This is a genomic window from Novipirellula rosea (genome assembly GCF_039541335.1).
In the GTDB taxonomy this organism is placed as follows: domain Bacteria; phylum Planctomycetota; class Planctomycetia; order Pirellulales; family Pirellulaceae; genus Novipirellula; species Novipirellula rosea.
In genome coordinates, this window is the sequence record NZ_BAABGA010000050.1 from 1 (window position 1) to 57,671 (window position 57,671).

The 57,671-nt window shown below is 56.0% G+C and carries 46 protein-coding genes and 1 tRNA gene (1 of these 47 running past the window's edge); 23 read left to right on the forward strand and 24 right to left on the reverse strand.

Annotated features, from left to right (window positions below; genetic code table 11):
- Both ABD971_RS20280 and ABD971_RS20285 read left to right on the forward strand, forming a co-directional pair.
- The coding region (locus ABD971_RS20280) for a GxxExxY protein (RefSeq protein WP_345325072.1) at positions 1–197 on the forward strand (197 nt) is incomplete at its 5' end.
- A 674-nt stretch (positions 198–871) separates the two neighbouring features.
- Positions 872–1,738, forward strand: a complete 867-nt coding sequence (locus ABD971_RS20285) for an endonuclease/exonuclease/phosphatase family protein (RefSeq protein WP_345325074.1) — start codon at positions 872–874, stop codon at positions 1,736–1,738.
- A gap of 72 nt (positions 1,739–1,810) precedes the next feature.
- Here ABD971_RS20285 and ABD971_RS20290 read toward each other — a convergent pair whose 3' ends face one another.
- Positions 1,811–3,154, reverse strand: coding sequence for an MFS transporter (locus ABD971_RS20290; RefSeq protein ID WP_345325076.1), 1,344 nt, complete (start codon positions 3,152–3,154; stop codon positions 1,811–1,813).
- A gap of 459 nt (positions 3,155–3,613) precedes the next feature.
- On the opposite strand from ABD971_RS20290, the gene ABD971_RS20295 reads away from it, so the two are divergent.
- The 3 genes from ABD971_RS20295 (at position 3,614) to ABD971_RS20305 (ending at position 7,488) form a co-directional block, all read left to right on the forward strand.
- Positions 3,614–5,170 carry an outer membrane protein assembly factor BamB family protein gene (locus tag ABD971_RS20295; RefSeq protein ID WP_345325078.1) on the forward strand — a complete coding sequence of 519 codons (1,557 nt, stop codon included), beginning with the start codon at positions 3,614–3,616 and terminating at the stop codon, positions 5,168–5,170.
- Between the two features lie 341 nt (positions 5,171–5,511).
- On the forward strand, positions 5,512–6,321 hold the full coding sequence (locus tag ABD971_RS20300; RefSeq protein ID WP_345325282.1) for an AraC family transcriptional regulator: 810 nt from the start codon (positions 5,512–5,514) through the stop codon (positions 6,319–6,321).
- Positions 6,322–6,699: 378 nt separating this feature from the next.
- Entirely contained in the window at positions 6,700–7,488 is a 789-nt protein-coding gene (locus ABD971_RS20305; RefSeq protein ID WP_345325079.1) for an SDR family NAD(P)-dependent oxidoreductase, read from the forward strand.
- A gap of 404 nt (positions 7,489–7,892) precedes the next feature.
- On the opposite strand, the gene ABD971_RS20310 is transcribed toward ABD971_RS20305, so the two are convergent.
- Positions 7,893–7,967 (reverse strand) — tRNA-Pro (locus ABD971_RS20310).
- Between the two features lie 271 nt (positions 7,968–8,238).
- On the opposite strand from ABD971_RS20310, the gene pheT reads away from it, so the two are divergent.
- A complete protein-coding gene (gene pheT / locus ABD971_RS20315) occupies positions 8,239–10,251 on the forward strand; it encodes a phenylalanine--tRNA ligase subunit beta (RefSeq protein ID WP_345325081.1) in 2,013 nt (670 codons plus the stop codon).
- A 968-nt stretch (positions 10,252–11,219) separates the two neighbouring features.
- Here pheT and ABD971_RS20320 read toward each other — a convergent pair.
- Entirely contained in the window at positions 11,220–13,025 is a 1,806-nt protein-coding gene (locus tag ABD971_RS20320; protein ID WP_345325083.1) for an ABC transporter ATP-binding protein, read from the reverse strand.
- A 158-nt stretch (positions 13,026–13,183) separates the two neighbouring features.
- The gene (locus ABD971_RS20325) at positions 13,184–14,977 is read right to left on the reverse strand and encodes an ABC transporter ATP-binding protein (protein ID WP_345325085.1); all 1,794 of its coding nucleotides are present in this window, start codon (positions 14,975–14,977) and stop codon (positions 13,184–13,186) included.
- Between the two features lie 531 nt (positions 14,978–15,508).
- Here ABD971_RS20325 and ABD971_RS20330 point away from each other — a divergent pair.
- A complete protein-coding gene (locus ABD971_RS20330) occupies positions 15,509–16,762 on the forward strand; it encodes a serine hydroxymethyltransferase (RefSeq protein ID WP_339946566.1) in 1,254 nt (417 codons plus the stop codon).
- A 108-nt stretch (positions 16,763–16,870) separates the two neighbouring features.
- The gene (locus tag ABD971_RS20335; protein WP_339946565.1) at positions 16,871–17,326 is read left to right on the forward strand and encodes a response regulator; all 456 of its coding nucleotides are present in this window, start codon (positions 16,871–16,873) and stop codon (positions 17,324–17,326) included.
- Between the two features lie 399 nt (positions 17,327–17,725).
- Here the strand turns inward: ABD971_RS20335 and ABD971_RS20340 are convergent, their stop codons facing one another.
- Positions 17,726–19,309 (reverse strand): outer membrane protein assembly factor BamB family protein, encoded by a 1,584-nt coding sequence (locus ABD971_RS20340; protein WP_345325088.1) that lies wholly within the window; start codon positions 19,307–19,309, stop codon positions 17,726–17,728.
- Positions 19,310–19,646: 337 nt separating this feature from the next.
- On the opposite strand from ABD971_RS20340, the gene ABD971_RS20345 reads away from it, so the two are divergent.
- Positions 19,647–20,225 carry a DJ-1/PfpI family protein gene (locus ABD971_RS20345; RefSeq protein ID WP_339946563.1) on the forward strand — a complete coding sequence of 193 codons (579 nt, stop codon included), beginning with the start codon at positions 19,647–19,649 and terminating at the stop codon, positions 20,223–20,225.
- A gap of 162 nt (positions 20,226–20,387) precedes the next feature.
- Here the strand turns inward: ABD971_RS20345 and ABD971_RS20350 are convergent, their stop codons facing one another.
- Positions 20,388–21,398 carry a nucleoside hydrolase gene (locus ABD971_RS20350; protein WP_339946562.1) on the reverse strand — a complete coding sequence of 337 codons (1,011 nt, stop codon included), beginning with the start codon at positions 21,396–21,398 and terminating at the stop codon, positions 20,388–20,390.
- A gap of 197 nt (positions 21,399–21,595) precedes the next feature.
- Here ABD971_RS20350 and ABD971_RS20355 point away from each other — a divergent pair, with 197 nt between their 5' ends.
- Entirely contained in the window at positions 21,596–22,714 is a 1,119-nt protein-coding gene (locus ABD971_RS20355; RefSeq protein WP_345325092.1) for a pyridoxal-phosphate-dependent aminotransferase family protein, read from the forward strand.
- A gap of 181 nt (positions 22,715–22,895) precedes the next feature.
- Here the strand turns inward: ABD971_RS20355 and rplL are convergent, their stop codons facing one another.
- From rplL to rplA, 3 genes are all read right to left on the reverse strand, one after another.
- Positions 22,896–23,306, reverse strand: a complete 411-nt coding sequence (gene rplL, locus ABD971_RS20360) for a 50S ribosomal protein L7/L12 (RefSeq protein ID WP_339946560.1) — start codon at positions 23,304–23,306, stop codon at positions 22,896–22,898.
- A 57-nt stretch (positions 23,307–23,363) separates the two neighbouring features.
- Positions 23,364–23,888, reverse strand: a complete 525-nt coding sequence (gene rplJ, locus ABD971_RS20365) for a 50S ribosomal protein L10 (RefSeq protein ID WP_008697963.1) — start codon at positions 23,886–23,888, stop codon at positions 23,364–23,366.
- A gap of 74 nt (positions 23,889–23,962) precedes the next feature.
- Positions 23,963–24,640: a 50S ribosomal protein L1 gene (gene rplA, locus ABD971_RS20370; protein WP_008697965.1), complete on the reverse strand. Its 678-nt coding sequence runs from the start codon at positions 24,638–24,640 to the stop codon at positions 23,963–23,965.
- 379 nt (positions 24,641–25,019) lie between these two features.
- Between rplA and ABD971_RS20375 the strand changes: the two genes are divergently transcribed.
- The 4 genes from ABD971_RS20375 (at position 25,020) to recJ (ending at position 28,366) form a co-directional block, all read left to right on the forward strand.
- Positions 25,020–25,322, forward strand: a complete 303-nt coding sequence (locus ABD971_RS20375; protein ID WP_339946559.1) for a 4a-hydroxytetrahydrobiopterin dehydratase — start codon at positions 25,020–25,022, stop codon at positions 25,320–25,322.
- Between the two features lie 131 nt (positions 25,323–25,453).
- Positions 25,454–25,786, forward strand: coding sequence for a hypothetical protein (locus ABD971_RS20380; protein WP_339946558.1), 333 nt, complete (start codon positions 25,454–25,456; stop codon positions 25,784–25,786).
- 127 nt (positions 25,787–25,913) lie between these two features.
- Positions 25,914–26,081: a 50S ribosomal protein L33 gene (gene rpmG, locus ABD971_RS20385; protein WP_339946557.1), complete on the forward strand. Its 168-nt coding sequence runs from the start codon at positions 25,914–25,916 to the stop codon at positions 26,079–26,081.
- A gap of 488 nt (positions 26,082–26,569) precedes the next feature.
- Positions 26,570–28,366, forward strand: coding sequence for a single-stranded-DNA-specific exonuclease RecJ (gene recJ, locus ABD971_RS20390; protein ID WP_339946556.1), 1,797 nt, complete (start codon positions 26,570–26,572; stop codon positions 28,364–28,366).
- Between the two features lie 178 nt (positions 28,367–28,544).
- On the opposite strand, the gene ABD971_RS20395 is transcribed toward recJ, so the two are convergent.
- From ABD971_RS20395 to ABD971_RS20410, 4 genes are all read right to left on the reverse strand, one after another.
- Complete coding sequence (locus tag ABD971_RS20395; RefSeq protein WP_345325098.1) at positions 28,545–29,402, reverse strand: hypothetical protein; 858 nt, start codon at positions 29,400–29,402, stop codon at positions 28,545–28,547.
- Between the two features lie 259 nt (positions 29,403–29,661).
- Positions 29,662–30,888, reverse strand: coding sequence for a purple acid phosphatase family protein (locus ABD971_RS20400; protein ID WP_345325100.1), 1,227 nt, complete (start codon positions 30,886–30,888; stop codon positions 29,662–29,664).
- A gap of 3 nt (positions 30,889–30,891) precedes the next feature.
- Positions 30,892–31,788 (reverse strand): hypothetical protein, encoded by an 897-nt coding sequence (locus tag ABD971_RS20405; protein WP_345325102.1) that lies wholly within the window; start codon positions 31,786–31,788, stop codon positions 30,892–30,894.
- Between the two features lie 80 nt (positions 31,789–31,868).
- Positions 31,869–32,009, reverse strand: a complete 141-nt coding sequence (locus ABD971_RS20410; protein ID WP_339946552.1) for a hypothetical protein — start codon at positions 32,007–32,009, stop codon at positions 31,869–31,871.
- Positions 32,010–32,038: 29 nt separating this feature from the next.
- Here ABD971_RS20410 and ABD971_RS20415 point away from each other — a divergent pair, with 29 nt between their 5' ends.
- From ABD971_RS20415 to ABD971_RS20440, 6 genes are all read left to right on the forward strand, one after another.
- Positions 32,039–33,469, forward strand: a complete 1,431-nt coding sequence (locus ABD971_RS20415) for a hypothetical protein (RefSeq protein ID WP_345325104.1) — start codon at positions 32,039–32,041, stop codon at positions 33,467–33,469.
- A gap of 294 nt (positions 33,470–33,763) precedes the next feature.
- On the forward strand, positions 33,764–35,104 hold the full coding sequence (locus tag ABD971_RS20420) for a hypothetical protein (RefSeq protein WP_345325106.1): 1,341 nt from the start codon (positions 33,764–33,766) through the stop codon (positions 35,102–35,104).
- Positions 35,105–35,342: 238 nt separating this feature from the next.
- On the forward strand, positions 35,343–35,564 hold the full coding sequence (locus ABD971_RS20425) for a small basic protein (protein WP_339946549.1): 222 nt from the start codon (positions 35,343–35,345) through the stop codon (positions 35,562–35,564).
- A 302-nt stretch (positions 35,565–35,866) separates the two neighbouring features.
- A complete protein-coding gene (locus ABD971_RS20430) occupies positions 35,867–36,976 on the forward strand; it encodes an acyl-CoA desaturase (protein WP_339946548.1) in 1,110 nt (369 codons plus the stop codon).
- A 258-nt stretch (positions 36,977–37,234) separates the two neighbouring features.
- On the forward strand, positions 37,235–37,507 hold the full coding sequence (locus tag ABD971_RS20435) for an RNA-binding S4 domain-containing protein (RefSeq protein ID WP_339946546.1): 273 nt from the start codon (positions 37,235–37,237) through the stop codon (positions 37,505–37,507).
- A 32-nt stretch (positions 37,508–37,539) separates the two neighbouring features.
- On the forward strand, positions 37,540–37,875 hold the full coding sequence (locus ABD971_RS20440; protein ID WP_345325109.1) for a cupin domain-containing protein: 336 nt from the start codon (positions 37,540–37,542) through the stop codon (positions 37,873–37,875).
- Between the two features lie 17 nt (positions 37,876–37,892).
- Here ABD971_RS20440 and ABD971_RS20445 read toward each other — a convergent pair whose 3' ends face one another.
- On the reverse strand, positions 37,893–38,225 hold the full coding sequence (locus ABD971_RS20445; protein WP_339946544.1) for a hypothetical protein: 333 nt from the start codon (positions 38,223–38,225) through the stop codon (positions 37,893–37,895).
- 726 nt (positions 38,226–38,951) lie between these two features.
- Here ABD971_RS20445 and ABD971_RS20450 point away from each other — a divergent pair.
- Together ABD971_RS20450 and ABD971_RS20455 are read left to right on the forward strand one after the other, a co-directional pair.
- Positions 38,952–45,230, forward strand: coding sequence for a choice-of-anchor Q domain-containing protein (locus ABD971_RS20450; RefSeq protein ID WP_345325112.1), 6,279 nt, complete (start codon positions 38,952–38,954; stop codon positions 45,228–45,230).
- Between the two features lie 274 nt (positions 45,231–45,504).
- Positions 45,505–45,681 (forward strand): hypothetical protein, encoded by a 177-nt coding sequence (locus ABD971_RS20455; RefSeq protein ID WP_339942570.1) that lies wholly within the window; start codon positions 45,505–45,507, stop codon positions 45,679–45,681.
- Between the two features lie 28 nt (positions 45,682–45,709).
- Here the strand turns inward: ABD971_RS20455 and ABD971_RS20460 are convergent, their stop codons facing one another.
- From ABD971_RS20460 to ABD971_RS20485, 6 genes are all read right to left on the reverse strand, one after another.
- Positions 45,710–47,212, reverse strand: a complete 1,503-nt coding sequence (locus tag ABD971_RS20460; RefSeq protein ID WP_345325115.1) for a bifunctional aminoglycoside phosphotransferase/ATP-binding protein — start codon at positions 47,210–47,212, stop codon at positions 45,710–45,712.
- A gap of 48 nt (positions 47,213–47,260) precedes the next feature.
- Positions 47,261–48,160, reverse strand: a complete 900-nt coding sequence (locus tag ABD971_RS20465) for a universal stress protein (RefSeq protein ID WP_345325117.1) — start codon at positions 48,158–48,160, stop codon at positions 47,261–47,263.
- Positions 48,161–48,183: 23 nt separating this feature from the next.
- Positions 48,184–49,230 (reverse strand): dihydroorotate dehydrogenase-like protein, encoded by a 1,047-nt coding sequence (locus ABD971_RS20470; RefSeq protein WP_345325119.1) that lies wholly within the window; start codon positions 49,228–49,230, stop codon positions 48,184–48,186.
- Positions 49,231–49,352: 122 nt separating this feature from the next.
- Positions 49,353–50,354, reverse strand: a complete 1,002-nt coding sequence (locus tag ABD971_RS20475; RefSeq protein WP_345325121.1) for an Acg family FMN-binding oxidoreductase — start codon at positions 50,352–50,354, stop codon at positions 49,353–49,355.
- 167 nt (positions 50,355–50,521) lie between these two features.
- A complete protein-coding gene (cls, locus tag ABD971_RS20480; protein ID WP_345325123.1) occupies positions 50,522–51,988 on the reverse strand; it encodes a cardiolipin synthase in 1,467 nt (488 codons plus the stop codon).
- Between the two features lie 104 nt (positions 51,989–52,092).
- A complete protein-coding gene (locus ABD971_RS20485) occupies positions 52,093–53,724 on the reverse strand; it encodes a hypothetical protein (protein WP_345325125.1) in 1,632 nt (543 codons plus the stop codon).
- Between the two features lie 327 nt (positions 53,725–54,051).
- Between ABD971_RS20485 and ABD971_RS20490 the strand changes: the two genes are divergently transcribed.
- Entirely contained in the window at positions 54,052–54,480 is a 429-nt protein-coding gene (locus ABD971_RS20490; protein ID WP_339942563.1) for a universal stress protein, read from the forward strand.
- Between the two features lie 76 nt (positions 54,481–54,556).
- On the opposite strand, the gene ABD971_RS20495 is transcribed toward ABD971_RS20490, so the two are convergent.
- The 4 genes in view from ABD971_RS20495 to ABD971_RS20510 are tightly spaced (each overlapping or abutting the next) and all read right to left on the reverse strand, a layout consistent with a single transcriptional unit that may run on beyond the window.
- Positions 54,557–55,054, reverse strand: a complete 498-nt coding sequence (locus ABD971_RS20495; RefSeq protein ID WP_345325128.1) for a hypothetical protein — start codon at positions 55,052–55,054, stop codon at positions 54,557–54,559.
- Complete coding sequence (locus ABD971_RS20500) at positions 55,038–56,333, reverse strand: Ni/Fe hydrogenase subunit alpha (protein ID WP_345325130.1); 1,296 nt, start codon at positions 56,331–56,333, stop codon at positions 55,038–55,040. The genes ABD971_RS20495 and ABD971_RS20500 overlap by 17 nt, the downstream gene beginning before the upstream one ends.
- Positions 56,330–57,145, reverse strand: coding sequence for an NADH-quinone oxidoreductase subunit B family protein (locus ABD971_RS20505; protein WP_345325132.1), 816 nt, complete (start codon positions 57,143–57,145; stop codon positions 56,330–56,332). The genes ABD971_RS20500 and ABD971_RS20505 overlap by 4 nt, the downstream gene beginning before the upstream one ends.
- Positions 57,142–57,671 carry the 3' portion of an FAD/NAD(P)-binding protein gene (locus ABD971_RS20510; protein ID WP_345325134.1) on the reverse strand. Its footprint extends 385 nt past the window's final position, so 530 of the gene's 915 nt are visible here — the last part of the coding sequence; its start codon lies off the right edge, out of view; its stop codon occupies positions 57,142–57,144. Before ABD971_RS20510 ends, ABD971_RS20505 begins: the two co-directional genes overlap by 4 nt.

Here is a 57,671-nt window from a genome sequence, read left to right on the forward strand (position 1 = left end):
CGCTCCGGTTTGACATACTCATTGAAGGATGCCTATTTGTCGAGGTGAAAGCAACTGAATCGGTCCAGCCCATCCATAAAGCACAGCTTCTGAGCTACATGAAACTACTGGACATTCCGATTGGGCTGATTATCAACTTCAACGTTCTCAAACTTACCGATGGCGTCTCGAGGCTAATGCTGCCGGGAGCCAACTAAGCCTGAGGCCAAGTTATCAAGTCCCACGCAGGTCTTCCCTTCACTCGTGTTCAAATTCCCGTGCGGTCTTTCTGGCGAGGGGTCCCGCGCGGGGTGATTGAGATTGCGCCGTCGATTGAAACAGGAGATAGCAGAGGTGACAGATTTTTTGTTTCGGCATTGTAATTGACGTTTGGATCGACCAAGCCTGAGCTTTGAATGCATCAAGCCGTGCATGGGTCTCCGTTTCCTCCCTTTCCTCCTGTTCAAATTCCCCTGGTCTTTGTCGGCGAGGGTCCTGTACAGGGTGCTCAAGATTGCGCGGTCGTTTGAACAGGAGAGAACAGAAATAACAGAGTTTTTGTTCCGGCTTCGTTGTTGAAGTTTGAATCTCACCAAGCCTGAGCGTTGAATACACCAAGCCGTGCAGGGATCTCCGTTTCCTCCCTTTCCTCCTGTTCAAATTCCCCCCGGTCTTCGTCGGCGCGGGTTCGTGGACGGGGTGCTCGAGATTGCGCGGTCGTTTGAACAGGAGAGAACAGTCGTAACCGAGTTTCGCTTTCTTAGCCAAGCAGCAGCGGTTTCCAGTGGTCGCTGGCGTTGGATGATCAATTCCACCAGCCACTCGGTAGGCCCCGGCACTACGGCATAGCATTTTTGCGGTACAATCCTCCTCTACACTTCTGGAGAACACGATGAACATCTCTCGCCGAAAATTCTGTGGCACGCTCGCTGCCAGTCTCGCGGTGGCAAACGCCAGTTCGTTTGCGGAGGACTCAACGACCACGCCTCTGCGAGTGATCGCCTACAACATCTATGGACTTACAGGGTGGCCCAAGCAACGCAGTTTGGCGAAGCAGGCGGTGGCGAAAGGCCAAATGGCGCGGCGACTGGCCATGGAGTTGGCTCTGCACGAACCTGACATCATCAACTTCTCAGAATCCCCCGCAGAGGAACTGACTCAAGAAGTTGCGAAGCTACTGGGAATGAATCACGTCCGCTTTGCGAGCGGCGGAAATTGGCCAGGCACGCTGCTGAGCCGTTATGAGATTAGCGAATTTCACAACGCTCCGATGGCGACCGAGCGACCAAAAGACTTGTTCACTCGGCACTGGGGAAGCGCCACGATCCAACTGCCCGGTGGTGAGCCGCTCGTTGTTCACTCGGCTCATCTCTATCCCACCGCCGAACCCACGGTGCGGCTAAAAGAGATTCGAGTGATGCTCGAATCAATGAAGCCGGCTCTTGATGCCGGACAGTCGATGCTTCTCATTGGCGATCTGAATCACGGACCTGACACCGAAGAATACCAGCTTTGGATCGACGCGGGATGGACCGATACATTCGCCCGAGTTGGCAAGGGCGACGGCCCGACGATCAAAGCGGATATCCCCAAGTGGCGGATTGATTACGTCATGGCTGCGGGACCGATCGCAGATCAGATCGTTGAATCAAGACCGCTGTTTGAGGGCGAGTTCCGCTTGCATATCGACGACAAGAAATCGTTTGCCTTGAGCGACCATCTGCCACAATTGGCCGTGTTTGACGCAGCAAAACGCTAGCCCACTAACCTTCGGATCTCCAAACGCTTAATACGGAGTATGACGAGCACTCGAAGTCTGCTGCGGGACAAGCTATTGCGGGCGGTCGGCGCGGGGGGAGGCGGCAAGCAATAGCAGTGCGACGACGGCACACAACAGCGTCGCCGCTTGGTAGCTTCCAAAACGGTCGTGCGAGACGCTGAACAAGTACGGCCCGACCGCGGTTCCCGCCACCACGATCGAGGTCGAAAATCCTGAGATCGCGCCGAGATGCGTGCGGCCATAGAACCGCGGCCAAGTCACTCCGGAAATGATTCCGAACATGCCTTGCATCAGCCCCATCCCCAACACCACAAAAACAACCGCTGGCCCTGGCGACAAGAACGACAAACTCAGCGACAGCATCACGATGCCTACCAACTGGACCATCGCCAAGTATTTCAATTTGACAAAGTCGCTGAGCCAGCTGCCGACAAATTCGACAACGACGCTGACACAGGCGGCGGGTACAAAAATGGCAACGGCCTGACTTCGCGACATGCCGCCATCGGCAAAGATCGAGACGACATGAAACGAGAAGGCTGTTAACACCAGACCGGACATGACGACGCTGAACGTGAATACCCAAAAACTGTAGGTGCGTCGAGCTTCGGAAAGTGTGAATTGACGTCCGCTTAAGGTTTCGGCGTGCGTCTTTCGATCCTTCTTGGCAAAGGGTCCGTCGGGCAGCAAACCGTGGTCTTCCGGTCTTGACCGACCGAAACAAAACGCGAGCAACGCGTAAACCGCAACGACCACCGCAATCATTTGCCAAGCCCACGACCAGCCGCCTCGTTGGATTAGCCATTCGAAAATGGGCGGAGTCACTGAGAAGCCAAAGGCGACCGAAATCCCAATGAACGCCAACGCCATCCCACGCCGCTGTTCAAACCACTCCAACACCATGTTCCGCGACGACAGCGTCAACATCCCTTGGCCAAAGAAACGCATCGCGAAAAAACCGAGCGTCAAGACCGCAAACGAGGCATGATCGCGGTACGCGGCAGGCAAGATCGACGCGACGGACTCGGCAATCACGGCGGAATAGCTCATCCCCGTCAATACAACGGCCAGCATACCGGCCGAGATCGCTGACACCCAGCGGCCGCCGAATCGGTCGTACCAGCGACCGGCGCGGGTGATCAGCATCGCACTGGCGATCGTGCCGGCGAGGTAGGCGAAACTGATCCAGCTCCGCGACAACTGGTGTGCTTGGATCAGAAAGTCGGTGAACACCGACACGCCCACGGTCTGACCTGGGGCACTCGCCAACACGCCCAACGTGCCACACACCATCACCACCGTGCCATAGAAGAACGGTAACCGAGTGGGATTGAAGGGAAAGTTGACCAACCGCGGGGGGTGATGAAGCCGCGGCGTTTCGCTATCAGAGTTCATACACGATGCCATCGCAAATCAAGGACGAAGGGATCATTGGAGTTCACTTCGCTCTGCAAGTCAGCGGGGATTGACACGATGATCCCGAACGACCTTGGCGGAAATCGTGGAGTTTCCCTTCCCCCCGTCAATGCATTCAATGCCATCGACTTGGTTAGCCCCCGCGACGCTGGGCCCGCCCGCTTGCGGCGAGTAAAACGTTCGATTTTGACCGGGCGGGGAACCCACGCCGCTCCGCTATAAAAACCCGTTGCCGCAATCACCTCCGCGCGATACGAAACGCCCTGCGTCCTAATGCGTTTCGGCGGCTTGCTTGCGTTTCGATCTTCCAATCGCGGCGGTATCGACGTTCGCCCCGATGTTCGTCACGGTGATCGAATCATCAACTATGATGGATGACACCGCAACCGGCACAGCTGGCCCTCCCATTTGTCATCGACATCACAGGCAGACTCGAAAGTGACCCCTCGGACAACATTGCCCCTTGTTGGCCTCTTCGCCGCCCTGACTTCCACCGCGTTCTGCCAAGATCACTGGCCAGAGCATCGTGGGCCTCAGCGAAACTATCACCTGAGCTCGCAGACCGAATACCCGGCAGATTGGAGCGTGGCCACAGGCAAAAACATTCGCTGGAGAATGCCGTTGCCGGAAACAGGCCATAGCGGCATCGCCGTTTGGGGCGACCGACTGTTTCTGACCTGTTTCCGCCAATTGACCGCAGAAGACATTGGTCCCAAAGGAACGTGGGTATCGGAGACTCGCGGTTATTGTCTCGATGCGAACACGGGCAAGATCCTGTGGAGTTGTGACCTGCCGGGCCAGCGGCCGAACCAGGTCAATGGCACCTTCACCGACTCGACCACACCGACACCGGTGACCGATGGCAAGCATGTCTGGTTCGTCAACGCGGGCGGATTTATGGCGTGCCATACCCTGGACGGCGAACGCGTGTGGGGTAAGGAATTTGAAGTTCGCACCAAACATTCGGCGAAACAATTTCAACCGTTTTTGCACGGCGGCAACCTGTACTACGCAATGATGCGTGACGCGAGCGATCCCCAGCGCCGCGAACAAACGGCGACCGATTACGACAAGAACAGCAAAACCGGTTGGCCGTGGATGTACATCCGATGCTTCGATGCGCTGACCGGACAGCCGACCGCAATCATGCCGGACGGCATCAGTGTGCACAGCAAAGGTGCGCTCGGATCGCTGCACGGCGAGACCGTGTTGCTGCACGCCCGAGGCGGCAGTCACAGCCCACCGGAAAAACCCTACGGCGTTAGTCTGTCTCGGCTGAACGATGCACACGACTTAGTCTGGGAACGCCAGGGATTGTCGTTTGAAGGAACCGACTTTATCGACGAGAAGTACGCCTATTGTTTCGACCGAAACGATTTCTTCGTGCTCGATCTGGCAACGGGCGAGACCGTGAAACAAATTCGCATTCGCGGCACCGGCAGCCTCATCGCGTTCGACGAAAACGCCGGCCGCTACCGAGAGCCCGCAGACGCGTCCAAACTAAAATCCCCTCATTTGCTGACGCACCGCACCAACATCGGAGTTGGCAAGTACTACTTCTTTATGGGCGGCCAGCCAGGCATTTTGGGACGGATCAATATCGAAACGGAGGAAGTCAGCTACCTGCAAGTGCCGGTGCAGGTCGTCCTAGAGAACGGCAAGAAGAAGTTTTCGTGGAGTGAATTTAAATCCGGCGACCTGACGGGTTCTGGATTCACGGTCGAAGGCGATAAACGCCGACTGAGTCACGGGTTTGGTCACATCTCCGCCGCCACACCGATTGTGGTGAATGATCGCGTTTACTTTTCAACCGTGCTGGGGACGGTCTACGTTGTCGATGCGACTGCAGAGCGTTTTGACGAAAACGCCTTGGTGGCAGTGAACGATCTTGGAATGCCAGGCGAGACGTGGACCTTGAGTCCCTTTTCGGCCGCACGCGGGCATCTGTACCAACGCACCAGTCGCGAGATCATCTGCATCGGTAGTGGACGCTGATTTCAAACATTCGCTGCGGAGCGAGATCAGGGGCAGTGAGTAGGATTAAGATTAAGTTTAAGAGGCGTCATGAAGAAAAGGTGTCGTGCACCTTTGATCCCGATCGGAGACAGCAGTGAAACTATAAAGAGGCGGTTCAGACCGCTGTTAGAATGTCGCAGGTGGTGTTATCTCTCGATGTCGGGTGTTAGCCGTTTAGTGGCGTTTTCCGTGTAGAATAGGAAGCCCCGACAGGCCACTCTTCGTCCTGCTTGCTCGCACTCATCCCGCGACGTAAACTCTCCGTTGCCTTTCACGTTGTTTGAATCGCCACTGAGGACAATATGGCTTCCGGGTTAAAAGTGAAGCATTTCAAAGTTCGTGGTTCTGCCGATGACGGGATTACGGTGCATCAATGGGAGTCGGTCGAACACACTTGGCCGAATCACTCACACCCTGAATACAAACTGGGTGTTTCCGAAGGCGGGACAGGGACGTTTTTCTATCGTGGCCAGCGATACTTTACCGGACCGGGGAAGCTGCTTGTCATTCACCCCAATGAAGTGCATTCGTGCACGGCTACCGGCGCGTGGCGTTATCTCTATGCTGCCCCGAACGTCATCGCCAGTATCGTCAGGACGTTTGACCGGAACGGTGATATCGAACCATTGTTGCTGCCCCCGGTCATCGACGACACGCAACTTGTGGAGCTCGTTTTGCAGGCTCACCGGGCGATGGACGACGGAGATCCTCAGTTGGATCAGGAATCAGCCTTTTATGAAGCCATCTGCGAGCTTTTAGTGCGGCACGCATCCATGCCGGACATTCCGAAAAAGCGGGGACGTGCGAACATTCGCAGAGTCAAGGAGAGCTTGGAAGCGAAATTTCGCGAGAATGTCTCGCTTCACGAACTCGCCCAATTGGCGGGGACCTCCGCCCCGTATCTAAGCCGCGTCTTCTCCAAAGAGGTCGGCATTCCCATCCAGGCCTATCTCTCTCAAATCCGAGTGCGTCGTGCGCAGCAGATGTTGATGGCCGGTGAGACGCTAGCTGATGTCGCCTACGCTGCCGGTTTCGCGGACCAGTCGCACTTCACGCGGCATTTCAAACGATTCATCGGGGTCGCGCCGGGAGCGTATTCCAAGGCGGTGAATCCATCAAGCAACTCCTGACGCGCCGTCGCAACCCCAAAGCCGTCCGGTGCCATGCGCAATCGATCGCGAAATATCGGATAGCTCGCGCACTTCCGCTAAGAAATCCACCGTTTTGATGCCAAAGTGGACGGGCGCTGGGGACGATCCGCAGGTCCTGAGCCCGCGTCAATCCTTGCGGTCAATTCTTTTGACGGCGCGCAAAATCGTTCAAGAAGCTCCCCGGGCACTTCCCTAAACTCATGACGTTGAAGGGCTACAAGTCAGCCCCGTCTGTTGAAGTATTCGCTTCGACACCCATCCATGAACGCAAGGAATCAATCCCGTCGCAATTTGCTGATTGGACCTGGACAACAAACACAACACACTCTTCTAAAACACCGATAGGATAAGAATTCGATGAATCTTGAACTCAACAATAAAACAGCATTGGTCACCGCATCAACAGGCGGAATCGGTCTGGCGATTGCGACTCGCCTGGCTGCCGAAGGGGCAACCACAATCGTCAACGGTCGCAGCGAAGCGAGCGTTGAGACGGCGATTGGAAAAATTCGCGAGAGTCAACCGAAGGCCGACCTGATCGGGTTGGTTTCCGACAATGGGACGGCCGAAGGCGTCGCACGAACCATCGCCGAACATCCGCAGATCGATATCTTGGTCAACAATCTGGGCATTTTTGAAGCGGTTGATTTTTTCGACCTGACAGACGAAGCGTGGCAACACATTTTCGACATCAACGTGATGAGTGGCGTGCGTCTTGCCCGGCATTATCTCAAGCAAATGCTGGAGCAAAACACCGGACGTATTATCTTCATCAGCAGCGAATCCGGCGTCGTGCCGGCTCCTGAAATGCCACACTACGCGATGACCAAAACAGCTCAGCTTGCCGTCTCACGTAGTCTGGCTCAGCTGACCAAAGGAAGCGCCGTCACGGTCAACACGGTCATGCCCGGTTCGACGATGACGCCGGGCGTTCGAGAATTCGTCACCAACCTTTTTCCGAACGAAGAATTTGCTTCGGCTGAGAAACGATTCATGGCAGACAATCGGCCGACCTCGTTGATTCAAAGATTGATAGAACCGGAAGAGATTGCCAACATGGTTGCGTTTGTTGCCAGCCCACTCGCATCGGCTATCAACGGAGCACCAATACGAGTCGACGGAGGACTCATTCCAACGATTGCTTAACGTTATCGGAAAAGAATCGTGAAGGTGAAGCGGGCGAAAAGAACGTTTTGAGCTTGACCCGCATGCAGACGACCGAAGTGGCGGATTCGCAAATGCTCCTTCGCTTGCTTGATCCTTTTGACGAAGGAGTTGCCGAGGCAACTGCGTCGATGGACAGCAATGCCAGAAACCAAGGCATGATTGCGTTTTCTTGTCACGGATCAAGCTACTCAAAAGTGGCCACGAGACTTGAACTCGCTAAGTGTTTCCGGAACAAGAAGTTACAAAGCGCGGAGGTTGACGCGGGAAAAAAATGCCATCTGCTTGAACTGCCAAGGTAGCTGACAAGAAATCGCGTAAACCATTGCAATTCAACGAGAAACAGCTCGCCGCAAATGAATGCGACGAGCTGTTTTGAACTCAAGTCGGGCCGACTGGATTTGAACCAGCGATCTCCACACCCCCAGTGTGGCGCGATATCCAGGCTTCGCTACGGCCCGTGATTCGTCAGAAACACCCCTCAAACGTGGGGAAGACTATCATCTTTCACTTCGTTTTTGGGACGTTTGAATCAACGTTCTGAAGATGCTAATCCAATACGATCGTTCTCGCTAGCCCGGATTGAGCCGGAAGCCAAATTCTGAAATGCCGCTCATCGGACAGACGCTAAAAACGAAAACCAGACGCTCGGTTTTGCGAAATCGTCCTATTGGATAATCTATTGCCTGTCTCGTTCGCTCCCATTTCCCCTGTTACCCCACAGCTGCCACGATGCTCGTTTCTTGGAATTGGCTCTCTCGCTACCTCGATCTGCCGATGAGCCACGAAGAATTGGCTCTCCGCCTGAGTTTGTCAGGGCTGAACCACGAAGAAACCACCACGGTCGATGGCGATGTCGTGATCGATCTGGAAGTGACCAGCAACCGAGGCGATTGCCTCGGTCACCTTGGCGTGGCTCGCGAAATCGGCGTTTTGTACGACTTGAGCGTCAAAACGCCCGAAATCGAACTCAGCGAAGCGGGCCCAAAAATCGAATCGCTGCTGAGCGTCGAAAACCGCTACACCGAGGCTTGCCCTCGCTACACCGCCCGCGTGATCCAAGGGATCAAAGTCGGACCGAGCCCCGAATGGATGGCCACGGCACTCAAAGCGGTCGGCATCGGTGTGGTCAACAATGTCGTCGACGCTACGAATTACGTGATGATGGAATGTGGTCAACCGCTGCACGCGTTCGATTACGCCAAAATCGCCGAGAAAAAAGTGATTGTCCGCCGAGCCGCGGAAAAAGAGACGATCGAGGCAATTGACCATCGCAACTACGAACTCGACGAAGCAATGTGCGTGATCGCGGACGCCAAGGAAGCTCAAGCGGTCGCGGGCGTGATGGGAGGTGCCGTTTCCGAAGTCGACGACACGACGACCGATCTGGTGATCGAAGCGGCTATCTTTACCCCGCTGATGGTCCGTCGTGCGGCTCGCAAATTGAAATTGCAAAGCCCGTCGTCCTACCGATTCGAACGACGCGTCGATCCCGTCGGCGTCGATTGGGCGAGCCGCCGAGTTTGCCAATTGATCCTGGAAACTGCGGGTGGCAAATTGGCCGAAGGCGTGATCGACACAGCGCCCGAGATCACGCCGAACCCGCCCGTCACGCTGCGGCTGAGCCAGGTCGAACGTGTGTTGGGGATCAAAATCGATCGCGAAGAGATCGAGCGAATTTTGGTGAAATTGGGCTGCGAGCACGAAAGTGGCAGCGACACGTATGTACCACCGTCGTGGCGACACGACTTGGGACGCGAAGCCGATTTGATCGAAGAGGTCGCACGGATTCATGGCTACGAAAACATTCCCGAGGATGCTCCGATCCCCGTCGCGCCGAGCAGCAAACGAGACTTTGATGTCGCGATGGAACGCGTACGATCGGTGATGACCAGTGCGGGATTCTCCGAAGCGATGACGCCAAGCGTTGTGACGAACAAGCTTGATGAATCGCTCAGCCCGTGGACCGAACTGCCGGCGCTGAAAACCGAAACCGCGATGCTCAAAGGAGCTCGTACGCTGCGTCGATCGTTGATCCCTAGCCTGCTAGAAGGACGTGCGAACAACTGGGCTTCGGCCAGCATTCATGCCGATCTTTTCGAGATCGCTCACATTTACTTGCCACAACAGAGCAACGAAGCGCTGCCGAGCGAGCAATACTCGTTGGCGATGGTTTCGGGTTGCGACTACTTGGAAATTAAGGGAGCGATCGAGACATTGTGCCAGCGAATGGGCATCGCCGACCCTGTCCAGGTGAAAGCGATCGAGCGGAGTGGGTTCGCCAAGGGCGCCGTGGTCGAAGTCAGCTGTGGCGAGCGAATGGTGGGCTATTTGGGCATCGTCGATCCCAAGGTACTGAAATCGTGGAAGCTGCCTGCCCCGGTCGTTGCCGCTGAGTTCTCGCTGCCGACTCTGCTAGAGGCGTCATCGCTTGTGCCGCAACAGCAGAGCGTCAGCATGTTCCCCTCGGTCGAACGTGACTTGAACTTTGTGGTTGCCGAATCGGTCCGCTGGAGTGAGCTAGAGCGAGTCGTGCGGGCGGCGGTAGGCGAAGAGCTTGCGGGGGTTCGCTACTGTGAAACGTACCGTGACCCGGCCAAAGACGGCAAGGATCGCAAACGCGTCTTGATGTCGGTGTCCTTGCAACTGCACGACGGCACGCTCAGTGGTGAACAAGCCGACCAATTGATTGGCCAAGTCATCGGCGCGTGCAAGCAAGAGTTGGCCGCCGAGTTACTGTCGTAGGCCGGACAAATCGTGAGCGTTCATGCTGCTGCGGACTCGAGTGCTTTCTAAATCTTCACAACGCTGTCGTACCGATTGACGTCCGAAAAGTTCATCGTCCAATACTCCCGAGCAGACGCTCGGGAGAGGTGCCTTGCCGCATGTCACCTCTCCCAAACGCAGTTTGGGAGAGGTCGAGCAGAGCCTTCAGCGATTGCTCGGGTGAGGGCCGACCGAGCAAACCGGGTCGAACGATACATCAAGATTGCCCACCGCAGCCCTCACCCGGACGAGGCCCAAAGGGCCCGTCCGACCTCTCCCGAGCGGATGCTCAGGAGAGGTGGCTTGCGGTATGTCACCTCGCCCAAACGCAGTTTGGGAGAGGTCGAGCAGAGCCTTTAGCGATTGCTCGGGTGAGGGCCGTCCGAGCAAACCGGTTCGAACGACACATCAAGGTTGCCCACCGCGGCCCTCACCCGGACGAGGCCTAGAGGGCCCGTCCGACCTCTCCCGAGCGGACGCTCGGGAGAGGTGCCTTGCTGCATGTCACCTCGCCCAATCGCAGTTTGGGAGAGGTCGAGCAGAGCCTTTAGCGATTGCTCGGGTGAGGGCCGTCCGAGCAAGTCGGTTCGAACGATGCATCAAGATTGCCCACCGCGGCCCTCACCCGGACGAGGCCTAGAGGGCCCGTCCGACCTCTCCCGAGCGGACGCTCGGGAGAGGTGCCTTGCTGCATGTCACCTCGCCCAATCGCAGTTTGGGAGAGGTCGAGCAGAGCCTTTAGCGATTGCTCGGGTGAGGGCCGTCCGAGCAAACCGGGTCGAACGATACATCAAGATTGCGCGGTCAGCCCTCACCCGGACGAGGCCTGAAGGGCCCGTCCGACCTCTCCCGAGCAGATGCTCGGGAGAGGTCGCTTGTCCGCCCTGGCGACAGCGGTTGCAATAGTGAGTTCGTTACCGCCGCGTTCCGGCCTACAATGACTACAGTTACGACACAAAACGTTCGTGCAAGTCTTTGTAGAGACCGTTTTGCTTTAGCAGTTCTTCGTGTCGGCCTTGCTCGGCAATTTTTCCGTGCGACATGACCAGGATTTGATCGGCAGTGCGGATCGTACTCAAGCGGTGAGCGATCACTAAACTGGTGCGATTCTCGAGTAGCCGCCCCAGTGCTTTTTGAATTCGCAATTCAGTCAGTGTGTCCACCGCACTGGTGGCTTCGTCCAAGATTAAGATCCGCGGGTTGGCGACCAGGGCGCGGGCAAAACAGATCAGTTGACGTTGCCCCAGCGAGACGCGGCCGCCGCGTGATCCGGCTTGCGTTTGCAGTCCCTCGGGTAAATCCTCAATCAACCACTCGCAATCGAGCGACCGCAAGGCTTCGACTGCATCGGATTCAGTCGCGCCGGCACGTCCTGCAACGATGTTTTGCAGTACGCTGCCGGTGAACAGATAATTCTGTTGCGGGATGACTGAAATTGCACGCGAAATCGATTCGCTTGTCAGCCCGCGTGTATCCAATCCATCGACACAAATTTTGCCTTGGGTCGGTAAATAGTAACGGGACACCAAACTGGCAATCGTCGACTTGCCGCTGCCGGTTTCACCGACAAGTGCCACCATCTGGCGTGGCTCGGCAACGAACGAAACATCCCGCAGCACCCAATGGCCAGGATCATAGGCAAACGAAACGTTTTCGACGGTTAGTTTACCGTCCACTTGAGCTGGCAACGAAACTGCCGTCGGCAAATCGGTCCATTCGGGCGGCGTATCGAGCAATCGAAAGACACGTTCGGCGCCGGCCATCGCCGTCAGTGCTTGGTTGTATTGGTTTCCCAAGACTTGTATCGGGCTAAAGAATAATCCTGCCAGGAACCAGAACTGGATCAAATCGCCCACGGGCATTGGATCGCTGGCCACAATCGATCGGTACGCGCCGACGATCAAAACGAGTCCCAACGAAACTTGGCCGGTTAATTCTAGTAGCGGCATCAGCAAGCCGTTATGCCGCGCGCTATTCATATTGTATTCAGCGTGATCGACGGTCAATTGGCGAAACAATTCGGCATTGGTATCTTCGCGAGCCAAGGCCTGAGTGACGCGAATCACGGCGACCGATTCGGCAATCGTGGCGGTCACACGACTGAAACTTTCCTGGACATCGCGATACGCTTCGCTGAGCCGGTTTCGCATCACTCGGCCAATGATCCACATCACGGGACTCATCGCCAACACGACCATCAACAGCGGCAGATCGTACCAAGCCATAATCACCGCGGCGCCGATCATTTGCCCGGCCTGGACGAGACTGACAAACAACACGTCCTGGACGCCGACCCGGACGGCGTCACAGTCGCTGGTGATACGGCTGATCACACGCCCCGTTTTCGTTTTCGCATAGAAACTCATCGGCATCTGCTGTAAATGCGAATAGACCGAACCGCGAAGGTCGTGCACGATCGATTCCCCCAGTTCCAGCGCCAAGCGTTGACGAAACACCAGCGTGAATTGGGTCCAGGCAGCCAATGCCAATACGCCGAGCGACGCGATGACGATCGCGGCCATCGGAGCGGCGTTGGAGATCGGTCCGTTGATCACGGCGCCGATCGACCAAGCCAGTAGCGGCAATTGGATCGCGCGTAGCAGGACGAGAGCGAGCAGCACGTTTCGCTTAGCCGCATACGGACGCATCAACCCCCACAACCGAGTCACCAGCGACAACGACAGCGGCCGCCGATGCGGATCCGCATCAGGGTCGCGTGTGACGCGGACCATGGGGGCGAAGGTGTTGCTCATAAGAAATGCATGATGCTAAATGGACGGTTGGTTTGGAAAATTGTCGTTGATCGCTTGGGAGACTACTCTTGTTTACGAATCTATTTCCCAATAGGGGATCGGCTTCCAGTACGTCGAGGATGCCATGACAGGCTGGAAGCCTATCCCACTTGTTTGATTCAACGACATTGGCTTTGCGCGACTCGGCGGTACGGGCCGGGCTCGCGGATCAGTTCTTCGTGCGTTCCTTGCTGGACGATCTCGCCGCGATCTAACACGATCACGCGATCGGCCCCCCGCAATGTACTGAGCCGGTGTGCGACGATCAGTGTCGTTCGCCCCTTGGACGCTTCCCCGAGCGCCGCAAGGATTTCATGTTCGGTTTCCGGATCAATGGCCGATACGGGATCATCCAACAGCAAGATCGCGGGGTCGGTTAACAATGCTCGGGCCAGAGCAAGCCGTTGTCTTTGGCCGCCCGAAAGCGACATACCGTATTCGCCGAGAATCGTGTCGTAACCGTCCGGTGTGGCTTCGATAAAGTCGTGAGCCGCGGCGAGCCGAGCGGCCATTCGCACTTGTTCTCGCGTCGCTCCGGGACAACCAAACGCAATGTTCGCTCCGATCGTGTTGCTCAACAGCAGCGGTTCTTGCAGCACCAAGGCGACTCGGCGGCGGAGCGTTTTTAAATCCCACGCTCGGACGTCAACACCGTCAATTTCGACCACACCGCGGGTGGGATCGTAGAACCGCGGAAGCAAACTGAGCAGAGTCGATTTCCCCTGACCCACCGCACCGAGAATTGCCACGCGTTCGCCTGCACGAATATGTAACGAGACGTCCTTTAGAACGGAATTACCGGCGACATATTCAAAGCTGACGGTGTGAAAGTGGATTTCGCCGCGAATCGAATCGGGGTGCCACGCATCGTCGGGTTGCGACACTTCTTCGGCCGCATCGAGCACCTCGAACACTCGCCGCGCCCCCGTCAATGATTGCTGGATCGTTCCGGTCAAACTTGAAAGGTTGCCGACTTGATTGCTGAATTGTTGCAGCAGACCGGCAAAGACGATCAATCCGCTGCCCAGCGGCAACCGGCCGATCGAAGTCAGGTAACCACCGTAGATCAACAACACGACGAGATTGATTTGCGTCAGTAGCTGGATCGTGGGACCAAACCGGCTAACACGCTGGAAGACGTCTTGCTGTTGGTTCAACAGATCATCGTTGGCTCCGTCGAACGATTTTGTTTCGGCCGCTTGTCGCCCCAGCGACTTGATCACTGCGACGCCGTCCACCGATTCGGCCACCCGCAAAACAAGCAGGTCAAACAAGTGACGCGATTGGTCGTACATCGGCCGCACGATTCGCGAAAATCGAATACTCGACCACCAAACCACAGGCGTGGTCGCCAGACAGACCAGCGTTAACGTCGCATCGATACGGATCATGAACGTCAAATAGAAGACCAGCGACATCGCCAGGATCGACAGCTGAATCAACACGCCATCGATGAACGCACGCGTGGCTTGGACGTCGCCGGTGACACGGTTGATGATCGTGCCGGCAGGTTGATTGTGATAGAAGCTTAAACTCAGCCGCTGCAGTTTCGCATAAACCTCGGCACGCAAATCGACCACAATTTTTCGGTGCACCAGCGTGCCCGAGATGATCGCGTAACAGTAATTCAGCAGCGCACGCACGACCGCGACGACGATCATGGCGACCGCAATGGCGATGACCTGAGTCAGCGGCGACCAATGCACCGGAAACAGAACTCCGAAGGGCAGGGCGGGGAAGTTGGGGGTATCGTGCGAGTAGAACCGGATGACATCAATCGCGAGTCCCCCGAGCTGGACCAGGGCAACCGCTAACCCCATCAATACCGCTTGCAGAAACAGCATCGCGGCGCACCAACCACGGTAACGCCACGCCAATCTCAGTAATCGCTGAACGACTTGATAATTTGACATATCGCTCAGCGAGTCTTGATGATGCGAAGGAGGAGGGAGGGGGAAAGCGAGATCGAACAAGACGCCGCTAAGACTAAATGCGAGAGACGTCCCACTCGATTCCGAGTCGATCGAAACATCTTGCCACAATTCGACGATCCAAACAGTGGCTCTCGAAATGAAAAAGGACCACCGAAATCGATGAATTTGATAGCTTTTGGTTGCCTTGGATGCGAGAAATGCGGGAGAGACGAAGAAGCTGTGTGATGGCGGCGGAGTGACGGGCGATTTGTTTTGCCGGTCGTACGCGAGGCGACGAGTCCTGTTTTGTTTGTATTTTCCCAGGGGACTCGTGCGCTCGTTTACGACGCCTGAGGGGCGGGGACTCGTTGCCTCGTCCACTACGTGTTTTGCAGATTTCCTTTTTTTGGACCGTTTCCCTGCTTTTGGCGACATTGACGCTTTGCCCTCGGCGGTCGACAATCGTGACCGCCGTGGTGCGAAGATCGCAAGCTTACTTCTATCCTCCTCCCCCCCCAATTAAAAAAACTCATGAATTGGCTGCAGCAGCAAGACCCTGAAATTTGGGAAACCATCCAAGCCGAAGCCACCCGCCAGCAGGACGGGTTGGAGATGATCGCGAGCGAAAACTACACCAGTCTGGCAATTATGCAGGCTGCCGGCAGCGTTTTGACGAACAAATACGCCGAAGGCTATCCCGGACGCCGCTACTACGGCGGTTGCGAGCACGTCGACGTGACCGAATCGCTGGCGATCGAACGAGCCAAAAAGCTGTTTGGTGCCGAGGAAGCAAACGTCCAGCCGCATGCCGGATCCCAAGCTAACACCGCCGTTTACCTGTCTTGCCTGGAACCAGGCGATTCGGTTCTCGGGTTGGACCTCGCTCAGGGCGGCCACCTGACTCACGGCATGAAGCTGAACATCAGCGGCCGGCTGTACAATTTCCACTCCTATGGCGTGGACAAAGAGAATCACCGCCTCGATTTTGACCAAATCGCCAAATTGGCTCGCGAGCACAAGCCAAAGCTGATTGTTGCCGGAGCGAGTGCCTATCCACGCGAAATCCCGCACGATCGTTTCGCTGAAATCGCAAACGATGTCGGAGCCAAGTTGATGGTCGACATGGCCCACTACGCTGGCTTGGTCGCGGCGGGCCAACACAACAGCCCGGTGCCGTACGCCGATTATGTCACCACGACGACGCACAAAACGCTGCGTGGCCCACGAAGTGGTTTGATTCTTTGCAAGAAAGAACACTTGAAGCTAGTCAACCGCAATGTCTTCCCAGGCACTCAAGGCGGCCCGCTGATGCACATGGTCGCTGCTAAAGCGGTCTGTTTCGCCGAAGCGATGACACCCGCGTTTAAAGAGTACGGCAAGTCGCTAGTCACGAATGCAAAAACATTGGCCGAGACGCTGATGGCAGCCGGATTGCCGTTGGTCAGCGGCGGCACCGACAACCATTTGATGTTGGTCGATGTCACCGCCGTGGGACTGGGCGGCAAGAAAGCCGAAGCGGTGCTCGAAGCATGCGGCATCACGGTCAACATGAACATGATCCCGTTTGACGAGCGTAAGCCGATGGACCCATCGGGAATTCGCATCGGCACCCCCGCCTTGACGACTCGTGGGATGGGCAGCGACGAGATGAAGCGAATTGGCGGCTGGATCCATCAAGCATTATCGAATTCCGACGACGAATCGCTGCACCAATCGATTCGCAGCGAGATCCGCGAACTCTGCAAGAACTTTCCCGTTCCTGCCGGCGATCACGCCACTGCCTAGTGCGACGCCCAACGCTCGATCGCTAAAATGACGGTGGCAACCCGATAATGGGTTGCCACCTGTTCTGCCCCCACCCTTTTTCACGTCGTCCACGATTCTGACAACGCTATGCACCGCATTCTGATTGCTGATGACAACATCGCGAACCGCGAACTGCTCGAAGCTTATTTGGTAGGCGTCGACTGTGACACGGAAACCTCGGTCGATGGTCAAGACACGCTGGACAAGATCGAATCGTTCAAACCGGACTTGGTCCTGCTTGACGTGATGATGCCCAAGCTGAGCGGATTCGAGGTCTGCAAGAAAATCAAAGACAACCCGGCAACCAGCCGAGTGATGATCCTGATGGTCACGGCGCTGAACGAACTGGGCGACATCGAGCGAGCGGTGTCCGCGGGCACCGATGACTTCCTCAGCAAGCCGGTTAACAAAGTCGAACTCGTCAAACGAGTCGAAAACATGTTGAAGCTAAAGGGAACCGAGGACGAACTGGAACGACTGCGTCGCTACATCCAAGAGATGGAAGACGGCAACGACCAGATCCAACCGCCCGGGGACGCGTAAGACGACGTCGGCAATTGTCGCTCGGCTTTCCAAGCCGTTGGCGGGGCGTCGCTGTGCTAGAAGTCACAGCGATAGAAGTTGCACCGTCCAAGACCATCGCAACCAGCCCTCCCCGAGAAACTTGCTGAAGGCTCGTTTCCCGACCCTCCCCTGGCTTCGCCGGGAGGGTAAAGCCGACGATTGTCGCTCGGCTTTCCAAGCCGTTGGCGGGGCGTCGCTGTGCTAGAAGTCACAGCGATAGAAGTTGCAGCTTACAAGACTATCGCAACCAGCCCTCCCCGGGAAACTCGCTGAAGGCTCGTTTCCCGACCCTCCCCTGGCTTCGCCGGGAGGGTCAAGCCTGCGATGGCTAGCGGCGCAGCGGAACGGAACGGTTGGCGAGTTTCGCTACGGGAAAGCTTACATTCCGCCGAAAGGGTCAGCGCCGAAGGGATCGGCACCACCGCCCGGTGCGGCGAATGGATCGGCTCCGGGGGCTGCGAAGGGATCGGCTCCGGGAGCCGCGAAGGGGTCGTTTGCTGCGGGCACGCCAAATTCAGTAGGCTCGGCAGGCTTCTTTTCCTCTTCCTCCTTTTCCTCTGTCACCTCCACTTTCTTTACGTCGCCGTGACCTTCGCTGATGATCGGCAACTCGGCGTCGATGCTACGCAAACACTGAACCGCTCCGGTGCTACCGACCAGATACAAACGATCGGTCTTGGAATTACGCAGCAATCGCTTGGGGCGAATGCCCGGAAATGACTCCACCTGCGCTCCGGTCTTCAGGTCCAAAACGGAAAAGGCCCCGCTGAGCGTGGTCACGTAAAGCTTGTCACCAATCGTCCCGACCAATTCATCGATATTCGTGGCCGCGTCTTGCCAAGTACTGATCCCGTCGGCCAAGCCAAGTGAATACAGGCTGCCATAAGTAGATCGAATCAGCAGCTGTTCGCCAGCAATAATCGGTTGATTGTAAAACGGTTCGCCATACGGTCGGCTCCACAACACTTGGCCTGTTCGCGTGCCTTTGATGCCATAGACCTGCCCTGCTTCGGAACCGAAGAAGAACCGATCGTCACTTGCTGCTGCGATGCGGGCGCTCACGATGCCATCGGTATTCAAACGAAACATCACCGACGGCTCGCCCGACGTTTCCATGCAGTAAACAAAACCGTGGTCGGTTCCCCAAGCGATTCGAGTCGAGCCAGGTGCTTTGACTGGCAACGCAAGCGCTCGCCCCGATACACGTTCGCGAAACGGCAACCGCGACGTATCGTACAGAGGATAGCCTTCGATTCCATTTTGGATCGTCGCAATCACGGCAAAATCACCGGCATTGATCGCACCAAAGATGGGCACATTGACGGTGCGTTGCTGTTCGATCAATTCGCCATTGGTGACATCAATCCTCAATATGTTACCACCATTAACCACCGAGACAAATGACTCGCCCACGCCGAGGGCTTTGTAGCCAAGTCGCTCGACACCGACGCGGACCATCCAAACGGATTCACCTGATTCAGCGTCACGGCACTCCAGCGTGCCATCGTTGCCAAGCGTGTAAAGACAAATTCGTGGCACGATTCGCGATTCCATCGTCGCTTCGATACCACGCCGCTTCAAGCGACGAATTTCATTGCTTGCCAACCGCTCGGCTTCCGCCTTTCCAATCGCTTTGCCATGCGCATCGACGCGATCGGTGGGAATTCGCACCAGCACCTTTTTGGGTGGCGTCCCTCCATTTTCATGCGGCTTGGCCGCTTCATTGACCGCACCGGGTTCCTCCACCGCTGGGCTGGCTGCGGGGGCCGCAGCCACAACTTCGACATACTCACGTGGATTTTCGACGTGGACATAAAGCTGCTGATCGACCATCGACTGGACGCCCGCAGGAACCTCCGTTTGCCGCCGCCAAGCCTCGACCAAGCCTAATCGTGTGGCCTGTTGGGCAGTCAAGAAATCAGCCGCGCGGCTGGTGCGGACATCACCCAGATTGAACACCATGGCGGTGACAAAACAAACAGCGACGGGGCAAAAAGCAGCGGGACAGCTAACGAAGCGGAAACCAAAGGGCATGCGCACGGCGAACACCTAGCTCAAAAAATGGAGGCACGAGCAAAGAGAATAGTCTCGGTTATTCTAATCGCTTGTTTCGGCGATGGCGAATCCTTGGAAAAATCGAGTCGATGAAACGTCAATTCGAACGGATTCTGCCGATTTTAAGGTAAAAAGACGCCACCGATGGTGCCGCGGCGACATGGATGATTAAATGTCGGCACGGATGCGGGCGGCCCGTTTCCATCGAATTACTCTCTAATAAAACCAAGCAAAGCCGAAGATCATGGCCAATAAACAAATCTTGATGCTCGTGGGCGACTATGTCGAAGACTACGAAGCGATGGTCCCGCTACAGATCCTGAAGACGTTTGGACACGAAGTCGCCACGGTGTGCCCCGGCAAATCCCCAGGCGATACAGTCGCGACCGCGATCCACGACTTCGACGGTGACCAAACCTATTCGGAAAAGCCCGGGCATCGATTCGCCGTCACTGCCGACTTTGACACTATCGACCTCGACGCGTTTGACGCCTTGGTGATCCCCGGCGGACGGGCACCGGAATACCTACGGCTGAATGCGAAAGTCCTGGAACTGGTACGCCACTTCTTTGACACCAACAAACCGGTTGCTGCGGTCTGCCATGGCCCGCAAATTCTAGCGGCCGCTGGCGTGCTGAAAGGACGCCAGTGCAGTTGTTATCCCGCGTGCAGCCCCGAAGTGACACTCACCGGCGGCCAGTACATCGAACCGGCCGAGACAATGGATTCGGCGCATGTCGATGGCAACCTCGTCACCGCTCCAGCATGGCCCGCCCATCCCGCATGGATGCGGGCGTTTGTTGAATTACTGGAAAAAGCCTAGCGTTTCGACACAGGGTAAAAAAAGTCGCCCGACGTCTCCGACGTCGGTTTTACGACTGACAGGCAAGGCACCTATCCACTCTCGCCTCGACGATCAAACGCCTGGCACGCCAACGGCTTGGAAAGCCGAGCGACAATTGCAGGCGACCGACGTCGTGGACAATTACTTGCTCGGCGGTTGGCTCGAGAGCAACTGCAAGGCTTCGAGCACCTTGGGCCGCAAATCTTCGCGAACCAAAATGTATCGATCGCGACCGTTGGCAGCGGCCTTGAACGTGGTCACTCCCTCGTCCGTCATCTGGACCGAACCCGGCTCGGACAACTCAAAATAACCATGGTCGGGACGAACCCCGTACAACACACTGGTTAAATCCCAAGTCGGTCGATCATGTGGCGGTGGCATGTAAAGAATATAGGCTTCCGACAACGGATGATGCTCGACGTATCCGTAATCTCGCAAGATGCTTTGGTGCGGATAAGTCAGCGATTTACCGACCGCGTAGCCGCTCCAAACGATTGGGGTGGGCCAATCGGCGACGATTTTTTTTGCCGACGGAATGTCCTTGATCAGATTGTATTCTTTGTGCCCGTCGGTGAACGCACCGGCCATAATCGACAACAACCGCACTTTCTTTTTGACCAATTCGGCACCAGCAAGCGGGCTGACATCGTCGGCTTTCGACATCAACAAATTTGCCAGGTTCGTGGAAAAACCGACTTGCGCGATCACAACCGAGCCATCCTCGGCGCCGGCTAGTGAGCTCCGCAGCACAGCCACGGCATCGGGGGCATCGTTACCTGAGGTCAAATCATGTGGATAACGCAGCTTGCCGTTGTCCTTCTGAGTTGCCAGCGTATTGAACCGACCTGCGGTGTTGGTGACCCCACTGCGACAGACGCCAATCGGAATGTCTCCGCGACCATAGAACGTATTGACCGCGTCGACGAAGGGTGCGGCAAGCTCATGATCCTTCGTGATCGTGACGGCCAGCAACTCGCATTCACCACGCGATTGCAACGAGTGGATCATGCCCAATGCCAACGCGTCGTCAACGTCGTTACCGATGTCGGTATCAAAGATCAGAGGAACAGGATCTGGCCGCTGCTGTGAAAACGAGATGGAAGGTGTGAGAACAAAAAGTGACACGAAAAGTGCACACAATGACAAACGCATTGAAAGAACCTTTGGGGAGTCGAGGGTGGGGGAGGGAGGTAGGGTTGGATCGACCATCATACCTCGCACTCTGTTGACTTGCACGAGCGAGACCACGGCAAAATCCGCACGCCGTCGATTGGAGGTTAAAAAACCGATAAGATAGAGTCCGCGACTTCCGTGCCCGCCCTCGTCCCTCGATTGGCAAAGATCTCACCATGTCCACACGATCAACCCCTCCGCTGAATCCTCGTGAACGCATCTTGATGGGGCCTGGGCCTAGCACGGTGCCGGCGCGAATCCTTCACGCCCTTGCCGCACCGACGCTTGGCCATCTGGATCCGCAATTCATCGAGATCATGGATGAAACATGCCAATTGATTCGTGATGCCTACCAAACCAAAAACCTACTGACGTTCCCGGTTTCAGGAACGGGAATGGCCGGTATGGAAGCGGTCGTCGCCAACCTGATCGAACCGGGCGATGAAGCGATCGTCTGCATCAACGGCGTTTTTGGCGTGCGGATGAAAGACAATATGGAGCGGTGCGGCGCAACCGTGCATGCGATCGAAGTTCCTTGGGGCGAATCATTCAGCAACGAAGCGATCGCCGACGCAGTCGAAAAACACCCCAACGCCAAAATGCTTGGCATCGTGCACGCGGAAACTTCCACCGGAGCTCATCAAGATTTGAGCGGCTTGGGCGAAATCGTGCACGATGCAGGGATGTTACTCGCAGTGGACGCGGTGACATCACTCGGCGGCCACGAACTAAAAGTCGACCAGTGGGGCATCGATGCGATTTATTCGGGAACACAAAAGTGTTTGTCGTGCCCCCCGGGACTTTCGCCCGTCTCATTTTCCGAAAGGGCGCTAGAGCGAATCGACCAACGCAACACCAAGGTACAAAGCTGGTACCTGGATGTTTCGATGCTAAAAAATTACTACACCGGTTCGGGAGGCCGGGCGTACCATCACACCGCACCGATCAACATGATCTATGCGCTGCGTGAATCGCTGGCGATCGTGATGGAAGAAGGACTCGAAAACCGGATTGCTCGGCACCGCGAAATGCACTTGTTGCTTCGCAAAGGACTTGAGGAACTCGGATTTTCATACATCCCGAAACAATCGCTGTGCACGCTGAACTGCGTGGCGCTACCCGACGGCGTCGAGGACGCGGCGATTCGCAGCCGTTTGCTGAACGAGTACGACATCGAAATCGGTGGCGGACTGGGCGTGTTCGCAGGCAAGGCGTGGCGAATTGGATTGATGGGACATTCCGCAACCAAACGAAACGTCAGCACCTTGTTAGCAGCAATGCGTGAAGTGCGGTAGAGAGCCGAGCCAGCGCGCAGCGTACAAGTAGCGAAACTCGCCAAGAGTTTCGCGCAGGCAAGGGTGGACGAAACTCTTTGACGAGTTTCGCTACGATCCTATCCCCCAAGCGCAACGCGAAAAGCCCTGGTGAAGATCCACCAGGGCTTTCGGGTGATTCGAGCGAGCGCCCAACAGCGAACTACTTGAGTTCGACGGTTCCGCCAGCTTCTTCGATTTCCGCCTTGATCTTGTCGCAATCTTCTTTCGATGCGCCTTCCTTCAAGGTAGCTGGAACGCCTTCGACCATCTTCTTGGCTTCCATCAGCGAAGCGCCGGTCAGGTTCTTAACAACCTTCACAACGTTCAGCTTCTTGTCGCCGAAGCCGGTCAGGACGATGTCCCATTCGGTCTTCTCTTCAACAGCAGCGCCACCACCTTCAGCAGGTGCAGCCATCATGACTCCGCCGCCAGCGGCAGGTTCGATGCCGTGGACATCCTTCAAGTAATCGCTGAGCTCTTTGGCTTGCTTCAGGGTCATACCGGCGATCTTGTCGCCCATTTCTTTTGCTTCGGCGCTAAATTCGGCGACCGCGGTGCCTTCTTCGGACATTTCTAATACCTCAAAAACAGTTGGTGATTTGTTACGGAACGACTAACAAAAGAGCAACTACTCGTCGCCTTCTGCGATTTTCTTAATTTGACTGTTGAGCTTCTTGCCCGGACCGAGAAGTGCGGCCGACAATTGCGATCCAGGACCAAGAATTTGACCTGACAACATCGAAATTTGCTCTTCGCGGCTTGGCCACTTGCTGACTTCTTTCAAGCGATCCGCATCAAGCTTTTCGCCATCCATGACACCGCCAGCAGCGGTAAACTTCTCATACTTGCTGCTGTCCTTATCAAGTCGAACGATCTCCTTGACAAGAGAGACGAAATCAGACGCCCCCCAGCATACAGCGACTTGCCCACGAGTTCCCTCGAAGGCAGGTGCCAGCGAAGACCCTTCGGTCGCTCGCCGAGCAAGAGAATTCTTGACGACCAGCATGCGAATGTCTTTCGCATCCAGCTCGCCACGAAGTTCGTTGGTAGTGATGGCGTCCATCCCGACATAGCTCACCAGCACGGCGTCTTCGACACCGTCTAGTTCGCGTTTGATGTCGCGAGTCACCAATTCTTTGACGTATTTACTCATCGGTTGGGTTCACTTAAGTGCGATTTGTGCGACAGAACGTCTAGTTCAAAAAGCCTGATACTCTAAAAGACTTGCTAGTACGCAACTCTCACACTGGGGCTCATCGTTGCACAGATGGCAACGCCTTTAATGTAAGTGCCCTTGACGGATTGGGGTTTCATGCCGCTGACGAAGTCAACGAATGCAGTGATGTTTTCGGTGAGCTTCTGTGGCTCGAAGCTCATTTTGCCGACCATCGCGTGGACGTTGCCGCCCTTGTCGTTACGAAACTCGACTTTACCAGCCTTGTATTCGCCAACAACCTTAGCAACGTCCGGGGTGACCGTTCCCGCACGCGGGCTAGGCATCAATCCACGAGGACCGAGGACACGACCAAGCGGTCCCACTAGACCCATCATGTCAGGAGCGGCGATACAAACATCAAAGTCTGTCCAACCGTCTTTGATTTTTTTAGCCAAGTCTTCTTGACCTACTTCGTCGGCACCCGCTTCTTCAGCGGCCTTGGCCGCATCGCCCTTGGCGAACACGACGACTCGCTGAGTCTTGCCGATTCCGTTTGGCAACACGATGCTGCCACGAATGATTTGATCCGCTTGGTTCGGGTCAACGCCCAAACGCATGTGCACTTCGACCGTTTGGTCGAACTTGGTCAAATCGTATTTTTTGAGTGCGTCAACTGCTTCGCTGAGTGGCAGCAAATTTGCAGGCTGCTTTGCGAGCGCTGCACGATAACGCTTGGATTTTTTACCCATAGGGTCGCGACTCTCTTATATGTCGGGTGGTTCGGCGAGGTCACCTGGCCCTTCCGATGCACACGGTGACCGCATGGTTGCGATTCACAGCACGCCGGATGGCGGCAAACTCTCCCACTTATAAAACGCGAGATTTCCTCTCACGAAGCGGGAGAATGTCGTCAATTCATTTCGCGACGTCAACGGCAAACGATGCTTGTTGATACAGTTTTTTGTAAGATTCTTATAAAATCTTGCTGAACCGAACCCTCTGAATCGTCAAAAGAGCATGTCAAAATCAAATCGAACCGAGACTTCCGGCTCAGATTCCCCAAAAAACGCGAACTCCGACAACGCAGGTTCGCTACGTGCCGCCAAGTGCGTGCCATGCGAAGGAGGTGTGCCAACACTTTCTCGCGATCAGGCGTCCGATCTCATCAAAGCGATCCCGGAATGGGAACTCGCGGCCGACGCAAAACGAATCTCTCGCACGCTGAAATGCCGTAATTTTGTCGATGCCGTTGCACACATCAATCAGATTTCGGTATTGGCAGAACAGGAACAGCATCATCCCGACCTGCATCTGACAGGCTACCGGATGCTGACCATCGAGCTGACGACGCACGCGATCAATGGCCTGAGCCGCAATGATTTTGTGGTCGCCGCAAAAATCGACCCGCTGTTGGCCGAACAATCCAAGTGAGCCGAGCAATCCAAGTGAGCCGAGCAATCCAAGTGAGCCGAGCAATCCAAGTGAATCGCTCGGCAACCCAAGTGAATTTCGCTGTAGTGCTGCCTAAACAATCCATCCAACCCGCCGGATCCTAATTTCCCGTGATCGAAATTGCCCGCCATCGAGCACTCGCCCTCCTTTCGGAATGCACCGGCGACGAAATTTGGAGTGTCGAGCACTGCAGAATCCGCCGTGTCCCCGAAAGCTGGATCGACGAGGACCGCGAAGCCTTCGAATCAGGATTTTGCTCGGACGACCAGACGATTTATGTGGGCGAACGGCAAGTAAATCAGTATTTTGGCGTTCGCGATGTCGACTTGGCGGTCCGAATCGGCCGATCATTGGGATTGGATGTGGACCGGATCACGGCCAATTCGCTCAGCCGGCGAGGGGTCGTGGTGGCGATCAAAGAGGCGATCATGGAGGGGGAATGAGCTTTTTAAGCAAAAGCGACTTGCCCAACTCGATAGTTTCCTGCCATAATCCCAGGCCCGAAAGACGTTCTCATAACGATTTCCTTTCGCACCACACACATTGTGATTTAGATAAAAGAGAGTTCCGATGGCTGGTCGTAGCAAGAAAAAAGCAGATACCGTGTTCCTCGTTTGCGAAGAAACCGGAGATTACAACTACACGCTTCAACGCAAAGCAGGCGGCGAAAAGCTCCGCCTGAAGAAGTACAGCTCGCGTTTGCGTAAGCACACTTGGCACGTCGAAAAGAAGAAGTAATTCGATTCGGCCCACCGATCGCCAGCGTTCGATTGACGCCACATGGTCGGTCTGATGCCTATACGAAAGTCACAATGACTTTCGCCGACACCAGGAGCAACAAAACGCTCCTGGTTTTTTCGCTGCCTGGAAATAATCAAAACGCTCTGCGATCCCGCAGGGCAAAGCGGGTTCATCTCCGACGAGCCTACGTCCGCTTGGATGACGGGTCGAATGCCAGCAGGCTTCTCATCCGCACAACGCAGGCGGCCTGTGCTCAATGCTGTCTACCTTGGTCGCGGTGCTGTGCGAGCCGCCCGGTGGTGGTGAGCAAATCGTTCGATTTTGACCGGGCAGCTCACGCCGCTCCGCTATAAAAACGACCGGTTTCGTGCCAAACTTAGGCGGCCCAAACTTACGTGGCCCAAACTTAGGCGACATGGGTCGCGGGACGCAAACCTACTCGAGCAAACGAATCTTTCGCCCCCTCTCTCTTTGTGGAGTCCAGGATGCAGCGTCGATGGCGAATCATCCCCCACGACGCCTCTCGTGTGCAGCAACTCGCTGCTTCGGCGCGTCTTCCCGCCGTCGTGGCACAACTGCTTGTCAGCCGAGGCATCTACAACGCCAATGATGCGTCGCAGTTCCTGAGCACGAAACTAAAGGACCTGCGTGACCCCAAAGAACTTCCCGGCGTGGTCGAGGCGACACAAATCATTGTCGATGCGATCGACAATCAATTACCGATCACGATCTATGGCGACTACGACTGCGACGGCATGACCGGCACCGCGATCCTGGTCAACGGATTGCGACTGATGCGGGCTGACGTCAGCTACCATGTCCCCAACCGACTCGAAGATGGTTACGGTCTGAATGAGGCGGCGATCCGCAAATTGGCAGATCGCGGAAAGAAGCTGATCATTTCCGTCGACTGCGGAATCACCAGCCGCGAACATGCCGAGCTTTGTCGCGAACTCGGCGTCAAGCTGATCATCACCGACCATCACACCATTGATGGCGAACTGCCACGCGCGGACGCCGTGGTTCACCCGCGACTTCCCGGTACGAATTACCCCTTTGGTGAACTGTGTGGCGCCGGTGTCGCATTCAAACTGGCCTGGGCCATCTGCCAACAGGTTGCAGGCAGCGAAAAGGTAACCGATCCGATGCGTCGCTACTTGATGCAGTCGATTGCATTGGCCGCGATCGGGACAGTCGCGGACGTGGTTCCGCTGCTGGACGAAAACCGCGTGCTGGTTGAACACGGGCTAAAAACGCTTCGCGCCCAACCGCTTCCCGGACTCGCGGAACTGATGAAGATCACCAAGGTCGATCAAGCGTCCTCAGTCACATCCGACAGCATCGCATTTACGATTGCACCGCGGCTAAACGCAGCCGGACGACTCGGCCAAGCCCAACTCGCGGTCGAACTACTGACGACGCCGGGCGGAGAAAGAGCCGAGGCACTTGCCGAATATATCCACCAACTGAACAACGACCGCGACACATTACAGCGGAGCGTTTATTTGGCTGCCCAAAAGCAGGCGAAAGAAGAATTTGATGTCGAAGCGGATGCCGCACTTGTACTGGGCGGAGTCGGCTGGCACCCGGGCGTGATCGGCGTCGTCGCAGGCCGCTTGGCGGAAAAACACGCCAAACCCGTGCTAATCCTTTCACTCGACGCGACAGGAAAAACGCAAGCGGTTGGCTCGGGTCGTGTTGGCGGCACCGGGATCGATCTGCACGAAGCGCTCAGCGATTGCAGTGAGCGGCTGGTCAAATTTGGCGGCCACAAAGCGGCTGCGGGATTGACGATCGAAGAAGACCAAATCGATGCGTTTCGTGGCGATTTTTGCGAAGCGGTTGCTCGGCAATGGTCCGAGCGAGACATTGTGCCCGAGATCGTAATCGATGCGGAGGCATCGCTTGGGCAACTGAATTTGGAAACGGTCAAACAGATTGAAACACTTGCTCCGTTTGGCGCCGGCAACCCACGCCCGACGCTATTTTGCGGCAACATCGAACTCGATGAACCGGCCCGCCGAATGGGAGGCGGTGATCGCCACTTGAGCGTCAAGCTGCGACAAGGCGTGAAAACGATCCGCGGCGTCGCCTTTAGCGCCGGCGATTGGTGCGACGCACTGAACGAGTGCAAGGGACCGATCGAAATTGCTTACCGGCCGGTGATCAACGAATTCCGCGGTTTCCGAAAAGTGGAAATCCATCTCGTCGATTGGCGGCCGAGCGACCGCAGCAATGACACGGCGCAGCGATCAAATGCCGGCAGTGTGGCGGACGCCTAGCTTCCCGCGTTCGCCTTCACAGCGGCGAAGGGCAACCTCGTTACTAAACGAAAGCGGGGCAGACTCTGATGTCTCAGAGCCTGCCCCTATCGGCGCGACGGAGCGCTTCGCCGGCAACCGAAGCTTACGTTTTCCAAACGCTACGCAGATCACAACCGACCTGCCGGGCGTTTATAAATCAGTTTTCGGAATCAGTGGACCGTTCGCCACGGCCGCCGCGGCCACCACGATCACCACCGCGGTCTCCACCACGACCGAAACCGCCACGTCCACCATCACCACCTTGGGCGCCACCGCGAGCCCCACCCCGCATTCCGCCTTGCACACCTTCCGGCATCTCAAATTTTTCGCCCTTCATCTTCTCGAAGGCTGCTTTTTGGTCGGCTGTCAACACCGCCAACACTTGAGTCTCGACATCTTCGCGAACCTTACCGAATGCTTCACGCATCTTGTCGCGGTCGCCCGAAGCCATCAACTCTCGCATTTTCTCACGCATCTCGGTTTGGATTTTCTCGCGAGCCTCTTCCAATTCCTTCTTCTGAGCGTCAGTAATCTTCAACTCTTTTTGAACATCTTCGTTACCCAGAGCTGCGACGCCTTGAACCTGGATCGAGATCTCTTTCAGACGCGAAAGCTGTCCTGGCAGCAGAACCTCTTCGAGTTGTTCACGCAATTTCGCACTGCGCTCCTTACGCTCTTCCTGCATCTTCTTGAAGAATTCAGCGCGTTCCTCTTCGCTTGCTTCACGGAAATCGAAGTCGGGACGCTGCCCACGCTCACCGCCATCTTCGCGAACCTTCTTGAGCGCCTCGACTTGGTCGGGCATCAATTCAATTTCTTCACGCACCTTTTCGATCATCAACAAACCGAATGTTGGATCTCCGCCACCCGCTCCGCCGGGTCCACCGCCGCCAGGTCCACCGCGACCGCCGCGGTCGCCGCCACGCCGGCCGCCCTCTTGCGCCAACGACTCACCCACCATCAATGCCGACAGCGCGACCGCTACCAAGCAAAACGCAACGTGTCTCATTTTCATTCGAAAGTTCCCAGAACGAGTAAGAGGAGTATCTCTTGTTGATTTGTTTTTCAAAGGCGGCTGAACCGATACCACAAGGCCAGCGTCTAAGACATGTAACCAGCCAAACCGTCGAAGGTTTCGGTCGTTTCAAGAAAGCTTAAAAAAAGCGATAGTTTTCGCCCGCGATTGCGGGCCAAACTGCGGCCGCGCCGCCGATCGCCCCACACCCGAGCGATGCGGCCGGGCGGCGAGCAACGTGACTTTCGGCCCCGCGACGTTATTTACCGCGTACGGGACGACGGAACGTGTCGCGAACGTCCCCGCCAAGCAAGACGCACTTTCCTGAAATCGCCTCTTCAGCAAAGGTTAACACAAAGACATGGCTGCCCTGGTCCGCCATCCCAGGCGGCTGCAAAAACCATCGTTCGGTCTTGGGAGTCCGCTGGCCGACCCCCAATCCGCCTTCGCCGATATAGACGACGCCGGTCTCATCATGCTTGCCATCACGGATGGGAACCGTCCGCTTGATATTGTGACCGTCGGCTTCGCACACTAGGTCCACGTTGTATTGTTCAAACAGCGGCACCCAACTTTGAAGAGCTGTGCTTGGCGTTTTGACAGCGGGGAAGGCAGGTCGGTGATACTGGGCGACCACCCAGCGATGAGCGGGACGCGACGACGCCAATTCTCGCTGCAACCACTTCGCCTGGCTGCCCGCAGTACTGGTTTCTGTATTCAGCGTGATCAAACGAGTGGCAGGCGTGATGTTAATGGCGTAATAGTTTTTATCATCCTCGGGAAACCCAAAGACCTCGTTAAATGGTTTCCCCGAATCGTGATTGCCTCGCGCCGGAATCACAGGAAGCAATCGATTGTCATCGGTCACCGTCAACTCATGATCGGACAACCATTGAGACCACTGAGCGACATTAGGCCCGCTAACGATATAGTCTCCGCCGTGAACCAATGCCAAGATATCATCGGCTGGGTCGTCATTTGCAAACGATTGCCCCACCATTTTGGCGATCATCTGGTTCACCTTGCGCCGCTCTTGCTGATCGCTTCGAGAATCGCCTCCATTGAGCAAACTAAAAGGCCGATCGTTATCCGGCGCGGTCAAGAAGTAAAAGACCGGCGACGTTTCGCCATCGCTAATCATCTGCACTTCGTAGCGAGTCGCCGGTTTTAGTCCCGTCAATTCAGCGTGATGATAATACAGTTCGGCGTGGCCACCCGTGAAACGCCCACTTTTTGCCGCCACGAAACCTTCGTCTCGATCACTGCCTTTGACCCGGTAACGCACGCTGTGCTGCGTCCCTTGTTCAGCGGTGCTCCAGGAAACCGTTGCCGATGTGGCAGGATCCGACCGCCATGTCACTCGCCAATGCGCCGGCTTGGTTCCCACCAAGGGCGCATCCGCATAAAGCCCTTGCTTGGCAGCGAAGCAAAACAGGCCGAGACAACTAACAAAACAAAACGAAGCAAACGTAGAACTGGGTTTCATGAACTAGACGCATTGTTCGGAGGGAGGTGGGGAAGGGGAGGGAGCTCGATTGTACATCAACTTGCCGCGGGGCGTGAACACAACCGCAGCCAAAACCAATGCGAACGGCACACCCCCATTGGCCGCGCGGACCAACGTTTCCGGCCACGCATCCACCCCGAATGCGGTCATCCGGCTTAGCGCCGTGATCACACCCCAGCACCCCATGTAGACAGGCACAGCCCCCCAACGAACCGCCATCAGCAGAATCCCCGCAATGATGTCGACCAGCCCGATCGTCCATAACGCTCGTTCTGCGGTCACTTGCTCAATCTGCAGTGCCGACCACGATGCATCCGAGATCAGGATCAGATCGGTAAAGGGACCATACAACTGCATCGCCTTGTATCCGTGCACGATGAAGGTAGCAGCCGCTGCAACACGCAGCACCCACACCCCAGTGAAACTCGCCTGCGGAAGCGAAAACATTAACAATGCCAAAGGCAAACCATATCGCACCGCATGCTCGCCCAGCGAGAGTTCCGAAAACCGATCTCCGCGGACCATAAAAATTAGCGCCAGCAGGAACATCCACACGAAGATCCACGCCAACGAGACGCGGAACACAAGCGGCCGAAACCAACCACGCGATGTTCCCACGGCGTTCCCGTTGGCAGGCCAGACTCCTTCCAGCGGAAGCGACGCCGATGCGGTCAGGACCACCAACACCGCCGCTACACCACAAGACAAAGCGCCGAAGTCATCGACATACTGGGCAAACGTCTCGGACCACCCCCAATCGAAATAAAGCAAACCGTAAACGTCGCTTTCGGTTTCATTGGTCGACCAGTAATACCGCCCCACCACCCCAAAGCACTGCAACAGCAAGACCAGAACGAGCCATCGATAAAAACCGTTCATTTAGCGACTCTCCCTATCAAATGATTGGGAAAATTGGCTCCACGATTGATCGCTTCGGCGAGATCCTCGACCCACGCTGGCTACCCTGTTGATTGTTCGGAAATTTTTCGCCCCCATCCGTTATCATGCCGATCGCTCGGCAACACGGTACCATAATACATCACGCCGGCGTCCGTGCTGGAGCCGTCACCATTGGGCACTTCGCCCTTTTTAATATTCATCAACGCACGCTTCACTCGCAGACATTTTCATGAAAACGGTTGCTTATATCAGCTTGCTCTTCGCCTTCGCTCTTGGTTCGGCTGCCGTTGCGAGCGACTACACGATTGTGATCAATCGGGAAACGCACCAGGACGCTCCGTGGCAACGCGTCGTTGAGGCACTCCGGCAAAGACACGCAGACGCCGATGTGGTGTTTTGGGACCAAGATGTGCAAGAGTGCCTTGAAGCGCTGCGGAGCCAGCATCCGCGGTACAGTTGTTTTGTCGCGACGCCGCAGCAAGCCAATCGCGACTTCGTCGCCGCGGTCCATCAAGTGACACGCCAACTTGACTCTGATCCCTACACCGATACCCAGTGGGGCATCATCACGGGATTCGACGCCGCCGGGGCTCTGAGAACGGCTCAGCAAAACGAACCTCTGACCGTTTCGCATGTCGCCGCCGGCACCGAGATCGCGCTAGAGATGTGCAGCTCCGGCGTCTGGTTCGATGAATTGGTGAAATCCAAAACCGTCAGCAAAGCGAAAGGGGATGCGGCTCGACAGCAACAAGGGCCTGCGGACACCACGCATGCCTTGGCAAAATCATTGAGCGACAACACTGCCGATCTGTTTGTGACGTCGGGCCATGCCACTCAGCGTGATTGGCAAATTGGATTTCGCTATCGCAACGGCACGTTTCGATCCAAAGCGGGCAAGATGTTCGGGGTCACCACCGACGGCGAACGCTTTGAAATTCAATCCGATAACCCCAAAGTCTATTTAGCGGTGGGAAACTGCTTGATGGGTGACATTGACGGCCCCGATGCGATGGCATTGGCGTGGATGAACCAACTTGGCGTTCGCCAAATGGTCGGCTACACCGTCGTCACCTGGTACGGCTACGGCGGCTGGGGACTACTGGATTACTTCGTCGAACAACCCGGCCGCTACACATTGGCCGAAGCATTCCATGCAAATCACCATGCTCTGATTCATCGTCTAGACACCTGCTTTGACGATATTGTCGACGCCGAGCTGCAAGTGGGAACACGACCGGCCGTCAGCACCACGCCGAACTCGCACGGAAAATCGCTTGGCTTGACCGCACACGATGGTGCCGGACTGCTTTGGGACCGCGATGTCGTGGCGTTTTACGGCGACCCCGCCTGGCAGGCTCAGATGGAAGAACAGCCCAAGGCGTACGATCAAAAGCTACTCATCAACGGTAACCACTACACGCTGGTGATCACACCGAACCGTGGCGAAGACTCCTTTAAGCTGATCAACACCAATGGAGCTCAGCGGGGATGGCGGCCGATCGTCGAACTGCTGCCTCATCGCATCCAACAAATCCAACTCATCGATGGCGATGAGCTTACCCCCGTCATCACCGACGATTTCATCTTGGTCCCCAACCCCCGTGATTGCGACCCGAACCGAGAATACCGAGTCGAATTCACGGCAACGCGAGTGCCGTGAGCTGAAGTCCAAGGCGGCAAGCAAGTGGCAAGACAAATCGTCCCAGCCAGACACGACGACGCCGCAATGCCCGCACAATCGCAGCCCGCACAATCGCAGCCTCTCGACCAAACATACACCTTGACGTACAGATTAGATCAATGTAGTTTATTGGGGGGGATGGTGTAGTGCTTCGTGACGCGAAAAATGCCCGCCGGATGGGAACACGGATCCACCCCGCCATCACCCCCCTCCCAACGCCGCAGCCGGTACACGCCTGCATCGCGCCCGCCTTGGTCGATCGTCGAGGACCTCATGAACGTGCTTATTCTGCATCCATTCCGCTCCCCCTTGCGCCGCGTCCTGTGTGGGGTCTTGGCAATGATGACCAGTTTTCTGTGCGGTGCGACCGCGAGTGCGCAGCGAGATTCGTTCGAGGGTCCGCCAATCAACTACATGACCGCGGCGACAAACGATCCTGTCTCGAAGCTAGCCGCCAAAGTGGAAACTGGCGAAGTCTGCTTGAGCTACGACCGACAACATGGCTACTTGAAATCGGTACTTGAGGCACTTGATGTGCCGATCAGCTCGCAAACGCTGGTGTTTTCCAAGACGAGCCTGCAACTTCGCCGGATCAGCCCCCATCGGCCACGCGCGTTGTACTTTAACGACGACGTTTACGTTGGCTGGTGCCAACGGGGCGACGTGATCGAATTTGCCGCGACCGATGCCAAACAAGGAGCGATGTTTTACACGCTGAGCCAATCCGAGGACGCCGCTCCGAAATTCGTTCGCGACCGAGGTCAATGTTTAACATGCCACGCATCAAGCCGGACTCAAAATGTGCCAGGCTACCTTGTCCGCAGCGTGTTTGCGGATTCAGGAGGGCAACCGATTCTCGGTAGCGGCACCTACAATACCGACCAAACGAGTCCGTTCGAGGAACGTTGGGGCGGGTGGTATGTGACAGGAACCCATGGCGAGATGCGGCACATGGGCAACATCACGTATGAAGAAGACGACACCGACGGCGACCGAGAAGCGGGGGCCAATCGCGAGTCGCTTGAAGGTATCGTGTCGACAACACCCTATCTGTCGCCGCACAGCGACTTGGTGGCATTGATGGTGCTCGAGCATCAAACCCAAATGCACAACGCCATTGCCGCAGCGAACTATGAAACTCGCGAAGCGATCCACCAATCGTATCAGATGAACGAGTTTCTCGAGCGAGCCCCCGATTACTTGAGCGAAAGTGCGCAGCGAAGAATCGCCTCTTCGGCCGATCGCGTGGTCAATCATCTGTTGATGTGCGACGAGTTTGCGTTGACGTCGCCTGTGCAGGGAACAAGTGGCTTTGCCGAGGAGTTTGCGGCGCGAGGGATTCGCGACGCGAAAGGACGATCGCTGCGAGACCTCGATCTGAACACACGACTGTTCCGCTATCCTTGCAGCTACCTGATTTACTCGGATGCCTTTGACGGGTTGCCAGAGCAAGTTCGCAGCAAGATCATCGATCGACTAACCGCGATCTTAGAAAACAAGGTGGATGATCCTGAGTTTGCCCATTTGACACCAACGATGCGATCCGAAATTTTGGCGATCCTGCGGCAGACGAAGCCCGAATTTGCCGACAAAAAAGAGACCAGCTCGCTGTAACGGGCGTTCGCAGGCCGAAACGACGGGCGAGCTTCGCCACGCCCCCCCCACCTTGGGAAGGCAGCCGTTCCGGCTTGATCAGAAATGTCGCTGGCAGGGGCCATTTCGCAGGCGTTTTATGGATTTTGACAGGAAAACGAGAAGTCAACTTGTCAAAAATCTCCAAAGCCGCTATTTTGCGAGGCCCCTAAACGTTCAATTGTATCCCTCTCTCGAATTTGACCGACTGAGCCGTAATATGACCATGGATCGCAGCCTTAAGGTGCAAGCCGGGGCTATCAAGTCGCGAAACGTGTTGACTCGGGCTGAGCGTATCGCTCGCCTGACTGAACTGGACCGTTTTGACCCTGAAGCCAACATCGTTGGCATGGCGAAAGTGCGCGTTCCTAAAGTTTCGCTGAAGAGAAAGAAGAAAGTGAAGAAGGAAGACGACGCCAAGGACGCGAAGAAGAAGAAGTAGTAGCGGGTTTCGCTGCTGCCCTGCAATCACGATTGGGGGCAGCTCCTCTCCTCACTTCGGCAGCCTCTTCCGCAGTTTCCTGGGTTTTCTTCTACTTCGGTTGCGTGGTGCGGCAAAAGCCCAATGCCATCTACCTGGGTAGCGGCACGGCGCACGCCATCGTCCCCATCTTGCCTAACGCATTACAGCAAAGCCGATCGAGTAACATTGAGTGAACTCGGTCGGCTTTTTTTATCGATTTGGATCCAGATTTTCGGCGTCGACACTAGACCCGATGGGAATGTTGAAGAAACATGGATGGTATGACCCCCTCTCAACAAACCACCCCCGAGTCGGAATCGATTTTGCGAGCTTCCAACACCGCATCCGCCGTCGAAGATCGCATCGAAAACGCGAGCGTGACGAAACAAGTGAGTCCGGCCCCCGCTGCTGCTGAGAGTGACATCTGCGATGCGACTCTGCCCGCCTCGGGGATCGACCCGCAGCAATTGCCACGTCCTGAAGAAACCGAGCCACTGAAGATTTTGTGGCAATATGTGATCGTGCTATCGGCGATCCATCTGGTTGCACTGCTGGCCTTTCTTCCCTTCAGTTTCAGCTACCTGTTTACTTGGTCCGGCTTGGTGCTGGGGATTCTTGGTCATTTCACATTCGGAATGCTGGGGATCACGGTGGGTTACCACCGGCTACTGACACATCGTGGGTTCACCTGCCCGAAATGGCTTGAACACACCTTTGCACTTCTGGGTATGTGCAATTTGCAGGACAGTCCGTCACGCTGGGTTGCGATTCACCGCATGCACCATCAGCACAGTGACCATCAACCCGACCCACATTCGCCGCTTGTGAATTTCTTGTGGGGACACATGGGCTGGGTGGTTTGTCGCCACAAAACGCTGGACCGAACGAGCCATTACGAGCGTTACGTTCGTGACCTGCTGCGAGACCCGTTTTACCTAAAGCTCGAGCGTCACGGTGGCTGGTTCTTCGTCTTTGTCGCTCACGCCTTATTGATCATCGGTGCTGGCGGGATTGTCGGATACGTGGTCAGTGGCGGCCAAGTCGGGGAAGCACTCCGGTACGCTTATAGCTATGCCGTTTGGGCGGTCGCAGTACGCACCGTCTTTGTGCTGCATGGCACATGGGCGGTTAACTCGCTGTCCCATGTATTCGGTTATCGCAATTACGAAACGCGAGACAACAGCCGCAACAATTGGTTGGTCGCGTTATTCTCTCACGGCGAAGGCTGGCACAACAATCATCATGCTGAACCACGATCCGCCGCTCATGGTCACCGCTGGTACGAATTTGACATGTCGTGGCGAGTGATCCAGTTGCTTGAAATGATGGGATTGGCCAAGGATGTCGTGCGGCCCAAGGCTGTCACCAAGGCGAAACAAACCGCTGGCTAATCCATGAGCCGAATCTCTGCGGACAGCAAACTTTCCAGCTCGGCTGCCTTCGCTGCATGCTGGTCAGACGCTGGCTAATCGAAGATGATCCAAGTCGTAAGGATTTGGTATTTCAATCCATCAAGGTGCGTGCCGATCGTACATCCAAGGCGCGCCCGACGATCCACAGCGGCACTGGGACCATTACTGGGACATCGCTGACGACGAACGTGACATCAGTGACCCTCTGCCCGTGATTGCAACCTTTGAAGTGAAATAATGAGTAACATTGACCCTGAATTTTCCGGTCCCGAAAAAGCGACCTCTAGCGAGGCAAGCACGAATGACCGCGGCCCGATCATCCGGCTAGACGACTTTCTAAAATGCCGCGGTATGGTTGGCACCGGCGGTGAAGCCAAGATCCTGATCCAAGCCGGTGATGTGTGTTTGAATGGCGAAGTCGAAACACGGCGACGAAAACAGCTCGTCATTGGCGACGTTGTTGACATCGATGACGAGACATTGATTGTCAACGAAACCGACTTTGATTGACCTCTCGCCCCTAACCCCGTGCAAGCGGATCGATGCCGAAGCCCAATCCCGCAAACTTGTTTCACGACTTGCCTGACAAGCTTGCCGCGGAACTGGTCAACATCCTTGTTGAGACACCATCGATTCGGATCGAACGTATCGTGTCCACCGGCCAGTGTAGCGACGCAGGATTCTGGTACGACCAAGAGGAAAGCGAATGGGTGATTGTGCTAAAGGGCAGGGCACAGCTTTGCTTTGCTGACGGCACTCCGCCAAAAACACTTTGCCCCGGAGATCACGTGACGATCCCGGCGCATCAAAAACATCGCATCGATTGGACCTCGGCGAGCGAACCCACTGTGTGGCTGGCCGTGTTCTTTTCTGCTTAACCCTTAGCGTCCGAGATTCAATCGGTTCCGAGCGAGAACAGCTGATTGCTCGGCGGACGCTTGCGACAGGTAAGCGAAATCGCATCGTAATCGTCGATCGCGATCGCGTCTGCATCTTTGGGATCAAGCAATACGTTTTGGCCGGGTGCGTTTTTCCCGTGCCGCTCGGCGTTATCCGCCATTTCGTTCAGCAGCGATGCCATAAACCGGTAGGCCTCGGGAGTCCCATCGAGTTCCAAGTACTTGCGTTCGACGGAGGACGAATCGCCCCCTTGTTTGACCGTCTGCTGATGCGAATAAATCCGCAAACTTCCGCTGGCGAGATTGGTGAGAAGGGATCGAACTTTCATTAATTTTCTTATCAGGGAACAAGAGTACAGGACTGCCCGCTAACCGGGACTGCCAACGAATCAGCTCAAAAGCCGCTCTCGGTGCATGGCACTTACGGCGAGATCACGATTTCCGCGTGGGCAGTATAGCGAAAAACCTGGTTCGTGCTTCGAGCCGGCCTGTGCATTTTCGCGAAAACGGGCGTGCAGCGAGCAACTAGCGTTCCGACTCAACACGTTCCGCCTCAACATGACGACGACGTCTCGATAAAAACATCCGTGCGAACTCAGGTCCGCAGCAAAAACGTGGCGATTTATTCGCACTATCTGAAGTGGATCCCAAAGTGAGATTCCAAACTCACTTTTTGCAGCTTGTCCGCATTTACTGCAGAATACCCCCGTCGATTGCAAATCGCTCAGACTCGCCGACCGCCGTGGCCATCCCAAAAAAGGATACGCCTCCTCCATCCGCCCCAGCGCGTGCCGGCCAGCCTTGCAATGGCATGACGTTTGCCAGCGTCCCGCCAAACTGAAACTTGCTCGCTGCGAATTTCGATTCCAATGCAATCCTTCTAAAAACGGAGATGCAGCGTCCGACTTTCCCCACTCTAATAGAGATGAAACGCAGACGATCCACGCTGAACTCACGCCCCCATCCTGGAGATCATCATGCTTGGCTTTCCATCACGCAACCAAGACAGAACTGGCCGAAAACGAAAAGCGAAGCCCACGGTAAAACGATCTCGGATGCGACGACTGTTAGCAGAGCGGCTTGAAGACCGCCGCGTACTGGCAAGCTACATCGTGAGTACGGCAAGTGATGTGGTGGCCGAGGACGGCGTGCTGAGTTTGCGTGAGGCGATTCAAGCGGCCAATGCAAACGCGGTCATCAACTCCGATACGATCGCAGGTGACGCAGGACCAGGAATCATCGATTCGATTTCATTCATTCCAGGCTTGTCGACCATCACGCTCGGCAGCGAATTGTCGATTACCGACTCGCTAGCCATTTCGTTGGTGGACGCCACCGAGATCACGATCAGTGGCGATAACGCGTCACAACTTTTCTCGATCGATGCGAACGCGGACCCCGAGATCAGCAACGAGGTTTTCATCCAAGGATTGACGTTGCTTAACGGTGTCGCGGCCGTAGGCGGAGCGATTTATGTTGCTCCCGGTCAATCACTCTCACTCGATTCGGTTACGTTGTCGGGCAACACCGCGACCGGTGATGCTGCAAGCGAAGGGGGCGGCGGGATCTTCAATGATGGCGGAACCTTGAACATCGCCAATTCCATACTGAGTGGAAACACAGCGTCGGGAGTCGCAGGCAGTGGCGGGGCGATATTTAACGCGAGTGGTGGCACACTCGCAATCGCGAACTCGACGATTTCAGGAAACGTTGCCAACCGAGCCGGCGGCGGTATCGAAGACGCCTCGGGTCTGGATGGAAGCGTCGCACTGAGCGGAATCAGCCTTAGCAACAACAGTGCGGGTGTCGGCAACGGCGCCACCGCCAATCCTGGCAACGGAGGCGGACTGCATATCAGTGGTGCCGGCGATGTGTCGATTAGTGGGGGAACCGTTACGGGCAACACCGCCGCGGCCGAAGGGGGTGGTCTTTGGAACAGCGCCAGCGGAACGTTAACGCTATCCAATGTGAAAGTCGAATTGAATTCGGCCAGTGGCAACGATGCTGATCAGGGTGGTGGCGGCATCTTCAATGATGGCGGAACGCTATTGATCGCCGGTGGCTCGATTGAACAGAACTTTGCGGACGGTACTAGCGGCAGCGGGGGTGGTTTACTAAGCGTCAATGGCGAAGTGACCATCACCGGTACTTCGATCGATCAAAACGCGACGCATCGCGCTGGCGGTGGCATCGAGATGATTGAGGGCTCGCTCCTTTTATCCAACGTCACGCTGGCGAACAACTTGGTGGGTCCCGACGGGTTCGCCAACCCCGGTAACGGTGGCGGATTGCATGTGTCGGGGGCCGGCAATGTCTCGATCAGCGGCGGCACGGTCTCCGGCAACACCGCAGCGGCCGAAGGAGGCGGGCTGTGGAACGGTAGCGGAGCGATGACAATCGACGGCACGGTGATCGATGGCAACACCGCATCGGGTGACGCGGCGGACGATGGCGGCGGCGGGATCTTTAATAATGGCGGCAACGTTACGATCACCGGCAGCTCGACAGTCATCAGCAACAACGTGGCTGATGGCGCCAGCGGCAGTGGCGGCGGGATTTTTAATGCCACCGGCGGGACGATCACGATTAGTGGTGCGAGTATCACGGGAAATGCAGCCAACCGGGCTGGCGGCGGAATCGAAGACGCCTCAGGGGTCGATGGTGGAATCAGCTTGACCGGTGTGGATTTGAGTGACAACAGCGCCGGCGTCGGCAACGGCGTCATAGCCAACCCCGGTAACGGTGGCGGACTGCATGTAACGGGTGCCGCCAATATCTCGATCAGCGGCGGCACGATCTCCGGCAACACCGCGGCACTCGAGGGAGGAGGGCTGTGGAACGGCAGCGGAACGATGACAATCGATGATGCGGTGATCGATGGCAACACCGCATCGGGCGACGCGGCGGACGATGGCGGCGGCGGAATCTTTAATAACGGCGGCAACGTTACCATCACCGGCAGCTCGACAGTGATCAGCAACAACGTGGCCGATGGCGTCAGCGGCAGTGGCGGCGGGATTTTTAATGCCACCGGCGGTACGATCACGATTAGTGGTGCGAGTATCACGGGAAATAAAGCCAACCGTGCCGGCGGCGGGATCGAAGACGCCTCAGGGGTCGATGGTGGAATCAGCTTGTCTGGTGTGGATTTGAGTGACAACAGTGCCGGCGTCGGCAGCGGCACCGTAGCCAACCCCGGTAACGGTGGCGGACTGCATGTAACGGGGGCCGCCAATATCTCAATCAGCGGCGGCACGATCTCCGGCAACACCGCGGCACTCGAAGGAGGCGGGCTGTGGAATGGCAGCGGATTGATGACGATCGATGACGCGGTGATCGATGGCAACACCGCCTCGGGTGACGCGGCCGACGATGGCGGCGGCGGGATCTTTAATAACGGCGGCACCGTTACGATCACCGGCAGCTCGACAGTGATCAGCAACAACGTGGCCGATGGCGTCAGCGGCAGTGGCGGCGGGATTTTTAATGCCACCGACGGGACGATCACGATTAGTGGTGCGAGTATCACGGGAAATACAGCCAACCGCGCCGGCGGCGGAATCGAAGACGCCTCGGGTAGCGAGGGTGGCATCGATTTGACGGGCGTGACACTAAGTGACAACAGCGCCGGCGTCGGCAGCGGCGCCGTAGCCAACCCCGGTAACGGCGGCGGACTGCATGTAACGGGGGCCGCCAATATCTCAATCAGCGGCGGCACGATCTCCGGCAACACCGCGGCACTCGAAGGAGGCGGGCTGTGGAACGGCAGCGGATTAATGACGATCGATGACGCGGTGATCGATGGCAACACCGCATCGGGCGACGCGGCGGATGATGGCGGCGGAGGAATCTTTAATAATGGCGGCACTGTTACGATCACCGGCAGCTCGACAGTGATCAGCAATAACGTGGCCGATGGAACCAACGGCAGTGGCGGCGGAATTTTTAATGCGACCGATGGGACGATCACGATTAGTGGTGCGAGTATCACGGGAAATACAGCCAACCGCGCCGGCGGTGGAATCGAAGATGCCTCGGGCATCGATGGTGGAATCAGCTTGACTGGTGTGGATTTGAGTAACAACAGCGCCGGCGTCGGTGACGGCGCCGTAGCCAACCCCGGTAACGGTGGCGGGCTACATGTAACGGGTGCCGCCAATATCTCGATCAGCGGAGGCACGATCTCCGGCAACACCGCGGCACTCGAGGGAGGCGGGCTGTGGAACGGTAGCGGATTGATGACGATCGATGACGCGGTGATCGATGGCAACACCGCATCGGGTGACGCGGCGGACGATGGCGGCGGCGGGATCTTTAATAACGGCGGCACCGTTACGATCACCGGCAGCTCGACAGTGATCAGCAACAACGTGGCTGATGGCGCCAGCGGCAGTGGCGGCGGGATTTTTAATGCCACCGGCGGGACGATCACGATCAGCGGTGCGAGTATCACCGGAAATACAGCCAACCGCGCCGGCGGTGGAATCGAAGATGCCTCGGGCATCGATGGTGGAATCAGCTTGACTGGTGTGGATTTGAGTAACAACAGCGCCGGCGTCGGCAACGGCGCCGTAGCCAACCCCGGTAACGGTGGCGGGCTACATGTAACGGGTGCCGCCAATATCTCGATCAGCGGCGGCACGATATCGGGCAACACCGCGGCACTCGAGGGAGGAGGGCTGTGGAACGGTAGCGGATTGATGACGATCGATGACGCGGTGATCGATGGCAACACCGCATCGGGTGACGCGGCCGACGATGGCGGCGGCGGGATCTTTAATAACGGCGGCACCGTTACGATCACCGGCAGCTCGACAGTGATCAGCAACAACGTGGCTGATGGCGCCAGCGGCAGTGGCGGCGGGATTTTTAATGCGACCGATGGGACGATCACGATTAGTGGTGCGAGCATCACCGGTAACATCGCCAACCGCGCCGGCGGCGGGATCGAAGACGCCTCGGGTAGCGAGGGTGGCATCGATTTGACGGGCGTGACACTAAGTGACAACAGCGCCGGCGTCGGCAGCGGCGCCGTAGCGAGCCCCGGTAACGGCGGCGGACTGCATGTCACCGGGGCCGGTAATGTCTCGTTCGTTGGCGGTGAAATCACCGGCAATTCCGCGGCTCGCGAAGGGGGTGGTTTGTGGAACGACACCGGAACAATGACGATCGACGGCACGGTCATCGACGGCAACACCGCATCGGGTGACGCGGCGGACGATGGCGGCGGCGGGATCTTTAATAATGGCGGAACGGTCATCATCACGGGCGGCTCGGTTCGCAATAACGTTGCCAATGGCGCCAACGGCAGTGGCGGCGGCATTTTGAACCTTGGCGGTGAGATGACGATCTTAGGAACAACCATCGTTTCGAACTCGGCCCAGCGTGCGGGCGGGGGTATCGAAGACAACACAGGCATCTCGATCGTGCTCAGCGGGGTGCAACTCAACAGCAATACTGCAGGGTCCGCCCCCGGAAATGGCGGTGGACTGCATATCACTGGCGCTGGCACCGTTTCGATCTTCACCAGCACCATCTCCGCTAATTTCGCCAGCAACGAAGGTGGCGGACTCTGGAACAGTGCCTCAGGAACACTGAACATCACTCAGTCCACTGTTTCAGCAAACACGTCGGGGGACGGAGGCGGCATTTTCAATGATGGCACGAGTGGAGACATCACAATTTCAAACTCGACGATTGCCGCCAACACCGCAACCAACCATGGTGGCGGAATTGCGAGCGAGGGAGCCAGCGTTTCCCTCGGAAGCGTCACCATCGCCGGCAATACCGCCGTCACCGGCGGCGGGATCCACACGTTGGACGGATCGCTTACCATCATCAACACGCTCGTGGCCAACAACAATGCCGACTCAGGCCCGGACGTTTCTGCGGCACTGCTCAGCGGTGGAAATAATCTGATCGGCGACTCGTCGGGGATCACGTTCCTCAGCACCTTGGCCTCGGATATTATCGATGTCGATGCGAGGCTGGATATGTTGAGTAATAACGGCGGAACGACGCAAACGATCGCGTTGTTGGAGGGCAGTCCAGCACTCAACGCAGGTGTCGGGGTGGGATTCGGCGTCGACCAACGCGGCGTTCCACGACCTCAAGGCCTCGCGGTTGACATTGGGGCATTCGAATCCGATCTGAACGGAAACTTCGATCCGGCGACGTTGTCGATCGCTGCAGAGGATGCGATTAAGGCCGAAGGCAATTTGGGCCTCACTCCGTTCACCTTTACGGTCACCCGCGAGGGTGATTCCAATAGTGTCACCAGCGTCGACTATGAGATTACCGGCACGGGCAACAATCCCGCGACTGCCAATGATTTTGAAAACGGCGAGTTCCCAAGCGGCACGGTCGTGTTTGCCCGAGGCCAATCGACGAAAACTTTGACGGTCAATGTCACGGGCGATAACACGATCGAAAAGAACGAAGGCTTCCGAGTGACTCTCCGCAACGCCTCGGACGATGCAACGATCGTGAACGCGATCGCCGATGGCACGATCCTTGACGATGACCGTCCGCCGACCGTTCCCCGCGTGGTCATCCCACGCCAAGTCGAAGGCGGGCAACCTATCCCGGCTGACGGCACGACGACCGCGATTTTGTTCCAGGCGTTGACGGATACTGTCGTCACCGTCACCCCCGTGGGCACCGCTTCGCTAAGCGAAACGATTCTGATTTTCGACACTGACACCCTGATCGTCAGCAACATGATTGGCACCGTCGCCACGGCGTCGCTTGAAGCCGGCGGCGTATACGCCATTGTGTTCGAACCTCAATTGGAAGACCGTATTTTTGCGATCCGTTCGTCCGCGGGTCCTGGCACGCTTTCCAATGCTCCGCCGACCAACATTCTGCAACCCACTGATACCAACGCCAGCGGCGAGACCACGGCGCTGGATGCTTTGTTGGTGATCAATTCGCTCAGCCGCACGGGTGGCGGCGAAGGCGAACAGATCATTCCCATGTTCCTGGATGTCAATCGCGACAACCGAGTCACGGCTCTCGATGCCCTGCGGGTGATCAATCAACTCAACCGTGTCAGCAGCAACACAGCTGCAACCGGTGTGACCTCTCAATCGCTGTCCCCTTTGTTGCCCACGACGGCAATCAGCGATGAATCAAACTCGGTAGCGAACCGCGATGCAGTCGACACCTTATTGGGGGACCCGCCACCGGAATCCCTGAACGCACCATCCTCTACTACGAACGATTCAATCCCGAGACCTATGATGGTCAATCTGGATGCCGTCGACGAAGCGATGGAAGAAGGCGACTTTGAAACGCAGTCGCCGCTGGATGACTCTATCACGTTGTTGTCGTAGCAGAGAGCGAGCCCCAGTGGGAGTCAAAGGAACGGCGAAACTGCACGACCAGAAACCACGATGGTCAATGAACGTGCAGGAGCCGTGCTGTAACACAGGCAGCTTGCCTGTGACGGAATCGGCCGCAGGCTGGCAGCCTGCACTACGCGTGTGATCTGCCGTTCCGCGGCACGCGATATGCGATGCACTGACGGTACCGTTTCGAGGAAACGGGCTGCATTCGCAATGCTGCATTGGCAACCATTGGCAACGACGTACAACTGAAGGTCAGCTCATGAATCACGAAGATAAGTCTGTTACGGAAAACGTGAACGATTCCATTCATTCCAAGGATCAACCGCTCGGCAAAAAAGCACCTGGTGCTCCCTTTGCCGTGGTCGGTCTGACCTACCCGCTGATCCTGATTGCGATCCTGGTGATTGCAGCAGCCTACTATTTCATGACGCGGTAACCTGTTCGTTCTGCGCGGTCAATTCGAATCACGGCCGCTGGACGACGCATTGGCGTTCCTCGGGTGTCAGCGGCTGGCGGGTCGCCAACTGGTGCTGCAACACCGTATTATCTGCGTCCGACGCATCTCCGTTGCTGCGCCCCCGATTCGCCACTCGCTGATGCAGCGTTTCAGTGTCGGCGTGACAATCTAAGATTGCAAACGCCGCGGATTCGCGAGTTGCTAACTCTCGAAACCGCGATCGCTGTGAATGCTGGAGGAACGTGGCATCCACGATCACGGAATAACCCGCTCGCAAAATTTTCTGTGCGAGACGTTGTAATTGTTCGTAGGTCGCCGCGGTCGATTTATCGCTGTAAAGATCACTTCGCGATGAACGATCCGTTGGCTGCAGCCCAAACATGCGTTTGCGTTCGACATCACTGCGAATCCGGAAGCAGTCGTATTGCTGAACGATCCGTTCACTTTGGGTCGTTTTACCGCTGCCGCTCACACCGTGAGTGATCCACAGTGAGGGTGATTCCTCGGTTGTAAATTGGTGGGCCAGAGCAATATGGCTTCGGCAATCCGCTTTTGCTTCGTCGCGTTCCTCTGGGGACGCATCGGACTGTGCTGCGCGGATCGACGCGACCAAACCGCGAACAATCGCTCGGTAAACAACAAACCAGCGAAGCGTGCGCAGCGACTGATAATCACCAGTCCGCTGGAGGTAATGATTCGCGAAACTGCGACCGAGTTCGAGGTGCCCGCGAGCCGCGAAATCCATCATCAAAAATGCAGCGTCATTCATCACATCGATCCATCGCATCCGCGGATTAAATTCGATCCCGTCGAATGGGATGAATCGGCCCTGCCAATTCACGACGTTTTCCAGATGCAAATCGCCATGACATTCGCGAATAAACCCATCTTCGGCACGCTGGGTGAATTGATGTCCATATTTACGGATCACCGATTCGGACCATTGCTCGACCGCGTAAATCGCGATCACCGTCTGAGCGGAGCATGCTTGCTTTAGTTGCCGCAGCATCGATCTCATATTGTCAAACACGAAACCAGGCCAACTCATTGCATCTGCATGTTCACAGCGTGCGGCAGACTGATGAAAATCGGCAATCGACTCACTTAATTGCGACACCTCGTGCAACGTCAATCTGCCTGCTTTTAGCCGTTCACTTAGCAAGGCATCGCTGGGGAAGCGACGCATTTTGACGGCATACTCTACTGGCTCTCCTATGCTTTCCACCCGGAGCTTTCCATCGACGATGCAGATTGGCACGACATCCAAATACAGGTCGTCAGCAAAGCGGCTGTCCAGACGCAGTTCTTCCCGACACAGCCGTTGGCGTTTTTCGAGTGTGCTGTAATCAAGAAACTCCGTTTTGACCGGCTTTTTGATTTTGTATGCGTAGTCACCCACAAGAAAGACCCACGAAATGTGGGTCTCATGAAATTCAACGGCCGCACTGGAGTCGGGAAACGCATCGCGATGATGCAACGATTCGACCAAGTTCACATCGGTAGCGGCCATCGATCCAGGTGAGGGTTACAAGCATGCGGCAAACGGGTGAGTCAGGAATCATGTCGACGCCGTTTCCGCGTGCGGCGTCTTTTTGGGATACCCCTGAAGCATTCGATTTCGGGTAATCCAAACGCTGCAGGGCGCGTGCCGTAAGACGAAACGCGACGTGCTTCCCATCAAAACTCGCCCCAACCGCGTGCGAGGTGTTTCACCCACGACCACCATGTCACACTCGTTTTCTTCGAGATAACGGACCAATCCTTCGCCAATGTGATCGTGCACAATCGATTCGACACGAACGTGGGCTGCGGTGCTGCGCAACCGATCGGCTGCTTTGTCAGCGGCACGTTCGGTCGATTTGCGTCTTTCGGCTTCGTCGATGCCTCCGGCGAACAAGGCGGACACGATCCGCAGATCGGGCTCTGCCCCCCAGCGCACCTCGGCGATCTCTTCAAGTGCCGCTTCGGCCGAGCCCGTTTCTTCGTACGCGATCGCGATTCGGATCGGATGATTGGCCCGGCGGATCCCCGTGGGCCGGACCACCAAGACGCTACAATTCGCATGCGTGGCAACGTAGTCGCTCGTACTGCCCAACATCAACCGCTCGACTTGCGAATGGCCACGCGCCCCGAGAACAAGAAAGTCGGACTTTTCCCGTTGGGCAACCGAAACAATACTCTCGCTGACGTGCCCCTCTTGGATGACATGTTTCAATTTCACGTTAGCGCCGTCGAACATCAATTCAATCTTGGCAAACGTGTCGATGGCGCGTTGACGCTCTCGCTCCATAATCGTGTCGACCCAATCGCCCAATCCGGTAACGCTACCCGCGGTGGGCACATGCAGCACCGATAACACCGTGATCTCCACTTTGTCCCCGTGTGGCAAATGAGCCAAGAACCAAGTCGCGTCCTCGGCGTGAGGTGAGCCATCGGTCGCTAACAAAATCTTTTTCATCTGAACATCTCCGCAATTGAGATTCACGAGTGTTTATGTCCGAACACATCACCGGTTTCGCTTGCCACGACCGGCGTCGGATCAAAATAGTGCTCCGAGCGAGTCAGTGGATCGGTAAACTGTAACCTCATCAGATGCTCGGGCCCCAATTTGACGCCAGGTCGGGAATGCAGAAAATCGGCGAGGGATTCGTAGGGTCCGGTGTCCAAGAATTTTGAAATACCTTGGACGATGTTGCGAATCGCATCAGGTCCTTCGCGGTAGACTTCGGACGTCACCATCACCACATCCGCACCGGCGATCATGGTCTTGATCGCATCCTCGGCAGTTCGCACTCCACCGCTCGCCGCAATTTGAAGGTCGATCTCGCCAGCTCGGGTTCGCACAATTCCTTCGAGAATCACTCCGAGCGAATGGATCGGGGATAATTCCCAACGGATCGTCCAGTGCATACGGTCGACCGAAACATCCCACTGGGGCAGATGCGTAAATAAAATCACGCCATCCGCCCCCGCATTTTGTAATTTGTGAGCCATCGAAGCCAAGTTTGTATAACGTTGACTCAATTTTACAGCGACCGGAATTGACACAGTTGCACACAAACGTCGTACGAATACGCACACCCGTTCTTCAATCTCCTCGGCCGACTCATTGGGGCTAGAGATCGTGGGATGCCAATTGAATTCCAATGCACTGGCTCCACTCGCCTCAATTTCTTTTGCATAGTCAATCCAATCTCCGTCAGCGAGTCCATCCATACTGGCGATAATGGGAACTGATTCGCTGGCTCTCAAGGCTTCGATCGTCTTCAAATATCTCTTGGTGCCACCGTTGTATTTGTCTTGCTGAGGTTGGTATCCGCTACGCTGGATCGCATGTGCGGGGCTGGTTTGCATCCATTGAGCATGCACGATTTGCTCTTGTAACATCGACGGCAAGACAATCGCACCGGCCCCCGCATCGACCAATTGACGTACCGTTTCGAGTTCCATCGTCAGGGGACAAGACCCGACGATCACCGGTGAATTAAGTTCCATCCCCAAATAACAGCAGGTAAGTTCCGACGCCATGATTGGCCAATCCCGAAAAGAGTAGAAAGTGTGGACTCCATCCCATCACAAGAATGACGAGGCAAACTTCGTGCCGGAGACCTTCCGTTCCGAAAACCGAAGGTCTCCGATGACACGTCCGCTCATTCTTGCTCGAGAATGACTTCGTCCAGCGGGCGTCGCGGTGTCGGCTTGACTTCGCTTCCGTATCCCAATCGCAACAAGATTTGTGGCACTCCCTCATTTCCCGTCAAATCCATCAACTTCGTTCGCAGCGTCTCGACTTCGATCGGCTGGTTCAAAAACGATGCGTCAACCGACCACGACGCCGCTCGCAACAACATTTTTGCAAGCGCCTGCCCACTGGCAATCCAATCGGCCATCGTGTCGGTGCGGGTCCCAATCACGGCCAACAGCGGCGATCCCTGGGCGAGTTGACGATCTTTTGCCGCTTTTCCGTCGCCCCAATCAAACGTGCGAACAAGAAAGCTATCAAAGTTTGATGCAAAATCGCTGACTCCATGTGTATAGCCGGGAAGCCCATCGCGACGTGAACTTTGATTCGAGTGAACCCACTTAGCAAGCTCGCGACGGAAATGCCGATCACTGGCCTGAAGCCGATCCCCTTCGGAAACGAGATCCGCGACCGCATGTTTCTGCTGGTCCGTTTGAAAGTAATGGATCCAAGCATGTTCGGACCGAACATCGCTCATCCATTCCACCTGCAATCCAGGATCGACCTCGCGAGACTCAAACGGAAACCGATTGGTACGACGTTGGGGGATGGCATCCAACAGCGTCTGTTCATCACTGGATGGAATGTGCGAACCAGCGACGAGCACCCGCGCCACCAAATCAGGATCCGAATGGGATGGCAATATCGTTACCAAAGTCGCCAACCCATCCGCCTTCATTGCGAGTCGCAGTTGGTACAGTGCCGCACCGCAACTGATATACAGCTCGCGATCGTCGGGGTCGACGACGCGACATGCTCTTTGTTTATCGGCAATCAGCTCGACCCCGTCATTGCGTATTCGAAATAACCAGGGCTGCGTGTTGTGATTCGAAGGTGCTTGGATCGCTTGTTGGACCGCATCACGAATCCGATCCGTGAGGAGAGGTTGGACCGAAGTTTTCGTAGTCATTGAAATGCAACCTATTCGAAGAAGAGAAGAGTGTTTCGGTGGGTTACCGAGCACTGGAAATAGGGTGCAAACAATGGGCCGTCACGCCGCGGTGCGCTGCGACAGTTCGACACTCAATCGCGTTCGTGGCAACAGACCAATGCCATCGAGGTTGTTAGTGGAACGGGCTACAGTACGGGACTGAACAAACGTGCGATTGCGGTCCCCACGCGTGCGAAGAGGGGACGCAGCGATTCGCCCGAGGCGTTGCTACGAGACGATTCAGCGAAGTCTTGCTCCAACATCTCCGCGACGTCGGCGATCAGCTTGGGTTCCGCGATCGCGACCATCAACTCAAAATTTAAGTACAGCGATCGGTTGTCAAAATTGGTCGAACCGATCAACACTAAGTCGTCATCGACCAGGACACATTTCTGATGTAGAAATCCCTCGGGAAAACGGTAGACGGGAATTCCGATTTCGGCCAATTGTTGTTCGTAATAGTAACCCGCCAAAAAGACCGCCCATTGGTCGGCTATCGAGGGAATCAACAAGCGAACATCAACGCCGCGGGCGCGTGCCATCGACAACGCCACGACCAGAGCGTCATCGGGAACGAGATACGGAGTGCTGATCCATAAACGGCGTTTTGCCGTGGCGGCGGCAGACGCAAACATCATCGTCGCGCGGGGCCGTTGATCGGCGGGGCCGGTCGCACAAACCGCAGCGAGTCCGGAGTGTGATGGAGTATCAGGCTCGCTGTGCCAGATCGCTTCGGGCAAATCCGTTCGTGCAGCCCAATAGTAGTCGCCAGCGAATACCGCTTGGACTTTGCGAGCCAGACTGCCTCGAATCGCAACCGCGGTGTCTCGCCAGCGTAGGTTTTTGGAGTTCTTACCAAGGTACTCATCACCGACGTTCAATCCGCCCACCCACGCGGTCGCGCCATCAATCACGACCAACTTGCGGTGGTTACGAAAATTGATTTGGAATCGATTCACAAACCCTTGCCGCGTATTAAACGCTCGCACATCAATGCCCGCAGCGACCAATCGCCTGATATACCTACCCGGCAATCGCAGACATCCCACTTCGTCGTACAACAACCGCACGACCACGCCCCGCTTGACACACCGTAACAGCGCGTCGGCGAGTTGGCTTCCGATCTCATCATCGCGAAGAATATAGAACTCTAAATACACATAGTGTTCGGCTGCATCGATCCGCTGCAGCAGCGATTCAAAGAACGCGGCTCCATCAATCAACAAATCAAACGTGTTGCCGTCACACAGCGGTGTATCCAAGACGTCTGCCAAGTACTCAAGCGACGTGTCCAGGGTGGTGGTGCGAACGTTGGCATCAGTGACAAGTTCACGACGCACCGAGGCGACCGATTGCACATGCCGCTCGCCGACGGCGCGGATCGCTTCCCGGTATCCCTCGAAACGATGCCGCGCGAAAACCCAGTACATCGGCAAGACAAGAAACGGAATCGTCACCAAGCCAATCACCCAGGCCACCGCCGCCTGCGACGTACGAACATGCCGCAACGCGTGAAACGCCGAGAAGATGGCCAACAGTTCAATCAACACCACCAAGGGTGGAATGAATGTGATGAACCAAGATTGCTGGGATAGGGAATCGAAGATCTGCATGATCGCTGATTCTACACCGAGATGGACGCCCGACGCAGCGTCGGTGCGAAATGCCTCGACCGCTCCTTTTGTTTTCTCAGGAATCGCGATCGCCTGACGTGCCCTTAAACCGCACTAAGCTGCAACCACTGTGGGCGAAAAAGCATGATTAACCCGAGCAATAGGATCACCACTCCGCTGATCAGTTTCAGCCATCGACCTTCGCGTTCTTGCAATTTGCGATGCGACAGCGTGGTGACCACGATCGCGACCAGCAGGGCATCGTCAAACATATAGGCGACGATGTACAGCCCGAGGTACAAGTAATTTCCCCAAGCCGGAAGATTTTGCAGCGTTAAAATTTGCGTGTATAACGCCGGCAAGCCGGCGGTACAGAGCAATTCGATCATGTTGACAATCACCGCCAAAGCAACCGCACCGCTTAAAGCCACCGTTAAGTATTTCGCGGCCACAATTTCACGCACACGTCGATACAGCCCCGGTTTGTGACGCTCAGGAATCGATAAGGATATCCCTTTTTTGAACGCAAAAAAATCTTTCACATTGACGCCTCCAATGAATAACGCCAAGCCGCCCAAGACAATCTGCACCGGACGTATGATGCCGACCAAAATGAACAAGTTCAACCATGCAGCCATAAACGCGAAGTAGGCCAACCCGCTTACCACCACAAAGGTCCCTGCAATGATCACAATTTTTTTGCGGTCTTTGATGTTCACCAGCACGGACAATAAAAAAACCAAGATCCACATCGCACATGGATTGAAACCATCGATCAGCCCTATCAGCAACGTGAACAGCGGCAGACCTAACTCATCGACCTGCAATCGCCCCCAAAATGGAACCTCGATCGCCTCCTCGCTCGTTTCACTGCCAAGGATCTCGGGTTCGATCTCAATTTCGCCAACCTCGGAAACATCGGCCTCGCCCGGCAGATCCAGTACATCGAGCGTCTCGGCATCGCCTGAGGCCTGCTGTGCCAGCAGGGGGCGGATCGTCATCGCGGGCCTCGGCGTAATCGACACCAAGCTGACGACGGGATCCTGCCCCGAGTGCCAACGCGAGTGATCCTCAGCCTTGGGACGGGATGATGAATCGCCAGAAACCTGCTGGATCAGCGATTCAAGTTGAGCTCCCGTGACATCATCTCCTTGATAACCAATGATCACACGGCGGGCAAAATCAATCGTGGGTAAACCCGGCGGCACCCCGCTGCCACGACACAATGCTTCCCAGCGGGCACGAGCACTCGAATCATCGTCGACTTCATAGATACGAAAACGGATGGCGGGCCATCGTTTTTGCAAACTCGGCAGAAATGCCTTCAGCTTTTTACAGCGGGAACAGGTCGCTCGGGTGTAAACATCCGCTGTAAACAACGCTTCAATCTCGGGACCGCTCCGGTCCTCGCTGACAAAACCAAAATAAGTACGTTGACAGCAGTGAAAGGCGGGCAACACCGGCTGCGCTCGTCCGGCCGCTTTGCTGACTTCAATAAGGTAGGGAAGTTGGCTGCGATCTTTGATCAGATCGTGAACGCGAATATCCAACCCGCTCTCGCGCCGCTTTAACGATTCGACGTAGTCCAAAACGCGTTTGGTCGATTGGTGATCGCTACGAACAAACACATCGAATCGTACCTGCTGAACGAAGTCGTTTCGGGCGTCCTCCGCCAAGCTCACGGCAGTGGGCAGGAAACAGAGTGCCAACGCGATCACACGGGTCAATCGGATCATCGAACCTTACCTCAGGCAAAAATCTCGAAGCGGGATGGAGCGTCGAGATTCCAAAGCAAAGAATGTTCCTTGCCACTTTTAGGGGTGTGCGGAACCGATTTGAGTCGACGAGCGAACTTTATCTGTGCAGATCGTCACGCGTTGTCGCTGGAAACGGTTTCATTTGTCGCGCTTCGCCTTGTTAGGTCAGCGAGAATCGGAGCATTTTGCCTCGGCCCAGCGTTTGCAAATACGTTTGCAAATACTTGATCACGCCGATTCGTCGAAATCGCGATCAACATTCGGCGTTGCCATTCCCTTTCCATTGCACATCGTGGAGCCCACAACATGTCTGGACTAAAAGCAAAACGGATCGTCGCGCCGGTCGATTTCAGTGACTTGTCATTGGATGCCGTCGACAAGGCGCTGCAGATCGTTGACGAAGGGGGCTCGGTCGACGTGATTCACGTGCTGCCTACGTTGCCGGCGATGGAGTACGGTAACCTGTACGGCACGGTGACGGACAAGTCGCGGATCGAACATGTGAAAAACAGTCTTCGCGAACGGTTGCCAGACGCCACAGGGGCGTCGATCACAATTCATGCCGTGGTCGGGGATGCAGGCCGCGAGATCACGCAGTTTGCGGAAAGCGAAAAAGCGGATTTGATCGTGATTCCTTCGCACGGTTATGGTTTTGTCAAACACATCCTTCTCGGCTCGGTGGCCGAACGTGTCGTCCGACTTGCCCATTGCCCCGTGCTGGTGCTGCGCAGCTAGTTTCCAATGCCGCCTACGATGGCACTAAACGGGTGGCTTTGGGCAAGCGCCGTCGGTTCACAATAACGGAAGGTTTCTAGCTCAGTTGCAACCGCTGCTTTAACACCGTGCTGCACACACCGACAGCGACTTGAGTGATCGGGCTGATCGATTGGATGGGCTCGACCTTCTCGGCTCGTCCTAACCACAGTACGACGTGATCGGTCGACTTTCCGAGTGATTCCGCAATCATCAAAACCTCGTACAGATCAAGATTGTGAGTCCCATCGGTCGGGATCGCCTGGATCTGAGCACGATGATCAGGGTTGGCAAAATCGAGTCGCCACAGCGAAACGTCAGCGGGCAATCCCACCACGGCATCGACGATGTGAATGTCGGCGTCCGCATCGAGGCATGCAAAGATGTCGATGGGATTCCGGATTTTGCGAAGCGAGTCATTCTCGCCCCCCTGCATCAGTTCATCGATGACGGTCCAACCAAATTGATCATCACCATGGGAACTGCCTAGCCCCAATACCACTTGGCGGCGCGGTTCGGTACTCTGCAAGCGATTGTGGTTAGTGGCGTACGACATGGACCGTTAGAAAGTGAGAAGAACAACTGATGCATGGATCATAGGTACGAATAAGCTTTTCGCATCCGTTGGCAATCGTCTGATCTGATTCGCGGATCAATTGAGGCAGATACCTACGCAAATCAAATTCGATCTGCCGTTGATTCTGTGATGTCGGAGGCACAATCTTCGCGCCGGACACCCGACCTTCGTCATTGATTTCATAATGGTGATAGAGCAATCCACGAGGAGCTTCGGTGGCAGCACATCCAAAACCGGATTGAGCCACGTAGGGAACAAACGCTTGACGGGCGGTTTCGTAACGCTGGATCGTCGCGATCGATTCCTCCAAACAACTAACGACTTCGACCATGCGTGCCAGAATCGAGGCGAACCGATTTTGGGTCACCGATGCAGGACAGATTTTCTCGGCTAACGCGAACGCCTGAGGCGACAATTGCTCTCGATTCAGTGCAACACGAGCCAGCGGTCCTAACAAATAGGGCGATGTTTGACCGCGCCGGGTCGATTGCATCGCTGTACTATGAGCCACCTGGTCTTCGGAAAAATGTTGCTCGTATGCGTCGACATCTAAAGTCGGAAATTGGGTCGAGGCGATCCGGCCTTCGTTCATCGAATATTCTTCGGGATGATGCATCGCGATCAGTTCACAGGCCGCGTCGAAGATTGGAAACGGGAACGCCGCAACCCAATCGGCTAACTCGATCGCCGCTGCGAGTGCCCAATCCAATTCGGACAACAACAGGGTTAACTCTTCGCGTGATGGCATCCGATGAAAACCACCGACGCGAACATTCACCGGGTGAATCGCTCGACCACCAAGGATTTCTAAAAGCGAATTACCGACTTTCCGGACACGCAGCCCATCGTTGATTTGCTGTGGAAACTGTTTGGCCAATTCGATCCCACTGGCACATCCGAAAAAGTCGGGTGCACTGAGCAAGAAGACGTGCAATGCATGACTTTCAATCCATTCGCCGCAGTACAACAATCGCCGCAATGCCCTGATTTCAGGGGTCACCGTGATGTTCAAGGCCGATTCCAAGGCATGCACCGAGCTCATTTGATAGGCGACCGGACAGATCCCACAAATCCGCGCCGTGATGTCCGGCACCTCCTCGATCGATCGCCCTCGTAACAAGGCTTCGAAAAAGCGAGGTGGCTCATAAATCGACAGTCGCACCTCTTCGACTTCGTCGCCATCGAGCCGAATATGCAATGCTCCTTCCCCTTCGACGCGGGTCAATGCATTGACGATGATCTTGCGTTCGCGGCTCATTCGTGGGCACTCGCCGATGAGGGTTTCGCTTCAATCCGATTACTCTCGATTTGAAACAACCTTGACGCTGCGTTCACGTTTCGCAACTGATGAATCATCTGCAGTGGCGTTGTCCCCTCAGCAAGATAATGCTCGGACAAGGATTCCGGATTGGCTTGAGCACAGGGACCGAAACATCCATAACATGCTCGGTGGTACGCAGGGCAAATCGCTCCACAACCTGCTTGCGTGATCGGGCCGAGGCATGGTTTGCCTTCGGTCACCGCGATACAAATCGTGCCGCGGCGTTTGCACTCCAAACAAACACTGTGCGAGGGGATGTGGGGGCGGCGACCGTGGATGAACGCCATCACCACCTCGAGCAGTTGATATTTATCGACCGGACAACCACGCAATTCAAATTCGACCTTAACATGATCGCTGATCGCTGTGCTGGTGGCGAGCGAATCGATGCACTCGGGATGCGGATAAACATAGCCAAGGTATTCGTCGTGGTCGGCCCAATTTCGCAGCGACTGAATCCCACCCGACGTAGCACACGCACCGATCGTCACCAACGATCGCGATTGACGACGAATTTCGCGAATCCGCTCGATATCTTCGCTTGTCGAAATCGAACCTTCGACGAGTGCCAAGTCAAAAGGCCCCGGCAGCGTAGAACTACTCGCCTCTAAAAAATGAGCAATCTCGACCTTCTCGGCCAACGCGAGCAATTCGTCTTCGCAGCTTAGCAGTGAAAGTTGGCATCCGTCACACGAGGCAAACTTGAACACTCCCAAACGTTTCTTCTCGGTGCTAGGCAAGTGGCTCATAGATCAGTCACCTCCATCAATGCCTGCACCTGATCAAATCGCAGTACCGGTCCGTCTTTGCACAGAAAATGAGGTCCGAATTGACAATGGCCGCAGGTGCCCACGGCACAGTTCATATTGCGTTCGAGCGATAACCAGATATGGTCATACGTCAAACCTCGCGAGATGGCAGTTTGAATTGTGTACTTCATCATCACCTCGGGGCCACATGTCATGAGCAAGGTTTGCGCCGGATCACGCAACTTTAAACGCTCGAGCAACAGAATCACAACGCCGATGTTGCCGCTCCATGTCGCGGTGGCACGGTCCACGGTGGTGTGCACGTTGATCCCTCGTGAATTCCACTGCGGATATTCGCTTTGGTACAGCAAGTCCAACGGGGTGCGTGCTCCGATCAATAAATTCAATTCTCCATATTGATCTCGGCAACGAATCAGCTCATTCACCAACGTTCGCATCGGGGCGAGTCCAATGCCTCCACAAACCAGCACGACATCGTGACCGACACAGTGGTCCAGCGGCCAAG

Coding starts and splice junctions, on each gene's coding strand:
- ABD971_RS20285 (WP_345325074.1), top strand. CDS start 872: ATGAACATCTCTCGCCGAAAATTCTGTGGCACGCTCGCTGCCAGTCTC.
- ABD971_RS20290 (WP_345325076.1), bottom strand. CDS start 3,154: ATGAACTCTGATAGCGAAACGCCGCGGCTTCATCACCCCCCGCGGTTG.
- ABD971_RS20305 (WP_345325079.1), top strand. CDS start 6,700: ATGAATCTTGAACTCAACAATAAAACAGCATTGGTCACCGCATCAACA.
- pheT (WP_345325081.1), top strand. CDS start 8,239: ATGCTCGTTTCTTGGAATTGGCTCTCTCGCTACCTCGATCTGCCGATG.
- ABD971_RS20320 (WP_345325083.1), bottom strand. CDS start 13,025: ATGAGCAACACCTTCGCCCCCATGGTCCGCGTCACACGCGACCCTGAT.
- ABD971_RS20325 (WP_345325085.1), bottom strand. CDS start 14,977: ATGTCAAATTATCAAGTCGTTCAGCGATTACTGAGATTGGCGTGGCGT.
- ABD971_RS20330 (WP_339946566.1), top strand. CDS start 15,509: ATGAATTGGCTGCAGCAGCAAGACCCTGAAATTTGGGAAACCATCCAA.
- ABD971_RS20335 (WP_339946565.1), top strand. CDS start 16,871: ATGCACCGCATTCTGATTGCTGATGACAACATCGCGAACCGCGAACTG.
- ABD971_RS20340 (WP_345325088.1), bottom strand. CDS start 19,309: ATGGTGTTCAATCTGGGTGATGTCCGCACCAGCCGCGCGGCTGATTTC.
- ABD971_RS20345 (WP_339946563.1), top strand. CDS start 19,647: ATGGCCAATAAACAAATCTTGATGCTCGTGGGCGACTATGTCGAAGAC.
- ABD971_RS20350 (WP_339946562.1), bottom strand. CDS start 21,398: ATGCGTTTGTCATTGTGTGCACTTTTCGTGTCACTTTTTGTTCTCACA.
- ABD971_RS20355 (WP_345325092.1), top strand. CDS start 21,596: ATGTCCACACGATCAACCCCTCCGCTGAATCCTCGTGAACGCATCTTG.
- rplL (WP_339946560.1), bottom strand. CDS start 23,306: ATGTCCGAAGAAGGCACCGCGGTCGCCGAATTTAGCGCCGAAGCAAAA.
- rplJ (WP_008697963.1), bottom strand. CDS start 23,888: ATGAGTAAATACGTCAAAGAATTGGTGACTCGCGACATCAAACGCGAA.
- rplA (WP_008697965.1), bottom strand. CDS start 24,640: ATGGGTAAAAAATCCAAGCGTTATCGTGCAGCGCTCGCAAAGCAGCCT.
- rpmG (WP_339946557.1), top strand. CDS start 25,914: ATGGCTGGTCGTAGCAAGAAAAAAGCAGATACCGTGTTCCTCGTTTGC.
- recJ (WP_339946556.1), top strand. CDS start 26,570: ATGCAGCGTCGATGGCGAATCATCCCCCACGACGCCTCTCGTGTGCAG.
- ABD971_RS20395 (WP_345325098.1), bottom strand. CDS start 29,402: ATGAAAATGAGACACGTTGCGTTTTGCTTGGTAGCGGTCGCGCTGTCG.
- ABD971_RS20400 (WP_345325100.1), bottom strand. CDS start 30,888: ATGAAACCCAGTTCTACGTTTGCTTCGTTTTGTTTTGTTAGTTGTCTC.
- ABD971_RS20405 (WP_345325102.1), bottom strand. CDS start 31,788: ATGAACGGTTTTTATCGATGGCTCGTTCTGGTCTTGCTGTTGCAGTGC.
- ABD971_RS20410 (WP_339946552.1), bottom strand. CDS start 32,009: ATGAATATTAAAAAGGGCGAAGTGCCCAATGGTGACGGCTCCAGCACG.
- ABD971_RS20415 (WP_345325104.1), top strand. CDS start 32,039: ATGAAAACGGTTGCTTATATCAGCTTGCTCTTCGCCTTCGCTCTTGGT.
- ABD971_RS20420 (WP_345325106.1), top strand. CDS start 33,764: ATGAACGTGCTTATTCTGCATCCATTCCGCTCCCCCTTGCGCCGCGTC.
- ABD971_RS20425 (WP_339946549.1), top strand. CDS start 35,343: ATGACCATGGATCGCAGCCTTAAGGTGCAAGCCGGGGCTATCAAGTCG.
- ABD971_RS20430 (WP_339946548.1), top strand. CDS start 35,867: ATGACCCCCTCTCAACAAACCACCCCCGAGTCGGAATCGATTTTGCGA.
- ABD971_RS20435 (WP_339946546.1), top strand. CDS start 37,235: ATGAGTAACATTGACCCTGAATTTTCCGGTCCCGAAAAAGCGACCTCT.
- ABD971_RS20440 (WP_345325109.1), top strand. CDS start 37,540: ATGCCGAAGCCCAATCCCGCAAACTTGTTTCACGACTTGCCTGACAAG.
- ABD971_RS20445 (WP_339946544.1), bottom strand. CDS start 38,225: ATGAAAGTTCGATCCCTTCTCACCAATCTCGCCAGCGGAAGTTTGCGG.
- ABD971_RS20450 (WP_345325112.1), top strand. CDS start 38,952: ATGCGACGACTGTTAGCAGAGCGGCTTGAAGACCGCCGCGTACTGGCA.
- ABD971_RS20455 (WP_339942570.1), top strand. CDS start 45,505: ATGAATCACGAAGATAAGTCTGTTACGGAAAACGTGAACGATTCCATT.
- ABD971_RS20460 (WP_345325115.1), bottom strand. CDS start 47,212: ATGGCCGCTACCGATGTGAACTTGGTCGAATCGTTGCATCATCGCGAT.
- ABD971_RS20465 (WP_345325117.1), bottom strand. CDS start 48,160: ATGAAAAAGATTTTGTTAGCGACCGATGGCTCACCTCACGCCGAGGAC.
- ABD971_RS20470 (WP_345325119.1), bottom strand. CDS start 49,230: ATGGCGTCGGAACTTACCTGCTGTTATTTGGGGATGGAACTTAATTCA.
- ABD971_RS20475 (WP_345325121.1), bottom strand. CDS start 50,354: ATGACTACGAAAACTTCGGTCCAACCTCTCCTCACGGATCGGATTCGT.
- cls (WP_345325123.1), bottom strand. CDS start 51,988: ATGCAGATCTTCGATTCCCTATCCCAGCAATCTTGGTTCATCACATTC.
- ABD971_RS20485 (WP_345325125.1), bottom strand. CDS start 53,724: ATGATCCGATTGACCCGTGTGATCGCGTTGGCACTCTGTTTCCTGCCC.
- ABD971_RS20490 (WP_339942563.1), top strand. CDS start 54,052: ATGTCTGGACTAAAAGCAAAACGGATCGTCGCGCCGGTCGATTTCAGT.
- ABD971_RS20495 (WP_345325128.1), bottom strand. CDS start 55,054: ATGTCGTACGCCACTAACCACAATCGCTTGCAGAGTACCGAACCGCGC.
- ABD971_RS20500 (WP_345325130.1), bottom strand. CDS start 56,333: ATGAGCCGCGAACGCAAGATCATCGTCAATGCATTGACCCGCGTCGAA.
- ABD971_RS20505 (WP_345325132.1), bottom strand. CDS start 57,145: ATGAGCCACTTGCCTAGCACCGAGAAGAAACGTTTGGGAGTGTTCAAG.